Annotated in this window: 51 protein-coding genes, 1 tRNA gene and 1 riboswitch (1 of these 53 running past the window's edge); of the genes, 34 read left to right on the forward strand and 18 right to left on the reverse strand. The window is 42.5% G+C overall.

Annotated elements, in window-relative coordinates; all coding sequences use genetic code 11:
* Positions 1-99: 99 nt before the first annotated feature.
* Positions 100-172, reverse strand: a tRNA-Gly gene (locus LI162_RS06795).
* A 248-nt stretch (positions 173-420) separates the two neighbouring features.
* On the opposite strand from LI162_RS06795, the gene LI162_RS06800 reads away from it, so the two are divergent.
* The 8 genes from LI162_RS06800 to ilvN all read left to right on the forward strand — a co-directional run bounded on the left by LI162_RS06800 (position 421) and on the right by ilvN (position 8,323).
* Positions 421-1,698: a homoserine dehydrogenase gene (locus LI162_RS06800; RefSeq protein ID WP_020436823.1), complete on the forward strand. Its 1,278-nt coding sequence runs from the start codon at positions 421-423 to the stop codon at positions 1,696-1,698.
* Positions 1,699-1,794: 96 nt separating this feature from the next.
* Entirely contained in the window at positions 1,795-2,643 is an 849-nt protein-coding gene (gene thyA / locus LI162_RS06805) for a thymidylate synthase (RefSeq protein ID WP_020436824.1), read from the forward strand.
* A 12-nt stretch (positions 2,644-2,655) separates the two neighbouring features.
* Positions 2,656-3,144 carry a dihydrofolate reductase gene (locus LI162_RS06810; RefSeq protein ID WP_020436825.1) on the forward strand — a complete coding sequence of 163 codons (489 nt, stop codon included), beginning with the start codon at positions 2,656-2,658 and terminating at the stop codon, positions 3,142-3,144.
* A 52-nt stretch (positions 3,145-3,196) separates the two neighbouring features.
* Positions 3,197-4,273, forward strand: a complete 1,077-nt coding sequence (locus LI162_RS06815) for a metal ABC transporter substrate-binding protein (protein ID WP_020436826.1) — start codon at positions 3,197-3,199, stop codon at positions 4,271-4,273.
* Positions 4,273-4,983, forward strand: coding sequence for a metal ABC transporter ATP-binding protein (locus LI162_RS06820; protein WP_015529468.1), 711 nt, complete (start codon positions 4,273-4,275; stop codon positions 4,981-4,983). The genes LI162_RS06815 and LI162_RS06820 overlap by 1 nt, the downstream gene beginning before the upstream one ends.
* Positions 4,976-5,800 carry a metal ABC transporter permease gene (locus LI162_RS06825; RefSeq protein ID WP_015529469.1) on the forward strand — a complete coding sequence of 275 codons (825 nt, stop codon included), beginning with the start codon at positions 4,976-4,978 and terminating at the stop codon, positions 5,798-5,800. The genes LI162_RS06820 and LI162_RS06825 overlap by 8 nt, the downstream gene beginning before the upstream one ends.
* 255 nt (positions 5,801-6,055) lie before the next feature.
* Positions 6,056-7,774 carry a biosynthetic-type acetolactate synthase large subunit gene (gene ilvB, locus LI162_RS06830; protein ID WP_020436827.1) on the forward strand — a complete coding sequence of 573 codons (1,719 nt, stop codon included), beginning with the start codon at positions 6,056-6,058 and terminating at the stop codon, positions 7,772-7,774.
* 39 nt (positions 7,775-7,813) lie between these two features.
* Positions 7,814-8,323 carry an acetolactate synthase small subunit gene (gene ilvN / locus LI162_RS06835; RefSeq protein ID WP_015529471.1) on the forward strand — a complete coding sequence of 170 codons (510 nt, stop codon included), beginning with the start codon at positions 7,814-7,816 and terminating at the stop codon, positions 8,321-8,323.
* A 101-nt stretch (positions 8,324-8,424) separates the two neighbouring features.
* Here the strand turns inward: ilvN and mgtE are convergent, their stop codons facing one another.
* From mgtE to LI162_RS06855, 4 genes are all read right to left on the reverse strand, one after another.
* Positions 8,425-9,756 carry a magnesium transporter gene (gene mgtE, locus LI162_RS06840; RefSeq protein ID WP_055147455.1) on the reverse strand — a complete coding sequence of 444 codons (1,332 nt, stop codon included), beginning with the start codon at positions 9,754-9,756 and terminating at the stop codon, positions 8,425-8,427.
* Between the two features lie 157 nt (positions 9,757-9,913).
* Positions 9,914-10,106: riboswitch (M-box (ykoK) riboswitch) on the reverse strand.
* 177 nt (positions 10,107-10,283) lie between these two features.
* Entirely contained in the window at positions 10,284-10,646 is a 363-nt protein-coding gene (locus tag LI162_RS06845; protein ID WP_015529473.1) for a hypothetical protein, read from the reverse strand.
* The gene (locus LI162_RS06850) at positions 10,643-10,996 is read right to left on the reverse strand and encodes a PqqD family protein (protein WP_020436829.1); all 354 of its coding nucleotides are present in this window, start codon (positions 10,994-10,996) and stop codon (positions 10,643-10,645) included. The genes LI162_RS06845 and LI162_RS06850 overlap by 4 nt, the downstream gene beginning before the upstream one ends.
* Before the next feature lie 4 nt (positions 10,997-11,000).
* Positions 11,001-12,896, reverse strand: a complete 1,896-nt coding sequence (locus LI162_RS06855) for an OPT family oligopeptide transporter (RefSeq protein WP_020436830.1) — start codon at positions 12,894-12,896, stop codon at positions 11,001-11,003.
* Between the two features lie 388 nt (positions 12,897-13,284).
* Between LI162_RS06855 and LI162_RS06860 the strand changes: the two genes are divergently transcribed.
* The 7 genes from LI162_RS06860 to LI162_RS06890 all read left to right on the forward strand — a co-directional run bounded on the left by LI162_RS06860 (position 13,285) and on the right by LI162_RS06890 (position 21,751).
* Positions 13,285-14,043: a class I SAM-dependent DNA methyltransferase gene (locus tag LI162_RS06860; RefSeq protein ID WP_020436831.1), complete on the forward strand. Its 759-nt coding sequence runs from the start codon at positions 13,285-13,287 to the stop codon at positions 14,041-14,043.
* 47 nt (positions 14,044-14,090) lie between these two features.
* A complete protein-coding gene (hslO, locus tag LI162_RS06865) occupies positions 14,091-14,966 on the forward strand; it encodes an Hsp33 family molecular chaperone HslO (protein ID WP_020436832.1) in 876 nt (291 codons plus the stop codon).
* Positions 14,967-15,025: 59 nt separating this feature from the next.
* The gene (locus LI162_RS06870) at positions 15,026-16,942 is read left to right on the forward strand and encodes an NAD(+) synthase (protein ID WP_020436833.1); all 1,917 of its coding nucleotides are present in this window, start codon (positions 15,026-15,028) and stop codon (positions 16,940-16,942) included.
* Positions 16,943-17,014: 72 nt separating this feature from the next.
* Complete coding sequence (locus LI162_RS06875) at positions 17,015-18,031, forward strand: molybdopterin-binding protein (RefSeq protein ID WP_020436834.1); 1,017 nt, start codon at positions 17,015-17,017, stop codon at positions 18,029-18,031.
* 346 nt (positions 18,032-18,377) lie between these two features.
* Positions 18,378-19,424, forward strand: coding sequence for an Rpn family recombination-promoting nuclease/putative transposase (locus LI162_RS06880; protein WP_015529478.1), 1,047 nt, complete (start codon positions 18,378-18,380; stop codon positions 19,422-19,424).
* A gap of 22 nt (positions 19,425-19,446) precedes the next feature.
* A complete protein-coding gene (locus tag LI162_RS06885; RefSeq protein WP_081019585.1) occupies positions 19,447-20,421 on the forward strand; it encodes an XdhC family protein in 975 nt (324 codons plus the stop codon).
* A 55-nt stretch (positions 20,422-20,476) separates the two neighbouring features.
* The gene (locus LI162_RS06890; RefSeq protein ID WP_020436836.1) at positions 20,477-21,751 is read left to right on the forward strand and encodes an amidohydrolase family protein; all 1,275 of its coding nucleotides are present in this window, start codon (positions 20,477-20,479) and stop codon (positions 21,749-21,751) included.
* Positions 21,752-21,862: 111 nt separating this feature from the next.
* On the opposite strand, the gene arcC is transcribed toward LI162_RS06890, so the two are convergent.
* The 5 genes from arcC to LI162_RS06915 all read right to left on the reverse strand — a co-directional run bounded on the left by arcC (position 21,863) and on the right by LI162_RS06915 (position 27,523).
* Entirely contained in the window at positions 21,863-22,807 is a 945-nt protein-coding gene (arcC, locus tag LI162_RS06895; RefSeq protein ID WP_020436837.1) for a carbamate kinase, read from the reverse strand.
* A 118-nt stretch (positions 22,808-22,925) separates the two neighbouring features.
* Positions 22,926-24,122 (reverse strand): knotted carbamoyltransferase YgeW, encoded by a 1,197-nt coding sequence (gene ygeW, locus LI162_RS06900; protein ID WP_020436838.1) that lies wholly within the window; start codon positions 24,120-24,122, stop codon positions 22,926-22,928.
* Positions 24,123-24,268: 146 nt separating this feature from the next.
* The gene (locus LI162_RS06905; RefSeq protein WP_015529483.1) at positions 24,269-25,579 is read right to left on the reverse strand and encodes a YgeY family selenium metabolism-linked hydrolase; all 1,311 of its coding nucleotides are present in this window, start codon (positions 25,577-25,579) and stop codon (positions 24,269-24,271) included.
* Positions 25,580-25,650: 71 nt separating this feature from the next.
* Complete coding sequence (dpaL, locus tag LI162_RS06910; protein WP_020436839.1) at positions 25,651-26,856, reverse strand: diaminopropionate ammonia-lyase; 1,206 nt, start codon at positions 26,854-26,856, stop codon at positions 25,651-25,653.
* Between the two features lie 28 nt (positions 26,857-26,884).
* Complete coding sequence (locus LI162_RS06915) at positions 26,885-27,523, reverse strand: helix-turn-helix transcriptional regulator (protein WP_227156126.1); 639 nt, start codon at positions 27,521-27,523, stop codon at positions 26,885-26,887.
* A gap of 249 nt (positions 27,524-27,772) precedes the next feature.
* Here LI162_RS06915 and ssnA point away from each other — a divergent pair, with 249 nt between their 5' ends.
* The 10 genes from ssnA (at position 27,773) to LI162_RS06965 (ending at position 41,914) form a co-directional block, all read left to right on the forward strand.
* Positions 27,773-29,107, forward strand: coding sequence for a putative aminohydrolase SsnA (gene ssnA, locus LI162_RS06920; protein ID WP_020436841.1), 1,335 nt, complete (start codon positions 27,773-27,775; stop codon positions 29,105-29,107).
* 107 nt (positions 29,108-29,214) lie between these two features.
* The gene (locus LI162_RS06925) at positions 29,215-30,657 is read left to right on the forward strand and encodes a uracil-xanthine permease family protein (protein ID WP_195942214.1); all 1,443 of its coding nucleotides are present in this window, start codon (positions 29,215-29,217) and stop codon (positions 30,655-30,657) included.
* A gap of 133 nt (positions 30,658-30,790) precedes the next feature.
* Positions 30,791-33,784 (forward strand): putative selenate reductase subunit YgfK, encoded by a 2,994-nt coding sequence (gene ygfK, locus LI162_RS06930; RefSeq protein ID WP_227156133.1) that lies wholly within the window; start codon positions 30,791-30,793, stop codon positions 33,782-33,784.
* A 146-nt stretch (positions 33,785-33,930) separates the two neighbouring features.
* Complete coding sequence (gene yqeC / locus LI162_RS06935; RefSeq protein ID WP_227156135.1) at positions 33,931-34,704, forward strand: selenium cofactor biosynthesis protein YqeC; 774 nt, start codon at positions 33,931-33,933, stop codon at positions 34,702-34,704.
* A 227-nt stretch (positions 34,705-34,931) separates the two neighbouring features.
* Entirely contained in the window at positions 34,932-36,305 is a 1,374-nt protein-coding gene (gene yqeB, locus LI162_RS06940) for a selenium-dependent molybdenum cofactor biosynthesis protein YqeB (RefSeq protein WP_227156137.1), read from the forward strand.
* 73 nt (positions 36,306-36,378) lie between these two features.
* Positions 36,379-37,320, forward strand: a complete 942-nt coding sequence (locus tag LI162_RS06945) for an NTP transferase domain-containing protein (RefSeq protein WP_020436846.1) — start codon at positions 36,379-36,381, stop codon at positions 37,318-37,320.
* Positions 37,321-37,555: 235 nt separating this feature from the next.
* Positions 37,556-38,446, forward strand: a complete 891-nt coding sequence (gene modA / locus LI162_RS06950) for a molybdate ABC transporter substrate-binding protein (protein WP_227156139.1) — start codon at positions 37,556-37,558, stop codon at positions 38,444-38,446.
* Between the two features lie 108 nt (positions 38,447-38,554).
* Entirely contained in the window at positions 38,555-39,259 is a 705-nt protein-coding gene (gene modB / locus LI162_RS06955; RefSeq protein WP_020436849.1) for a molybdate ABC transporter permease subunit, read from the forward strand.
* 3 nt (positions 39,260-39,262) lie between these two features.
* Positions 39,263-40,321, forward strand: a complete 1,059-nt coding sequence (locus LI162_RS06960) for a sulfate/molybdate ABC transporter ATP-binding protein (RefSeq protein ID WP_227156141.1) — start codon at positions 39,263-39,265, stop codon at positions 40,319-40,321.
* A 225-nt stretch (positions 40,322-40,546) separates the two neighbouring features.
* The gene (locus tag LI162_RS06965) at positions 40,547-41,914 is read left to right on the forward strand and encodes an MATE family efflux transporter (RefSeq protein WP_227156142.1); all 1,368 of its coding nucleotides are present in this window, start codon (positions 40,547-40,549) and stop codon (positions 41,912-41,914) included.
* Here the strand turns inward: LI162_RS06965 and LI162_RS06970 are convergent.
* Entirely contained in the window at positions 41,902-42,216 is a 315-nt protein-coding gene (locus LI162_RS06970) for a hypothetical protein (protein ID WP_055157276.1), read from the reverse strand. The two genes, LI162_RS06965 and LI162_RS06970, sit on opposite strands and share 13 nt — an antisense overlap.
* A gap of 123 nt (positions 42,217-42,339) precedes the next feature.
* The gene (locus LI162_RS06975) at positions 42,340-43,410 is read right to left on the reverse strand and encodes an ABC transporter substrate-binding protein (RefSeq protein ID WP_055157274.1); all 1,071 of its coding nucleotides are present in this window, start codon (positions 43,408-43,410) and stop codon (positions 42,340-42,342) included.
* Positions 43,411-43,547: 137 nt separating this feature from the next.
* On the opposite strand from LI162_RS06975, the gene LI162_RS06980 reads away from it, so the two are divergent.
* The 7 genes from LI162_RS06980 (at position 43,548) to LI162_RS07010 (ending at position 50,526) form a co-directional block, all read left to right on the forward strand.
* Positions 43,548-44,444 carry a helix-turn-helix domain-containing protein gene (locus LI162_RS06980; RefSeq protein WP_055157272.1) on the forward strand — a complete coding sequence of 299 codons (897 nt, stop codon included), beginning with the start codon at positions 43,548-43,550 and terminating at the stop codon, positions 44,442-44,444.
* 33 nt (positions 44,445-44,477) lie between these two features.
* Positions 44,478-45,116: a methylated-DNA--[protein]-cysteine S-methyltransferase gene (locus LI162_RS06985; RefSeq protein ID WP_055157270.1), complete on the forward strand. Its 639-nt coding sequence runs from the start codon at positions 44,478-44,480 to the stop codon at positions 45,114-45,116.
* A 173-nt stretch (positions 45,117-45,289) separates the two neighbouring features.
* Positions 45,290-46,246 (forward strand): ketopantoate reductase family protein, encoded by a 957-nt coding sequence (locus tag LI162_RS06990; protein ID WP_055157268.1) that lies wholly within the window; start codon positions 45,290-45,292, stop codon positions 46,244-46,246.
* Positions 46,247-46,335: 89 nt separating this feature from the next.
* The gene (locus LI162_RS06995) at positions 46,336-46,596 is read left to right on the forward strand and encodes a hypothetical protein (protein ID WP_015529502.1); all 261 of its coding nucleotides are present in this window, start codon (positions 46,336-46,338) and stop codon (positions 46,594-46,596) included.
* Between the two features lie 15 nt (positions 46,597-46,611).
* The gene (locus LI162_RS07000) at positions 46,612-47,061 is read left to right on the forward strand and encodes a DUF1648 domain-containing protein (protein ID WP_055157266.1); all 450 of its coding nucleotides are present in this window, start codon (positions 46,612-46,614) and stop codon (positions 47,059-47,061) included.
* A 192-nt stretch (positions 47,062-47,253) separates the two neighbouring features.
* The gene (locus LI162_RS07005) at positions 47,254-48,972 is read left to right on the forward strand and encodes a carbon starvation CstA family protein (RefSeq protein WP_226875780.1); all 1,719 of its coding nucleotides are present in this window, start codon (positions 47,254-47,256) and stop codon (positions 48,970-48,972) included.
* A gap of 201 nt (positions 48,973-49,173) precedes the next feature.
* On the forward strand, positions 49,174-50,526 hold the full coding sequence (locus tag LI162_RS07010) for an MATE family efflux transporter (RefSeq protein ID WP_226875779.1): 1,353 nt from the start codon (positions 49,174-49,176) through the stop codon (positions 50,524-50,526).
* A gap of 186 nt (positions 50,527-50,712) precedes the next feature.
* On the opposite strand, the gene LI162_RS07015 is transcribed toward LI162_RS07010, so the two are convergent.
* A complete protein-coding gene (locus LI162_RS07015) occupies positions 50,713-52,164 on the reverse strand; it encodes a sodium:solute symporter family protein (protein WP_227156144.1) in 1,452 nt (483 codons plus the stop codon).
* 298 nt (positions 52,165-52,462) lie between these two features.
* Between LI162_RS07015 and LI162_RS07020 the strand changes: the two genes are divergently transcribed.
* Positions 52,463-54,910, forward strand: a complete 2,448-nt coding sequence (locus tag LI162_RS07020) for a glycoside hydrolase family 3 protein (protein WP_227156146.1) — start codon at positions 52,463-52,465, stop codon at positions 54,908-54,910.
* Positions 54,911-54,961: 51 nt separating this feature from the next.
* Here LI162_RS07020 and LI162_RS07025 read toward each other — a convergent pair whose 3' ends face one another.
* The 3 genes from LI162_RS07025 to LI162_RS07035 form a co-directional block, all read right to left on the reverse strand.
* On the reverse strand, positions 54,962-55,744 hold the full coding sequence (locus LI162_RS07025; protein ID WP_055157256.1) for a tRNA pseudouridine synthase A: 783 nt from the start codon (positions 55,742-55,744) through the stop codon (positions 54,962-54,964).
* A 132-nt stretch (positions 55,745-55,876) separates the two neighbouring features.
* Complete coding sequence (locus LI162_RS07030) at positions 55,877-56,161, reverse strand: hypothetical protein (protein WP_227156148.1); 285 nt, start codon at positions 56,159-56,161, stop codon at positions 55,877-55,879.
* On the reverse strand, positions 56,058-56,588 hold the full coding sequence (locus LI162_RS07035) for a hypothetical protein (protein ID WP_155204647.1): 531 nt from the start codon (positions 56,586-56,588) through the stop codon (positions 56,058-56,060). The genes LI162_RS07030 and LI162_RS07035 overlap by 104 nt, the downstream gene beginning before the upstream one ends.
* A gap of 177 nt (positions 56,589-56,765) precedes the next feature.
* Here LI162_RS07035 and LI162_RS07040 point away from each other — a divergent pair, with 177 nt between their 5' ends.
* On the forward strand, positions 56,766-56,930 hold the full coding sequence (locus LI162_RS07040; RefSeq protein WP_020436864.1) for a hypothetical protein: 165 nt from the start codon (positions 56,766-56,768) through the stop codon (positions 56,928-56,930).
* A gap of 60 nt (positions 56,931-56,990) precedes the next feature.
* Here the strand turns inward: LI162_RS07040 and LI162_RS07045 are convergent, their stop codons facing one another.
* Complete coding sequence (locus LI162_RS07045) at positions 56,991-57,287, reverse strand: hypothetical protein (RefSeq protein WP_015529512.1); 297 nt, start codon at positions 57,285-57,287, stop codon at positions 56,991-56,993.
* A gap of 110 nt (positions 57,288-57,397) precedes the next feature.
* Positions 57,398-57,671, reverse strand: partial view of a S8 family peptidase gene (locus LI162_RS07050; protein ID WP_155204645.1) — the 3' end only. It continues 671 nt past the right edge of the window; 274 of the gene's 945 nt are visible here — the last part of the coding sequence; its start codon lies off the right edge, out of view; the stop codon is at positions 57,398-57,400.

Consider the following 57,671-nt stretch of genomic DNA (forward strand, 5'->3'; position numbering starts at 1 on the left):
CCGCGACCCCAACCTTGGCAAGGTTGTACTCTACCAACTGAGCCACTGTCGCATAGGATTGTTCCCAATGAACAATCAATATGAAATTAAGATGTTGAGAGCGACAGACGGGGTTCGAACCCGCGACCCCAACCTTGGCAAGGTTGTACTCTACCAACTGAGCCACTGTCGCATAACTTATTGTTCCGACGAACAATGAATATGTTACTACAAGATCGTTAAAATGTCAACAGAAAAAATAAAAAAAATTAGAGGAAATGAAAAAAATTAAGTCTAAGACTTCCTAGTGAAAGAAAATCATGCTATACTGTGGTTACTGTGGCTAAACACAACAGATGTGAAAAGAAGGATGTTGTAAATCTTTGTTCTATAATAAAAGAACAAATTACACAGAAATAAAAGATGAAAGAGGTGTCCATAATGAAAACAGTAAAGGTAGCAATTCTCGGACTTGGAACAGTAGGATCCGGTGTCTATAAACTGATTCAGAAGCGTGCAGATGTGATGGAGAAGACAATCGGCGCTCAGATGGAAGTGAAGAAGATCCTTGTTCGTAATATGAATAAGAAGCGAGAGGGCGTAGACGCTTCTCTTTTAACAGATAATTGGAACGATATTATTGAAGATGAGGAGATTCAGATCGTAATTGAAGTTATGGGCGGTATAGAGCCGGCGAAGACGATGATTCTTGAGGCGCTCAGAGCCGGTAAGAACGTAGTTTCTGCGAATAAGGACCTGATCGCAGAGGAGGGACATGTACTTCTTGCAACAGCTGAAGAGAATCATGTGGATTTCCTGTTTGAGGCAGCAGTTGCCGGAGCAATTCCGATCATTCGTCCGATGAAGCAGTGCCTGGCAGTAAATGACATCTCTGAAGTTGTCGGTATCGTGAATGGTACTACAAACTACATCTTGACAAAGATGACAGAAGAAGGAATGGATTTCTCAGACGCACTTGAGAAAGCACAGGAGCTTGGATTTGCTGAGGCTGACCCGACATCGGATGTAGAAGGTCTTGATGCAGGACGTAAGGTGGCGATCATGGCTTCTATCGCGTTCCATTCCAGAGTCGTATTTCCTAACGTATTTACAGAAGGAATCACAAAGATCACAGCGAAAGATATCGAGTATGCGAAAGAATTTGACAGTGTGATCAAGCTGCTTGGCGTAGCACATAACACAGAGAGTGGAATTGAAGTAGGTGTTTACCCAATGATGATCCATAAGGAACACCCGCTTGCATCTGTAAGAGATTCCTTTAATGCAGTTTTTGTTCATGGAGATGCAGCAGATGATGCAATGTTCTATGGACGCGGTGCAGGAGAGTTCCCAACAGCCAGTGCAGTTATGGGAGATGTGATCGATGTTGCGAGAAATATGGCATATGGCTGCAATGGAAGAATCAGCTGTACATGTTATAAGAACCTTCCGGTAAAAGACATTGGGGATGTGAAGAATAAGTTCTTTATCCGTATGCAGGTAACGAATGAACCAGGTGTTCTTGCTGCAGTTGCAGAAGTATTTGGTAATCATAAGGTTAGTATCACAAGAGTTGTTCAGGAACATACACAGCCACATCAGGCGGAGCTTGTTATTGTAACTGAGAGTGTGAAAGAGAAATACATGAAGCAGGCGTTAGAGGAGCTTCTGGCACTGCCTAGCATTCTGGAAGTGAGCAGCATTATCCGCGAGTATTAATCAGAAGAAGTAGAAATCAGACAGAAGCTTACAGGTTTATCAGATGTGATGTTTCTATATGAAAGAAGAATCATTGTTCAAGAAGGAGAAAAATAGTTGAGTTACGCAGATAAAGTATTTATTGATATGTGCAGAGACATTATAGAGAATGGAACAAGCACAGAGGGTGAGAAGGTACGCCCAAGATGGGAGGACGGAACACCGGCATATACCATTAAGAAATTTGGAGTGGTCAACCGCTATGACTTGTCTAAGGAATTTCCGGCACTGACTCTTAGAAGAACCGGGATCAAGAGCTGTGTGGATGAGATGCTCTGGATCTGGCAGAAGAAGTCGAATAATATTAATGATCTGAACAGTCATATCTGGGACAGTTGGGCTGATGAGGATGGTTCGATCGGAAAAGCTTATGGTTATCAGATGCAGGTGAAGCATCAGTATAAAGAAGGCATGATGGATCAGGTAGACCGCGTGATTTATGATTTGAAGAATAATCCGTATAGCCGTCGTATTATGACAAATATTTACGTGCATCAGGATCTTCATGAGATGAATCTGTATCCATGTGCATATAGTATGACATTTAATGTGACAAAGGAAAAAGACAGTGACAAGCTTACACTAAATGGAATTCTTAACCAGCGTTCTCAGGATGTCCTTGCGGCAAATAACTGGAATGTGTGTCAGTATGCAGTATTGCTTCATATGTTGGCGCAGGTATGTGACATGAAGGTCGGAGAGTTTGTTCATGTGATCGCAGATGCACATATTTATGACCGACATGTTCCGATGATTGAGGAACTGATCTCAAGAGAACCGCTTCCAGCACCGAAGTTCTGGCTGAACCCGGAAGTGAAAGATTTCTATGACTTCACACCGGATGATGTGAAACTGGAAGGATATGAGACACATCCGCAGATTAAGAATATACCAATCGCTGTGTAAAGGAGAAGAAGTATGCAGGCAATCGTAGCAGCAGATAATAATTGGGGAATCGGTTACCAGAACAGACTGCTGGTGAGCATTCCATCAGATATGAAGTTCTTTCGTCAGAAAACAACAGGAAATGTTGTAGTTATGGGACGAAAGACACTGGAAAGTTTCCCAAACGGACTTCCTTTGAAGAATAGAGTGAATATTGTTCTTACGAAGAATAAAAATTATCAGGTGAAAGATGCAGTGATCGTTCACTCAGAGGAAGAACTTTTAGAAGAATTGAAGAAGTATCCGAGTGAGAAGGTTTATGTGATCGGTGGCGAGAGCATTTACAAGATGATGCTTCCATATTGTGATACTGTATATGTAACAAAGATAGACCGTGAATTCCAGGCAGACACTTATTTCCCGAATCTGGATCAGATGGAAGATTGGAAGATGACGGAAGAAGGAGAAGAACAGACTTGTTTTGATCTGGAATTTGCTTTTACAAAATATGAGCGCTGCTAAAACAGATGCTGTGAAAGTGTAAAAGCGTAAAAGTGAGAAGATGAATTTGAAGATGAAGAAGAGAAGAGTAAGAGACTTTCTGGTTGCAGGAAGTCTTATTCTTGGAATGATGCTGACCGGGTGTGGAATGTCCGGGCAGCAGACAGAGCAAAACGGGGGAAAAGAACAGAATAAAGTAGAAAATGAAAAGATTAGTGTTGTAGCGACAATCTTTCCGCAGTATGATTTTGTGCGTCAGATCGCGGGAGAAAATGTGGAACTTAAGATGCTTTTAAAACCGGGTGAGGAGACACATTCTTATGAGCCGACGCCACAGGATATTATTGCGATCCAGAATAGTGATCTGTTTATCTATGTGGGCGGCGAGAATGATGCCTGGGTAGAAGACATTCTTGAATCAATGCCGGACAACGGAAGAAAGACTCTGAAGCTGGTGGATTGTGTTGACACAGTGGAAGAGGAACATGTGGAAGGAATGAAAGAAGAGCGTGGTCATGATCATGACGAGGATGATGCGGAGCATGAAGAGCACGAAGTGGAGCATGAAGAGGATGAAGCAGATCATGAAGAGCATGGACAGGAAGAAACACATTCTGTACATGAAATTGATGAACATGTGTGGACATCTCCGTTAAATGCGGTGAAGATCGTCGAGCAGATCAAAGAAGAACTCTGCGAGATTGATTCGGAAAATGCATCTGATTATGAAGAAAATGCAGAAGCTTATGTAGCACAATTGAAAGAATTGGATCAGGAATTTCAGGATGTGGTGGATCATTCAAAACGAAAGCTGATGATTTTCGGAGACAGATTTCCGTTCCGTTATTTTGCAGAAGCGTATGGTCTGGATTATTATGCAGCATTTTCAGGATGTGCTTCGGACACAGAGCCAAGCGCAGCTACAATGGCGTTTTTAATCAATAAAGTACAGGATGAGAATATTAAAACAGTATTAAAAATGGAACTTAGCAACGAAAATATTGCAAAAGCTATTGCAGAAGCAACAAATGCTGATGTAAAAGAATTTTATAGCTGTCATAATCTGACAGCAGAGCAGTTTGCAGATGGAGAGACATATCTGAGTCTTATGGAGAAAAATGTTGAAACATTAAGGGAGGTGTTGAACTGATGGCGTTGATTAAATGTGAAAATGTATCCATTGGATATGAAGGACAGATGGTCGTACATGACTTGAATTTTGAGATTAATCAGGGAGACTACCTCTGTATTGTCGGAGAAAATGGTTCCGGAAAAAGTACACTTGTAAAGAGTCTTTTGGGACTGAAGAATGTGGACAAAGGCAAGATTGTTTTTGATGATGGATTAAAACAGACAGAGATCGGATATCTTCCACAGCAGACAGATGTGAAGAAAGATTTTCCGGCCAGTGTTTATGAAGTGGTTCTTTCTGGCCGGTTGAACAGCAGAGGGATGAAACCGTTTTATACAGCAGAAGATAAGAAGCAGGCGTGGGAGAAGATGGACATGCTTGGAATCCGTGATCTCGCAAAACAATGTTTCCGAGATCTGTCCGGTGGACAAAGACAGCGTGTTCTGCTTGCAAGAGCATTGTGTGCGACAAAGAAACTCTTGCTTCTTGATGAACCGGTCACAGGATTGGATCCAATTGTGACAGCAGAATTTTATCAATTGATCAGCCGAATCAATAAGGAATCCGGGATCGCAGTTGTTATGGTTTCACATGATATCGAGAGTGCTGTAGAATATGCAAGTCATATCCTTCATTTACAGGAAACAGTGCTGTACTTTGGAAAAGCAGATGGATACGAGAAGAGTCGTGCCGGCAAGACATTCTTAGGAGGTGAGACACATGTTTGATACAGTGATTGAGATGTTGTCTTATCCTTTTATGACAAGAGCGTTCCTGGTTGGATCACTGGTTGCATTATGTTCTGCATTACTGGGCGTCAGCCTTGTATTGAAACGGTATTCCATGATTGGGGATGGACTTTCTCATGTGGGATTTGGCGCCATGGCGATTGCGGCTGCGATGAATGCCGCTCCGCTTACAGTAGCAATCCCGGTTGTTATTGTAGCAGCGATTCTGCTTCTTCGAATCAGCGGGAATGCAAAGATCAAAGGAGATGCGGCAATTGCACTGATTTCTACAACGTCACTAGCAGTTGGCGTGATGGTGATCTCATTGACAACAGGAATGAATACGGATGTATATAATTATATGTTTGGAAGCATTCTTGCGATGAGTGCGGAGGATGTGAAATTAAGTCTTGTACTTTCCGTTTTTGTACTCATCCTGTTTATTGTTTTTTATCACAAGATATTTGCGATTACATTTGATGAGACATTTGCCCGTGCAACAGGTGTAAAAGCAGGAGTTTACAATACGTTGATCGCTGTACTTACAGCAGTGACGATCGTGCTTGGAATGCGTATGATGGGAGCATTATTGATCTCGAGCCTGATCATTTTCCCGGCATTGACATCAATGAGAGTGTGCAGGACATTTAAAAGTGTCATAATAAACGCAGCAGTGATCTCTGTGGTGTGTCTGATTGCAGGAGTAACTCTTTCATATGTTGCGGCAACCCCGGCGGGAGCCAGTGTTGTTCTTGCCAATCTTGTAATGATGGTTCTGTATACAGTAGTCGGAGCTGTGAAAAATCATATGCGATAGATTAAATAAGATCAAGAACTCGACGTTGACAAGATATTTTTTAACACTTATAATTAATTTACGCTTTACGCAAATACGAAGACAGGGAGTAGTACACAGCTTGTGGATGTACAGAGGCTTATCTCTGAATTCAGGTGATGACATGGATAGATCTGGCTGTTGACACAGGCACTGTGAACGGTAAATACTGGATATTCGCCCTGGGCATGAAGGTCATGCTTGGGGCTTTCTTTTTTGAAAAGGGAGGTATATAGATTGAAACAGATTTCAGGAAACAAATTACTTGTAAGAGCGCTGAAGGAAGAAGGCGTGGATACCATTTTCGGCTATCCGGGAGCATGTACGATTGATATCAGTGATGAATTGTACAAGCAGGATGATATTCGGATCATTCTGCCAAGACATGAGCAGGCACTGGTTCATGAGGCGGATGCTTATGCCAGAACAACGGGTAAGGTAGGTGTCTGTCTTGTTACAAGCGGACCGGGAGCTACAAACCTTGTTACAGGGCTTGCAACAGCGAATTATGACAGTGTACCTCTCGTATGTTTTACAGGTCAGGTAGCAAGACCATTGATCGGAAATGATGCATTCCAGGAGGTTGATATTGTAGGAATTACACGCAGTATTACTAAATACGGTGTTATTGTACGAAACAGAGAGGATCTTGGAAGAATCATTAAAGAAGCCTTTTATATCGCGAGAACAGGAAGACCGGGACCAGTACTGATTGATCTTCCAAAAGATGTGATGGCAGAACTTGGAAGTGCGGATTATCCGGATACAGTCAATATCCGTGGTTATAAGCCAAATACGAATGTGCATATGGGACAGTTAAAACGTGCGCTTAAGATGCTGAAAAAGGCAAAGAAGCCGTTATTCCTTGCCGGAGGCGGTGTGAATATTGCACGTGCGAATGAGGTGTTTACAGAAGTTGTAGAGAAGACAGAAGTCCCGGTTGTTACAACGATCATGGGACGCGGTGCGGTTCCGACAGATCACCCGCTTTATATAGGAAACCTTGGAATGCACGGAGCATATGCTTCGAACATGGCAGTCAGCGAATGCGATCTTTTATTCTCGATCGGAACACGTTTTAATGACCGTATTACAGGTAAGCTGCATGAATTTGCACCGAATGCACAGATCGTTCATATTGATATCGATACAGCATCTATTTCAAGAAATATTCATGTTGATGTGCCGATCGTTGCAGATGCGCTTGAGGCAGTTACGAAGATGAATGAATATGTAGAGCACTGTGAGACAAAGAAGTGGAGAAAACAGATCGCAGAGTGGAAGGAAGAACATCCTTTGACAATGAAGAACCGCGTGGATATGGGACCTCAGGATATTATTGAAGAGATCAACCGTCAGTTTGACAATGCAATCATTGCAACAGATGTAGGCCAGCATCAGATGTTCACAACACAGTATATTGAGATTACAAAGAACAAGCAGCTGATCACTTCCGGCGGACTTGGAACGATGGGATATGGTTTCCCGGCTGCGATCGGAGCGAAGCTTGGTAATCCGGATAAGGACGTTATTGCAATCTCCGGAGATGGTGGTATGCAGATGAACATTCAGGAATTTGCTACAGCAGTATTGGAAGAACTTCCATTGATTCTCTGTGTATTTAACAATGAATATCTTGGTATGGTACGTCAGTGGCAGAAGCTGTTCTATGGAAAACGTTACAGTATGACGAACCTGAAATCAGGAGCACTTTTCCGCAGAACAAACGGGCAGGAGATGCCGGAGTACACACCGGATTTTGTGAAGCTTGCAGAGAGCTACGGAGCTAAAGGAATCCGTGTCATGAAGAAAGAAGATATCGCAGCTGCATTTGAAGAGGCGAAGAAGAATACAAAGACACCGACACTGATCGAGTTCGTTATCAATCCGGAAGAACTTGTATATCCGATGGTTCAGCCGGGCGGAACACTTGAAGATTTGATCATGGATTGTTAATCGATTAGAACAGAAAATATAGGTTAGCGAGGAAGAGATATGGATAATAATATGAAAAAGAGATGGATTTCTCTCTATGTAGAAAACCAGGTTGGTGTACTTTCGAAGATTTCCGGTTTATTTTCCGGGAAATGTTATAACCTGGACAGTCTGACAGTTGGAACAACAGAAGACCCGACCGTTTCCAGAATGACAATTGCAACAGTCAGCGATGATGAGACATTTGAGCAGATCAAGAAGCAGCTTAACCGTATGATTGAAGTAATTAAAGTAATTGATTTTACAGACGTATTTGTAAGAATGAAAGAGATTCTTTATGTAAAAGTCTTAAAATGTACACCGGAGGATAAGGTTGAGATCTTTCAGATCGCAGAGACATTTAAGGCGAAAGTAATCGATTACGGAAAAGACAGTCTTCTGGTTGAGTTTGTACAGACTGCGACAAAGAATGATGCAGTTGTGAAGTTGATGAAGGAAGAATTTAAGAGCATTGAAGTTGTCCGAGGCGGAAGTGTTGGAATTGAGTCGATCAGTATGATGGAAAGATAATTAATAAAAAGAAATAAAAAAGTATCAGAAGCAAATTTAAAAGTTTCTGATACTTTTTTATTTATATGTTTTTGGATTTTGTATCCATTTGTGATTTGCTATTACAAACGGAATAATACTGTCGCAATATTAAAGTAAATCAGGATTGAGAAGGTATCCACCAGTGTTGTGATCAGTGGAGATGCCATGATCGCAGGGTCGAGATTTACTTTCTTGGCAAGAAGTGGGAGGATACATCCAACCAGCTTTGCCATGATCACGGTTCCCATCAGAGAGCAGGCAATCACAACTGCAAGTCCTGGATTGTGATACTGTATAAAGATACGTACACCGTTGGCAACAGCAAGAAAAGCACCGACGATCAAAGAGATACGGAATTCTTTGAACATGACTTTGAAAAGATCTGTAAAACGGATCTCATCCAGTGCGATTCCACGGATGATCAGTGTTGCACTCTGGGAACCACAGTTTCCACCAGTATCCATCAGCATTGGGATGAAGGATACGAGAAGAGGGATGGCTGCGAATGCATTTTCATATCTTGTAATGATCGTTCCTGTGATGATGGAAGTGAACATCAAGATCAAAAGCCATGGGATACGGTTCTTTGCATGCTGAAGAACGGATGTTTCAAAATATGTCTTCTCACTAGGGTTGATGGCAGCCATCTTTGTGATATCCTCTGTGGCCTCATCTACCATAACATCCATAGCATCGTCGAATGTAACAATACCAACCATGCGGCCGTCCTGGTCAATAACAGGGAGCGCAAGCAGGTCATACTTTGTGAACAGCTGTGCAACCTGTTCCTGATCAGAGTGTGTATACACGGAGATGATCTCTGTCTCCATCAGGTCTTTGATCGGAACATCGTCATCTGTTGTCATCAAATCTTTTGCACTTACGATACCGACCAGTTTTCTGCGTTCTGTGATATAGCAGGTGTAAATGGTCTCTTTATGGATTCCGGTCTTCTTGATATGTGCCATCGCCTGTCCGACAGTCATTTCCTCACGCAGGTCTACATATTCCGTTGTCATGATACTTCCGGCACTGTCTTCCGGATAGTTCAGCAGCTGGTTGATCATGCTACGGTCTGACGCGCTGACGGTAGCCAGAATTCGCTTTACAAGGTTTGCCGGGAGTTCTTCCAGCATATCGACCGTATCGTCCATATAGAGGTCGTCTAAGAGCTCTTTCAGCTCTTTCTCAGTAAACATTGTTACCAGATAAGTCTGCATGGAAGTGTCCATATTGGAAAATACTTCAGCAGCTTTATCTTTTGGAATAAGACGAAAAGCAAGAGCCAGTTCTTTATCACTTAAAGTTGAGAGAAGAGAGGCTATGTCCACTTCGTTCATTACATCGAGAATACTTCTGACAGCTTTGAATTCGCGCTGCGCCAGAAGCTTTATAAAAATATCTTTGTCCATGATAATTACCTCGCATTATTTTATTTTTGTCTATTGAGCCACATATGTGGTAACTACTGGCACCAGAGTCCATAACCTCACCTCCCTTGTTCGTATTTTTATGAGAAACAAAAAACTCCATCATTGCCTGAACAATGACGGAGTCGTATTGACTTCTTATAAAATGCATCGTTCAAGCTTTAGTATCACAGGGCATATCAATTGCATTAGGTTGTGCCTTCTCGACACAGCCTGCTGACCAACTAATCGTGTCTCCACAATCTCGCGGCAGCAATCTCCGGGTCCTATCGAATGCTTAAGCATGTCAAATATCCCAATCCCTGTGGTAACCTCACCTACCGAAATGATGTAGTTGTGTTGTTTTTACCATAGATTATTGTATCCCACGCAGCGGGGCGTGTCAAGGAAAAATGCGATAAATCTGTGTAAATTGGTGTAAAAAGAAAGAAAAAAGTGGAAAAAGATGAAAAGACAAAAAGGATATCTGTCAGAGTAATCATTACTTCTGGCAGATATCCTTTTTGTTTTCAATCCTTGCGGATCTGATATACAATTTTCCCATTCACTTTTTCCTCAGTGATCATTTTTTGCTTTACCATATAGGGAAGAATTGAATCAAGAAATTGTCTTGGATTAGTCACATTGATTTGTTCCTGCATAAATGGCTGTTTCGCCGTCAGATCTTTCACATATGGCTCAAGAGCTGTGCGGGTCATAGGACCATTTTTCTTCAATGTCTTTTTGACTTTGGAGATTCCTTTGGAACTGAGCATATTAGCAAGATCGCTTCCCTGTCTCATCGTACGCCACAATCCCCATCCGTAGACAATCATTGTAGCAACCGCAAAGAGCAGTACATAAGGAAGATATTTCAGAATCGTATGCATCATTTCCGTTTCTCTCCTTTCCAGTAGATCAGGTGATTATCATGAAGGATCTCAAGGTATTTGATCAGTCTTGTCAGCGGCTGTTCCATAGAAGGAAACTCTGCTTCAAGCTCTTTGGAGATTGCATGTACATCCTTTTTATCATCGATGGAGTTCCACACAAAAGTTCCAAGCTTGTCTAACTTGATTTCACTTACACGGGGACGATGGAAGAAGCGCTGAGCCAACTTGTGATAAAATCCCTTCCATTCGATAAGGACGGTAATAATACCGTCCTCACCTGTTTCATATTCAATTTCCGGATTCTTCTCCGGGATAAAGTCAAGATAGTTTTTACTCTCTTTCTTTTTCATTGAATTATTTTTCCTTATCAGCTTTCATACATACAACGTACAGAAGTACGAGTAATGCAATGTAAAGCACCAGACTGCCAACCTGTGGTAAGTGGAATGGCAGAATGATCTTAGAATCAATCTTAACTACTGCAAATACAGCAAGAAGGATACCGATGATACCTTCTCCGGCGATCATACCGGATGTAAAGAGAAGACCTCTGTCTGTACGTGCTTTTTTCTCTGCCTCTGTACCTTTTTTCTTCTCAACGAAGATACGTACAACACCACCAGCCATGATACCAGCACTCAGAGAGAATGGAAGGTACATACCAACTGCGAATGGCATAACCGGCATCTTGAGGATCTCAACAACGATTGCAATAAATACACCGATCAGGATCATAGCCCATGGAAGTTCCTCATTCATGATACCTTCAACGAGCATCTTCATCATTGTAGCCTGAGCTGCCGGAATCTTTTCTGTTCCGTATCCCCAAGCCTCATTCAGAAGGTAAAGAACGAATCCGATTGCTGCTGAAGAAGCAACAACACCGATGATCTCACCAACCTGCTGTTTGGAAGGTGTAGCACCTACGATGAATCCTGTCTTTAAGTCCTGAGAAGCATCTCCTGCGATTGCTGCAACGATACAGATGATACCACCGATAGAGATGGCTCCAACCATACCTGTAAGTCCTGTAGTACCTGTTACTTTCAGGATTACTGTAGCAAAGAGAAGAGTAGCGATTGTCATACCTGATACCGGGTTGTTAGAAGATCCGATCAGTCCAACCATACGAGAAGATACAGTTGCAAAGAAGAATCCGAATACAACGATGATCAGGGCACCAACCAGGTTAACCGGGAAGATCGGAAGGATCCAGATCAGAACAGCGATCACAATGATAACTCCGATCAGTAATGGGAATGGAAGATCCTGCTCTGTACGAAGCTGATTGCTGGATCCGGCATTCTTTTTCATACTTCCAATGGCCTGCTTAAATGTTCTTACGATCAGAGGAAGGCTCTTAATCAGACTGATGATACCACCAGTTGCAACAGCTCCGGCTCCGATGTATTTGATGTAGTTAGACCAAAGAGCAGAAGGACCATCCACAAGTAATTCATTTACAGTAACTGAAGCAGGGAAGATTGTAGCATCTCCACCGAACAGTGCGATCATTGGCATCAGTACGAACCAGCTGAGTGTACCACCGGCGAACATGTAGCTGGAGATCTTCGGTCCACAGATATATCCTACACCACCAAGTGCCGGAAGAACCTGCATACCAATCTGTGCTCCGCTGTAGTTCTTGAATGCATGTCCAATCTCACTTGGGAAGAGCTGCATTCCGTCTGCAAGGAATTTGTAAACGGCTGCGATACCAAGTCCTGCGAATACTGTACCAGCCTTAGATCCACCTTCTTCTCCAGCCAGAAGAACTTCTGCACAAGCAGTTCCTTCCGGGAAAGGAAGTGTTCCGTGCTCTTCAACGATAAGAGCCTGACGAAGCGGTACCATGAAGCATACTCCGAGTATTCCACCAAACAGGGCAATCAGAGCGATGGAAAGGATGCTTGGGAAAGCAATCTTTCCTTCTTCAGCCCAAAGGAATAATGCAGGAAGTGTGAAGATAGCTCCTGCTGCAACAGACTCTCCGGCAGAACCGATTGTCTGTACCATGTTGTTCTCGAGAATAGAATCCTTACGGAGAATCACACGAATGATTCCCATAGAAATTACGGCTGCCGGGATGGAAGCGGAAACTGTCATACCAACGAGAAGTCCGAGGTATGCGTTAGCAGCTCCAAATACGATTGCCAGAAGGATACCGATCAAGAGTGCTGTCACCGTAAACTCAGGAACGACTTTGTCCGCTGGAATATACGGCTTGAATTCTTTCTTGTTGTTGTCCATTTTTTCAATGTCCTTTCTTTTGTTTTTTATGCTATCCTGCTGTCCCCACAACAGATAGCGGCGCCTTTTGTTAATATAAAAAATTTTTTATTAACACAGCTTTATGATTATAGCATATTAAAGTGCTAAAAGGAAGAATAAAACGCAAAAATGTTATGGAAATATGTTGTAAATGTAAAATTTTTATAAAAAATGGTAGATTTTGGAATAAAAAAGAGGAAAAAATGAGAAAAAATTTCAAAATTCTTGACAAAAATAGGAGTTTCTAGAAAAAGAGACAGGAAATTGAGAAATACAATAGAATGTAGAAATGTTTGATGTCAAAAAAGAGAATTTGTGGTAAAATATAATGGATTATGTAGAAACAGAAAAGAACGGAGGTCAACAGTTGGAAGCTTATACAGGGTTTGCGGCGGTCTACGACATTTTCATGGATAATGTACCTTACGAAGAGTGGGGCGAATACATTCACAGTCTTTTAAAAGACCGTGGAATAGAAGACGGGATTCTTTTGGATCTGGGCTGTGGCACAGGAACAATGACGGAGAAGCTGGCGGATTATGGATATGACATGATCGGTGTGGATAATTCAGAAGATATGCTGGAACTTGCGATGGAGAAGCGTATGGAGTCAGGAAAGGATATTCTTTATCTGCTCCAGGACATGCGTGAGTTCGAATTATATGGAACAGTAAGGGCGATTGTCAGTGTCTGTGATTCGGTCAACTATATTACAGAACCGGAGGAACTGGAAGAAGTATTCCGTCTGGTGAATAACTACCTGGATCCTAAGGGCGTCTTTTTGTTTGATTTTAATACCGTATATAAGTATAAAGAAGTCATGGGAGATACGGTGATCGCAGAAGACAGAGGTGAATGTAGTTTTATCTGGGATAATTTCTATTATGAAGAAGAACGGATCAATGAGTATGATCTGACTCTATTCATTCAGGAAGATGCAAGTGAAGATTTGTATCGAAGATATCAGGAGACACATTACCAGAGAGGCTATACCTTAGAAGAGATGAAAGAACTGGTAGAACGTTCGGGGCTTGTTTTTGAGGCGGCATATGACGCAGTTACACACGAGGAACCGACAGAGAAGAGCGAGAGAATCTATATCGTTGCCAGAGAATCCGGGAAATGAATTGGATACAATTCTTGAATAGATAAGAAAGACGAGGAGAATAAGATATGAATGATTATATTGTAAGAGCAACAGCAGGAAATGCACAGATCCGTGCATTTGCGGCAGTGACAACAAACCTGGTTGAGGAGGCAAGAGAGCATCACGGAACAAGTCCGGTTGCGACAGCAGCGCTGGGAAGACTCCTTACAGGTGGAGTGATGATGGGAAGCATGATGAAGAATGATACAGACATGCTGACAATCCAGATTCAGTGTTCCGGTCAGATCGAAGGTCTGACTGTGACAGCGGACAGCAAGGGAAATGTAAAAGGATATGCATTTAATCCGGATGTGATGCTTCCGGCGAAGAACGGAAAGCTTGATGTCGGTGGAGCACTTGGACAGGGTGTCATGACGATCATCAAAGATATGGGACTCAAGGAGCCATATTCAGGCCAGACAATTCTGCAGACAGGAGAGATCGCAGAGGATCTTACTTATTATTTTGCAACATCTGAACAGGTACCATCTTCTGTCGGACTTGGAGTTCTGATGAACAAAGATAATACAGTGAAATGCGCCGGTGGATTTATCGTTCAGGTAATGCCTTTTATCGAGGATGAAGTGCTTAATAAGCTGGAGGCAAACATTCAGAAGATCCAGTCTGTAACATCCATGCTGGATAACGGACATACACCGGAGCAGATGCTTGAGCAGGTTCTTGAAGGACTTGATCTGGAAATTACAGATACAATGCCGGCACAGTTCTATTGCAACTGCTCTAAGAAGAGAATCGAGAAAGCAATCATCAGTATCGGAAAGAAAGAGATTCAGGAAATGATCGATGAAGGCAAAGAGATTGAAGTGAAGTGTCATTTCTGTAATACAGCATATAAGTATACAGTAGATGAATTGAAAGAATTGTTAAAACAGGCTCGATAAGTATTGCCGGGGCTTTTGCCCTGACACCATATAAATATAGAAGATGGGGTGAAGATGAGATGAAAAATGGATTTGTGAAGGTTGCGGCAGCGACACCGGATATCCGCGTTGCGGATGTGGAATTCAATACACAGAATATCATCAATGCTATGGAAGAAGCACAGAAAAATGGCGCGAAGATTCTTGTGTTTCCGGAGCTTTGTGTGACAGGATACACCTGTAGTGATCTGTTCGACCACAGCGTACTTCTGAAAGCTTCCAGAAAAGCATTGCTTGAGATTGCAGAAAATACAAACGACAAAGATATGCTTGTATTTGTCGGAGCACCGCTTGAAGTGAATGGAAAGCTTTACAATGTAGCTGCGGCAATGAACCAGGGCGAGATCATCGGATTTACGACAAAGACGTTCCTGCCAAACTATGGTGAATTTTATGAGATGCGCCAGTTTACTCCGGGACCACAGACAGTGAGAGAGATTACATTTGAAGGAAAGAAGATTCCATTCGGTCCGCAGATTCTCTTCCAGGCAGAAGGAATGGAAGAACTGGTAGTGGCAGCCGAGATCTGCGAGGATGTCTGGTCACCGGTTCCGCCGAGTATTCAGGCGGCACTTGAAGGTGCAACAGTGATCGTCAACTGTTCCGCAAGTGATGAGACGATCGGAAAAGACACTTACCGTCGTGCACTGATCTCCGGACAGTCTGCAAGATTGATCTCTGGATACATTTATGCAAATGCCGGAGAAGGGGAGTCAACTACGGATCTTGTTTTTGGCGGACACAATATCATTGCTGAAAATGGGACAATCCTGAAAGAAAGCAGTAGATATGTAAATGAAATCATTTACTCAGAGATCGATCTTCAGAGAATTACAGGTGAGAGAAGAAAGAATACGACATTCCAGCCATTGGATGAAGAGACTCTGGTACGTGTTCCATTTACCGTGGAAGAGACAAAGACATTTTTGACAAGAACATTTCCGAAAAAGCCGTTCGTTCCTTCTGATGAACAGACCCGCGCACAGCGCTGTGAGGAGATCCTGACGATCCAGGCAATGGGACTGAAGAAACGTCTGGCTCATACGAATGCAAGAACTGCTGTTGTCGGCATTTCCGGAGGTCTGGATTCTACACTTGCACTGCTTGTAACGGCACGCGCATTTGACATGCTTGGAAGAGATAAGAAGGATATCATTGCCGTGACAATGCCTTGCTTTGGTACAACAGACAGAACTTATCAGAATGCCTGTGAGATGTCGAAGAAAGTCGGAGCAACTTTGATCGAGGTTCCGATCGCAGATGCCGTGAATGTTCATTTCCGTGACATCGGACATGATCCGGAAGATCACAGTGTAACTTATGAAAACTGCCAGGCAAGAGAGCGTACACAGGTGCTGATGGATATCGCAAACAAGACTTGGGGAATGGTTATTGGAACAGGCGATCTGTCAGAGCTTGCGCTTGGATGGGCAACTTACAATGGAGATCATATGTCCATGTACGGAGTGAATGCTTCTGTACCGAAGACACTGGTTCGCCATCTTGTAAAATATGCTGCGGATGATACAAAAGACGAAGCTCTTAAGAATGTACTTTACGATGTACTTGATACACCGGTAAGTCCTGAGCTTCTACCGCCGAAGGACGGAGATATCGCGCAGAAGACAGAAGATCTTGTAGGACCTTACGAACTGCATGATTTCTTCCTGTATTTCATGCTTCGTTTTGGATATGAGCCGAGTAAAATTTTCCGTATTGCATGTATGACATTTGATGGTGAATATGACAAAGAGACCATTTTTAAATGGCTGGAAACATTCTGTAGAAGATTTTTCTCTCAGCAGTTCAAGCGTTCCTGTCTGCCGGATGGACCGAAGGTTGGTACTGTGGCACTTTCTCCTAGAGGGGACTGGAGAATGCCAAGTGATGCCTGCGTGGCAGTATGGATGAAAGATCTTGAGGCTTGCAGAGTATAAGAAAATAAAAATTGCGGGATGCAGGAAACATGCATTCCGCACAAACTTGGGGAAAGAAAAGGAGAGGATAAGATGAAACTCATCAGAACAGAGGATGCGGTCGGCAGTGTGCTTTGCCACGACATTACCCAGATTATTCCGGGAGTTGTGAAGGATGCGGTCTTCCGTAAAGGACATGTAGTGACAGAAGAGGACGTTCCGGTACTGCTTTCTGTAGGAAAAGAACACCTCTATGTATGGGAGAAGCAGGAAGGCATGCTTCATGAGAATGATGCGGCAGAGGTGCTGCGCCAGGTCTGCCAGGGAGAGCATATGAATGCATCTGAGGCGAAAGAAGGAAAGATCGAACTGACTGCACAGTGCGACGGCCTTCTGAAGATCAATCGCGAGAAATTAAATGAAGTAAATGCGCTCGGTCAGATCGTGCTTGCATCCAGACATGGCAATTTCCCGGTGAAAAAGGGAGATAAGATCGTAGGAATGCGTGTCGTTCCGCTGGTGATCGAGGAAGAGAAGATGAATCATGTGAAAGAACTCTGTGGGGAAGAGCCGATTTTCACAATTCTCCCGTTCCATCAGATGAAAGTCGGAATCGTGACAACAGGAAGCGAAGTTTATCATGGAAGGATCACAGATAAATTTACTCCGGTCGTAAAAGCAAAATTAGAAGAGGCAGGCATGGAAGTACTTGGAAATGTACTCTGTGACGATGACTCTCAGATGGTAACAGATGCGATCAATGAATGGATCGCTAAGGGCGCGGAATTTGTAGTCTGTACAGGCGGGATGAGCGTTGATCCAGATGACAGAACACCGTTATCTATCAGAAATGCAACGGATGAGGTGATCACTTACGGTGCGCCGGTACTTCCGGGTGCAATGTTCATGCTGGCTTATAAAGGAGAGATTCCGGTTGCAGGTCTTCCGGGATGCGTAATGTATGCAAGAAGAACAATCTTTGATTTGGTGCTTCCGAGAATCGCAGCAGGCGAGAGATTAAGTGTAGAAGATTTCACAGTGCTTGGAGAAGGCGGACTTTGCTTGAACTGCGAAGTATGTACTTATCCGAATTGTGGATTTGGAAAATAATAATAAAAAAGTGCTTTTAATTTTTTGAGTTCAATAGTATTTTGTCAACTGTATTTATAACGTCACATAAACACCTGTAACGGGGCAGGTGTTTATGTGCTATTTTATTGAATTCGCAAATTTCTCTTTTCAGCAAAATGTTGTATGTTCTTGACAGAACGGAATCGTTTTGTTATAGTTAGTCCACATCAAAATCTCAGACAATATTTTTCTTTTAAATTCGTTTGTCTGAAAGCGCTATCTGAACGGATAACTTATCTCATATTCAAGGCTATATCAGCAAGAGATTCCATTTTGATGAATTACGAAACTATAAAAAATAAAGAAATACAAGGAGGTACTGTCTATGGGAAAAGCAGATGTAAATGTTAACATCTGGCTCAATGAAAAGAAGCGGTTTGCTGATTTATTTAACGGGGTTCTTTATAAAGGAAAGCAAGTGATACGGCCGGAAGAGTTGGAAGAGATAAGTCCAGTGGCATCGGTTAGTATAAAAAATCGGGTAGGGAAAACACGAAATATGAAAAAGTATCGAGATATTGTGATGCGATGGAAAAATAATGCTACATTCGTTCTTCTTGCAAATGAATCACAGGATAAAATTCATTATGCCATGCCACAGAAAGTAATGCTCTATGACGGAATGGATTATGAAGAACAGATTCGAAATCTGTGGAAACAACGAATGGAGTGTCAGAAACAGGCAAGAAGAATTGGAAAACCTCTGGAACATCTTACGGCAGCAGAATATCTATCCAGATTTAGAAAGAACGACAGGCTGATACCAATTATTTCACTTGTTTTTTATTATGGATCAGATCCATGGGATGGTCCACAGGATCTTTATGATATGTTTCGACTGGAAGGAAGCGAAGAGGAAAAGGTCGTTTTAGAGAAATATTTACCAAATTATAAAATCAATTTGGTTGATGCAGAACGCATGAATGAGCAGGAAATCAAATATTTTTCGGAAGATTTACAAGTGATATTAACCATGCTAAAATATAGACATGAAAAGAATGAACTAAAAGAATACATCAATAAACAGAAAAGATACTTTCAGAATGTAGATTATGAGACCAGTCAGGTAATCAAAGTATTTTTAAATATGAAGTCAATACCGGGTGAGACGGATGAAAGGAAGGTGAATGTCAACATGTGTGAAGCACTTGAAGAAATGTATAATGATGCTATAAAAGAGGGAATGGAAGCTGGGACAAAAAGGAAATTAATTGAGCAGGTTATGAAAAAAGTAAAAAAAGGACTTTCAGCAGAAGAAATCTCTGATATATTTGAGGAAGATACCGAAATAATCAAGAAAATTTGTATTGCGATTCAGACATGTGAAGGTCAGTGTACAATTGACGATGTTTATGAACAATTATATAAGTAATATGAGAACAGGAGAACAGAACATGAATTCATTTTACATTCAGTTGCAGGCAGAACTTGCAGAAGCAAAAGAAGAGCTTTGGGCACAGACGCAGATTGACGGTGCAGAAGCTGGAAAGAAAACTCTGTTAAAAGGTGAACCGAAGGATACAGACAGTGTTTTTGTAGATGAAAAAGGTGAACGTATTTTTCAGGAGCGTATCAGCCGTCCGGCGAAGCTGGTGATCTGTGGGGCAGGGCATGTATCTATGCCAATCATTCGCATGGGAAAGATGCTTGGATTCCATGTTACGGTGGTAGAAGACCGTCCGAAGTTTGCTGATGATGCGAGAAGAGCAGAGGCTGACCAGGTCTATTGCGAACCATTTGAAGATGGTCTTGCAAAGATTAAAGGAGATACAGATACATGGTTTGTTATTGTTACAAGAGGTCACAGATATGACACAGATTGTCTCAGAACAATCCTTGGAAAGCCAAGAGCTTATGTTGGAATGATGGGAAGTAAGAGAAGAACTGCGATCGTAAAAGACCAGCTGGAGGCAGAAGGGTTTGAGAGAGATGTGCTTGAAGCAGTTCATACGCCGATTGGGTTGAAAATCGCTGCTGAGACGCCGGAAGAGATCGCGGTGTCTATTATGGCAGAAATCATTCGGATTAAAAACAGCCGTGCAAAGAGCGGCGGATATTCCAGTGAACTTCTTGAAGAAATTCTGAAAGAAGATGAGTGTGGAAAAGTGCTTGCGACAATTATTTCCAGAAAAGGTTCTGCACCACGTGGCGTAGGAACAAAGATGCTTGTATGCGGAGATGGAAGGATCATCGATACAATCGGTGGAGGATGTGTGGAAAGTGAGATTATTCAGAAAGCACTCCTCATGATCCGTACGGAGCAGGAAGGATTCCAGGTATGCAAGGTAGACATGACAGCAGAGGCAGCCGAGGATGAAGGTATGGTCTGTGGCGGCGTTGTTGAAGTCATGCTCGAAAGGGTAAAATAAGCGCTTTGAAAAAAGTTAAAATGATAGTAGTAATTGAGAGTGGAGAATAAGAAAGATGGATGATATCAAAATTTTAAAAGGAAATATTATCTATACAAAGACGAAAGATGAATTTGAGATATGCGAACACGGTTATCTTGTGTGTAAAGATGGAAAAGTAGAAGGAATCTATCAGACACTTCCGTTCCGACTTGGAGGGGAACCAATTGAGGATCATGGAGATTGTCTGATTATTCCGGGAATGACAGATCTGCATATACATGCACCGCAGTATACATTCCGCGGTACAGGGATGGATCTGGAACTTCTGGAGTGGCTGGAGACGAATACATTTCCGGAGGAAGCAAAATACAAGGATGTATTATATGCGAATGAGGCGTATGCGAAGTTTGCCAAGAACTTGAAACATAGTTCAACAACAAGAGCATGCGTCTTTGGGACAATTCATAGAAGATCGACACTTGTTCTGATGGATCATCTGGAAAGAAGCGGTCTGGTCACGATGGTCGGAAAAGTGAATATGGACAGAAATTCACCGGATGAACTTCGTGAAGGTACACAAGAGTCTGCGGAAGAAACAGTTGAATGGATGAAGGATGTGCAGCATAAAAAGTATAAGAATACGCTGCCGATCCTGACACCTCGTTTTATTCCGAGCTGTACGGATGAGCTTCTGGATATGCTGAAGATGGTTCAGATGCGTTATCAGATTCCGGTGCAGTCACATTTATCAGAGAATTTATCAGAGATCGAATGGGTAAAAGAACTTTGTCCGTATGCAGAGTTTTATGGAGATGCATATGATCATTTTGGTCTGTTTGGAGCAGATGCACCGACGGTTATGGCGCATTGCGTATACAGTACGGAAGAAGAGATCCAGAGAATGAAAGAGAACGGTGTGTATGTAGTACATTGTCCGGAATCAAATGAGAATCTTTCTTCCGGAATTGCACCGGTAAAACGTTATCTGGAAGAAGGACTTTCTGTAGGACTTGGAAGTGATGTCGCAGGAGGATCGACAGAGAATCTTTTCCGGGCAATGGCACATGCAATTCAGATGTCAAAGATGCGCTGGAGACTTGTCGATCAGAAATATCCGGCATTGAAGTCAGAAGAAGCATTCTATATGGCAACTAAGGGTGGCGGATCCTTCTTCGGAAAAGTCGGAAGTTTTGAAGAAGGATATGAATTCGATGCTGTTGTATTAGATGACAGCAGACTTGAATCTTCCCGTCAGATGAGTGTGAAAGATCGTTTGGAAAGAATGATTTATCTTGCTGATGAGAGAGAAGTGAAAGCAAAATACGTCAGAGGAAATAAAATTATATAAAACACATGAAAAAACCTCAGGTCCGGGTGTTGCAGCACCGTTCTCTGAGGTTTTTTCATTTTCTATTTTAGGAGTTTTAAGTAATTGACTTATTCAATCGATTTTTCAATATTAAAGGTGGATTCTTGTTCCAGTCTCACCAAGAATTCCGTCTTTTGCTTTCTCAAGCAGTGTGATCAGTGACTGTCTTCCAGGTTTGGATTCAGCAAAGTCAAGAGCTGCCTGTACCTTAGGAAGCATAGAACCAGGAGCGAAATGTCCTTCTTCTACATACTGTTTCGCTTCTTCAACTGTCACATCGTCAAGCCATTTCTCATCCGGCTTTCCGTAGTTCAGTGCAACTTTCTCTACAGCAGTCAGAATGATAAGGAAGTCTGCGTCGAGCTCTTTGGCAAGGAGAGCACTGGCAAAGTCTTTATCAATGACTGCACTTGCACCTTTCAGGTGGTTGCCCTGGCGCATAACCGGGATTCCACCGCCGCCACAGGCAATTACAAGGTCACCGGAGTCAACCATTGTACGGATTGTACCGATCTCAACGATCTCCTGCGGTTTTGGAGAAGCTACAACACGACGGTATCCGCGTCCTGCATCTTCTTTCATGATATAATCATATTTTTCAGCCATAACATCAGCTTCTTCCTTAGAAAGGAATTTACCAATTGGCTTGGATGGTGTTTCGAAAGCCGGATCATCAGCATCTACACGAACCTGAGTGATCATTGTAGCAACCGGAATATCATGGATTCCTCTGTTGAACAATTCTTCTCTCAGGGCATTCTGCAGGTCATATCCGATGTAAGCCTGGCTCATTGCAACACATACAGAAAGTGGTGTGTTTGGCTGTTTCTCATCCTCATGTGTTAATGCGATCATAGCGTTGTTGATCATACCAACCTGAGGACCATTGCCGTGTGCTACGACTACTTCGCAGCCTTCCTGAATCAGGTCTACGATCGCGCGTGCTGTAATCTTAACAGCAGCCATCTGCTCAGGAAGAGTATTGCCAAGGGCATTTCCGCCGAGGGCAATGACAATACGTTTTTTCTTTTCCATTTTAGGATCCTCCGTATTTACTGTAAAGGTATTGTACAGGTCTGAAAGATTCAGGCCTGTACAATAAGTTACTAAATTAAGGTAACTGTGAAACTATTTTTGTCTGAGAAATTTAAACTTACTCAAAAATTCTGGACATTCCTCTTTCTTCGAGCTTCTTCAGGATTTCCTGTGGGTTCTCGAATTTAGCAAGGAAGATCATAGCTGCGATGATGTATGGTTTGAAGCTAGCTTCTTTGTAAAGTGGATCTCTGTAACGATCGAATACGGAAGCGTCAACTTCACCTTCTTCACAGCTTACGCCTGAGATGTCAGCTGGCAGACAGTGCATGTAAAGAGCTTTTCCGTCTTTTGTTGTAGCCATGAGCTCTTCTGTACAAGCCCAGTCTTTGTGCTCTGCGTTCTGAGCAAGAAGTTCTTTCTCAAGAGCTTTGATACCTTCTGTATCTCCGTTTCCGTAAAGCTCTGTACGTTTTTCCATAGCTGCAAATGGAGCCCAGCTCTTTGGATATACGATATCAGCATCTTTGAATGCTTCAGCCATGTTGTTAGTCTTCTTGAAGGATCCGCCTGATTTCTTAGCGTTCTCTTCAGCAATTTTCTCAACATCCTCGAATACTTCGTATCCTTCTGGATGAGCAAGAACAACGTCCATTCCGAAACGTGTCATCAGACCGATGACTCCCTGTGGAACAGAAAGTGGTTTTCCGTAAGATGGTGAGTAAGCCCATGTCATAGCAAGTTTTTTGCCTTTCAGGTTCTCAACTCCGCCGAACTCATGGATGATGTGAAGCATATCAGCCATACACTGTGTTGGGTGGTCAATGTCACACTGAAGGTTTACAAGTGTAGGTTTCTGCTCAAGAATTCCGTCCTTGTTTCCTTCTGTTACAGCGTCAACAACTTCGTGCATGTATTTGTTACCTTTTCCGATGTACATATCATCACGGATACCGATAACATCAGCCATGAAGGAGATCATGTTAGCTGTCTCACGAACTGTCTCACCATGAGCAACCTGAGATTTTCCTTCGTCAAGATCCTGAACCTCAAGACCAAGAAGGTTACAAGCAGAAGCGAAAGAGAAACGTGTACGTGTGGAATTGTCACGGAACAGAGAAATTCCAAGTCCGCTCTCGAATACCTTTGTGGAAATGTTGTTCTCTCTCATGTAACGAAGAGCATCAGCTACTGTAAATACAGCTTCGATCTCGTCGTCTGTTTTCTCCCATGTAAGGAAGAAGTCACCATTGTACATCTCTTTGAAGTTGAGTGCGTTCAGTTTGTCAATATATCCCTGTAATTTTGCGTCCATCTTTAAAATCCTCCTGATTAAAATGAATTATTTGTTTTTAGGTTTATTAGCCAAGGCAGTTCCGGCCGGAAATTATCCGGTCAGAACGCCATAGGTTCAATGAATTGGTTGCGTGATCACACGCAAGTGCGTTAGCAAATACTGAATTACTCAGCGTAAGACAGTGGAAGTGCAGCGTATACTGCAGCACATGTTACGAGATCCTGTTTCCATGTCATCTCGTTTGGTGCGTGAGCCTGAGCCTCAGCTCCAGGTCCGAATCCGATACATGGGATTCCGTTTCTACCCATGATAGAAACACCGTTTGTAGAGAATGTCCACTTATCTGTCAGAGGACGAGCCTGACGCATCTCAAGTGTGTCAGCAGCACCGATTCTCTGATCTCCGTAAAGTCCTGTGTAAGCTTTCTCAAGAGCTTTAGTTACTTTGTGATCCTTCGGAATAGCCCATGTTGGGAAGTAGCACTCGATCTCGTATACACATCCTGTGTAGGACGGACGATCATAGTTGTACATAGAAACAACAACGTCATCACCGTATTTCTTAACGCTTGGCAGGTTACGGATCTCATCTAAGCAGCTCTCCCATGTCTCTCCGAATGTCATACGACGGTCAAGAGATACAGCACAGGAATCTGCTACTGCACAACGGCTTGGTGATGTGTAGAAGATCTGAGATGTTGTAACTGTTCCACGTCCAAGGAAACGAGCCTCTTCGTAGTCAGGGTTGAATTTCGGGTTAAGCATTTTAACAAGACCTTTGATCTCTGTCTCGTCAGCGTCATCGTTCTCGTTAAGAGCACGAACATCCTGAAGAATGTCAGCCATCTTGTAGATTGCGTTGTCTCCACGCTCCGGAGCAGAACCGTGACAGGAAACTCCCTTAACATCGATACGGATTTCCATACGTCCTCTCTGTCCACGGTAGATACCACCGTCTGTAGGCTCTGTAGAAACTACGAACTCCGGACGAATCTTGTCTTCGTTGATGATGTACTGCCAGCAAAGTCCGTCACAGTCTTCTTCCTGAACTGTACCAACAACCATTACTTTGTATCCTTCTGGAATGAGTCCGAGATCTTTCATGATCTTTGCTCCGTATACACCAGATACGATACCGCCACACTGGTCAGATACTCCACGTCCACCGATCTCTGTCTCTGTCTCGTATCCATCGTATGGATCGAATTTCCAGTTATCGATGTTACCGATACCTACTGTATCGATATGTGCGTCAAATGCGATGATCTTGTCGCCAGTTCCCATGAATCCCATAACATTTCCCTGTGGGTCGATGACAACTTCGTCAAATCCAACTTTCTTCATCTCAGCAGCGATTGTCTCTACGTGAGCTTTCTCATCACAGCTTTCTCCCGGATTTTTTACGATAGCACGAAGGAAAGCAGTCATGTCTTTCTCATAGCCTTTTGCATACTCTTTGATTTTGTTAAGATCCATTGTTCTTCTCCTTTTGAAATAAAATCTTGTTTTGGTGTTACAGTTTCTTCTTATTGTATTGCGAGAAATGATTATCTCTCATTTCCGTCCCAGACAATTGATTTGTATCTATCCGGATCAGTGTCTCCCTCAGTAGAGAAGAGAAGTACTTTTGAGTTTTCATCCAATCCGAGGTGCTCTCTGAGCGGTTTGTACTCATCCATTGTCATGATGCACGCAAGTGTTCCAAACGGTGCGGCTCCAGATTCTCCGGAAGTAACAGGCTGATCACCTTTGAAAGGTGCAGCAAGCATACGCATACCTTTGGCAGCAACCCAGTCAGGTGTTGCGATAAATGTATCAACGTGGTTTTTCAGAATATCCCATGAAATTGTGTTCGGCTCTCCACAGGCAAGACCAGCCATGATTGTAACCATGTCTCCGTCTACGATGCGGATAGCTCCGTCCTTAGCACATGCTCCTTTGTAAAGACATGCAGCAGGCGCAGCTTCAACAACAACAACTTTCGGTGGATTTTCCGGATAGCGGTTAGCGAAGAATCCCTGAACTGCTCCGGCAAGTGAACCAACACCAGCCTGAATAAATACATGTGTCGGACGCTCACATCCAGCTTCATGAAGCTGATCATCAGCCTCGTTAGCCATTGTTCCGTATCCCTGCATGATCCATGCCGGAATCTCTTCATATCCGTCCCAGGCTGTATCCTGAACCATTACGCCGTTCTCTGTCTTCTCTGCCATAGCGTTAGCCATACGAACACATTCGTCGTAGTTTTCCTCTTCGATTGTAGCTTTCGCTCCTTCTTTCAGGATGTTGTTCAGTCTTGTCTGAGTGGATCCCTTCGGCATAAGTACTACAGCTTTCTGTCCAAGCTTGTTCGCTGCCCATGCAACACCACGTCCGTGGTTACCATCTGTTGCAGTGAAGAAAGTAGCCTGTCCGAATTCATTACGCAGTTCGTCAGATGTAAGAACGTTGTAAGGAAGTTCTGAAACATCCTTTCCTGTCTGCTTTGCAATGTAGCGAGCCATTGCGAAAGATCCGCCGAGTACTTTAAATGCGTTCAGTCCGAAACGATAAGACTCATCTTTTACATAGACTTCTTTCAGTCCAAGGTATGCAGCCATGTGATCCAGTTTTGCAAGTGGTGTAACACTGTACTGCGGGAAGCTCTCATGGAATGCGCGAGCTTTCGCTACATTCTCAAGTGACATTACCTGAAGCTGAGAGTCATCTGTTTTTGGCATTTCGTTTACTGCCCATTTGATAGTTTCCATTATAGTGACCTCCTTAAATTAATACGTGTCATTTGCCCATGTAACTGTAAAGTGTGAATTTCGATATCCCCAAATACGAAGAAACTTTATCGCCGGACTTTGTAATAAGGAAAGCACCGGCATGATCCAGATACTGGACAACAGCAACTTTGTCGTCTTTGTTCATCATTGCAACTGGCTTTCCGACCTTTGCAACGGCCTGCTCGATCAACAGATCCAGAAGTTCATTTACATTATGTGTGATCTGCTGTGGTGAATCACCTGTAAGATCCGGAAGACTGTCTTTCGTAGCGATCAAAGACTGAATTGCTGTACTCGCAGCTGTAAAAGCTGTGATGTCATAGTTTAATGAGAAGATGTATGAGATTGATCCGTCATCGTCTCTTATATAGAAGGTACTCGATTTCAGGATCCGTCCATCTTCTGTTTTAGTAAGATAGGAAAGCTTATCATGAATCGTTGACGGATCCGACTGAAGTGTCTCAAGAACAATTCCTGAAGGACCATCTCCGGTCTGTCGGTTCGATACATGTCCGTTCTCGATGTACACGATCGATCTCTCCAGATCTTTTGTCTTCAAATCATGAATTGCAATCTCACAGGAACTTCCAAATTGAATTGCAAGTCCGTGTGCAAGCTGCTTAAGAAAATCTAAGGTATGGCGCATATGTCCACCTGCCTTTCTACATGCTTTCTGTCTTCATAATCCCATAATATCATAAAAATCACGATAGTCAATACCTTTCCTAAAAATTTTTTAGGTAACAAAAAACTTTTTTAGATTTCTTGTTGCATTTAGACAATTTAGATGTTATTCTATGTGTATCAGAGACGTTGATGTACGAAATGCACATAACAGGCAGATGGCATTTTAACATCAAAGTGTAGAAATTCATAAAAAGGAGAGGTTACAATTATGTTGATCTTAGGTAATGGTAGAGTTGTGACAAGAAACCCTGAATGTCCTTATATGGAAGAGGGCGCAGTAGCAATTGATGGTAAAGTAATCTGTAAGGTGGGACCAACAGACGAGTTGAAGAAGGCTTATCCAGATGCAGAGTTTATTGATGCAAAAGGCGGAGTGATTATGCCGGCATTCATTAATACTCATGAACATATCTATAGTTCTTTTGCAAGAGGACTTGCTATTAATGGATACAATCCAACAGGATTACTCAGCATTCTTGAAGGAATGTGGTGGACACTGGATAGAAACCTGACACTGAATGATACTTATTTAAGTGCTATGGCTACTTATATTGATTCTATCAAGAACGGTGTAACAACAGTATTTGACCATCATGCAAGCTTTGGAGCTATCAAAGGTTCCTTATTTGAAATTGAGAGAGCAGCGAAGGAAACAGGAATTCGTTCCTGTCTCTGTTATGAAGTTTCCGACAGAGATGGAAAAGACAAGGCCAGAGAGTCTGTAATGGAGAATGCAGAATTTATTCGTCATGCACTGAAGGATGACAGCGGAATGATCGCCGGAATGATGGGTATGCATGCACAGTTCACAATCTCAGATGAGACAATGGAACTTGCAGCAGCAAACAAACCGGATGAAGTTGGTTATCATATTCATGTTGCAGAAGGAATTGAAGATCTGCATCACTGCCTGAAACATTATGGAAAGAGAATTGTTGACCGTCTGATGGACTTCAATATTCTTGGAGAGAAAACACTGCTTGGACATTGTATCTACATCAACCCACATGAGATGGATCTGATCAAAGATACAAACACAATGGTTGTTCATAATCCGGAATCCAATATGGGAAATGCCTGCGGATGCCCTCCGACAATGGAACTTGTACACAGAGGAATCCTTACAGGACTTGGAACAGATGGATATACACATGATATGATGGAATCCTTCAAAGTAGCAAATATTCTTCATAAACATCACCTTTGCGATCCAAATGCAGCATGGGGAGAAGTTCCGAAAATGCTGTTTGAGAACAATGCAAAGATTGCAGGACGTTATTTCGACCAGAAGCTCGGAGTTCTTGAAGAAGGCGCAGCAGCAGATGTGATCATTGTTAATTACAATCCGCTGACACCAATGAATGAGAATAACATCAATGGTCACCTTGTATTCGGAGTAACTGGACACGATGTTGTGACAACTGTTGCAAACGGTAAAGTATTGATGAAAGACAGAAGACTGACAGAGATTGACGAAGCGAAAGTTATGGCAGACTGCAGACAGGCAGCAGCCGAACTTGGAAAACGTATCAATAGTCGTTAGGCTTAGATTGACGGATACTGTTCATTAATGTTAACATATATAACAGATGTGGACAGTATCTTTGATCGCACATTTCGTCAAAACTAACCGGAAAGGACAATAAAATAATGAAAGAAAAGAAATCAGAAGCACCTCGCAGAGGAAACGAAGAACTGTTTAAGTGGGATGGTAACCCGACATTTGGTCAGATACTTCCGCTTGCTGCCCAGCATGTACTTGCAGCAGTTGTAGGATGTGTTACACCGGCAATTCTGGTTGCAAATGCAGCGAATAATGCAGGCGGAAATGTAAACATGGGTCTCTTAATCCAGATGTCACTTGTATTTGCAGCATTATCAACATTCCTTCAGCTGTATGGAAATAAGATCCATCTTGGATCCGGACTTCCGGTCATCATCGGTGTAAGTTTTGCTTATGTTCCGACAATGACAGCAATTGCAGCACAGGCTCAGGACGTTAACACGATTTTTGGCGCGATGATCGTAGGTGGTATTGTAGCAATTATCGTTGGACTTACTATTAAGCAGATCAGAAAGGTGTTCCCACCACTGGTAATCGGAACTGTTATCTTTGCGATTGGTCTGTCTCTTTATAAGACAGCCATTAACTACATGGCAGGAAACTCCGCGAACACATATGAAGTGATCGTAGAGCAGAGAGGTCAGACAGCAGCACTTGTTTATGGTTCCTGGCAGAACTGGCTTGTATCCCTTGTAACACTGGCAATCGTAATCGGTCTGAACCATTACGGAAAAGGACTTTTCAAACTTGCATCTATCCTGATCGGTCTGGTCTGTGGATATGTACTTGCATTGTGCTTTGGAATGGTTGATTTTTCAGCACTTTCAAACGCAGGTTGGTTCCAGCTTCCACAACCGTTCGCTTTCGGTGTAAAATTCGATATCTCAGCGATTATCCCGCTGGCGATTTTGTTCCTTGTCAATTCCATTCAGGCAATGGGAGATTTCTCCGCTACAACAAGTGGTGGTATGGATCGTCTTCCTACTGACCAGGAGCTCAACGGTGGTATCATCGGTTATGGTATCAGTAATATCGTAAGTGCATGTTTCGGATGTCCTCCGACAGCAACTTACAGCCAGAACGTAGGTATTGTTGGTTCTACAAAAGTTGTAGCAAGAAAGGTATTTTCACTTTCAGCATTTATCCTTCTGATTGCAGGATTGATTCCGAAATTCTCAGCACTTCTGAGAACAATTCCTCAGTGTGTACTTGGTGGAGCAGTAGCATCTGTATTCGCAGGTATCGCAATGACAGGTATCAAGCTTCTTGTAAGTGAAGGTATGTCTACAAGAAATACAACAGTTGCAGGATTATCTATTGCAATCGGTATGGGTGTATCCTTAAGTAACGGATGCTTAAATCAGATGACATCAACAATTTACGATGGATTAGGAATGACAATGGGACTTGAGAACTTCCAGTCCATCATCAATAACACATTTGCATCATCACCGGTTGTACTGGCGACAATTTTTGCAGTTATTTTGAATCTGGTTCTTCCGAAAGATCCAAAGCCGGAGGTAAAATAAAAGGAAACAGATCTTTGAGAAAAGACAGGTTCTTGGGGAATGATCTGTCAGAGATTTCAAAGATTTAATCATTACGGAAGGACCTGCCGATGGCAGGTTTTCCGTGATAAAAGAAAAAAGAGAGGTAAAAAGTATGAGTGAGATTATGAGACCTATGTCATTTGAACAGCTTTTAAACTGGACATTGACAGAGTACAAAGAGAATGGAACAGTATTTGGAGAGCGTCATCCATATCATGCGGACAGCAAGTTCAACCGCACAATCTTCGGACGCGATCTTGAGACACCAATCGGACCGGCAGCAGGTCCAAACACTCAGCTGACACAGAATATTATCGCAGCTTACTACACAGGAAGCCGTTTCTTCGAGCTGAAGACAGTTCAGGTAATGGACGGAGACGAGCTTGCAGCATGCATCAACAGACCATGTATCAAGGCTGATGACGAGTGCTACAACTGTGAGTGGTCTACAGAGCTGTTTGTTCCACAGGCAATGGAGGAGTACATCAAAGCATGGTTCCTTCTGAAAGTGATCTCAAAAGAATTCGGACTTGGAAGCATGGACGGATTCCAGTTCAACATCAGTGTTGGATATGATCTTGCCGGAATCAAATCAGAGAAGGTTGACACATTCCTGAACACAATGCAGCATGCACAGGATTCAGAGATTTTCAAGCACTGCAAGGCTTATCTTCTTGAGCATGTTGACCTGTTCGAGAAAGTGACAGCAGAAGATATCGAAAGCATTTCCGGTGATATCTGTAATTCTGTTACAATCTCTACACTTCACGGATGCCCTCCGGAAGAAATTGAGAAGATCGCAATGTATCTGATCACAGAAAAGGGATTCCATACATTTATCAAATGTAACCCGACACTTCTTGGATACGAGTATGCAAGAAAGACAATGGATGACATGGGATACGATTATATCGCATTCGGTGACTTCCACTTCAAAGACGACCTGCAGTACGAGGATGCTGTTCCGATGCTGAACAGACTGATCGCTGTCTGTCAGGAAAGAAACCTGGAGTTTGGTGTGAAGATCACTAACACATTCCCGGTTGATGTAAAACAGAACGAACTTCCAAGTGAAGAGATGTATATGTCAGGAAAATCTCTGTATCCACTTTCCATCTCCGTAGCAAATATGCTGGCAAGAGATTTCGGTGGAAAACTGAGAATCTCCTATTCAGGTGGTGCTGATTTCCATAACATCGAAGGAATCATCGATGCAGGAATCTGGCCGGTAACAATGGCTACAACAATCCTGAAACCAGGCGGATATGACAGACTTTGCCAAATTGCTGGACTTCTTGAGAAAGAAGGCGTTGTATTCACAGGTATCGACGCTGCCAAGACAGAGAAACTGGTTGAGGAAGCAAAGACAAGCCCATATCATGTAAAGGCTGTAAAACCGCTTCCGTCCAGAAAGATCAACAAACAGGTTCCGCTGATCGACTGCTTCATCGCTCCTTGTAAAGAAGGATGCCCGATCCACCAGGATATCACAACATATCTGCAGCTTGTAGAAGCTGGTAAATATGAAGAAGCTATGGATGTTATCACAGAGAAGAATCCACTTCCATTCATTACAGGAACAATCTGTGCACATGCTTGTATGGGCAAATGTACACGTAACTTCTATGAGTCACCGGTACATATCCGTGAGATGAAGCTTGAGGCAGCTCAGAACGGATACGAAGCGCTGATGAACAAGCTGACAGCACCTGCAATCACAAAAGAAGGTAAGGCAGCAGTGATCGGTGGAGGACCGGCTGGTATGGCAGCTGCTTACTTCCTGCGCAGAGCCGGAATGGCAGTTACAGTATTTGAGAAGAACGACGCTCTCGGCGGTGTTGTTCGCCACGTGATCCCAGAATTCAGAATTCCGGGAACATCTATTGATAAAGATGCAGCACTTCTTGAGAAGATGGGCGTTGAAGTTCGTCTGAACACAGAAGTAAAAGATACAGCAGCACTGAAATCAGAAGGATTTACAACGGTGATCCTTGCAGTAGGAGCTTCTGAGCCTGGAGTATTAAGACTTGAGCAGGGTGAAGCTAAGAATGCACTCGAGTTCCTGGCTGACTTCAAGGCAAATAACGGAAAACTTGATATTGGTAAGAACGTTGTAGTTATCGGTGGTGGTAACACAGCAATGGATACAGCAAGAGCAGCAAAACGTACAACAGGCGTTGAACATGTATATCTTGTATACAGAAGAACAAAACGCTATATGCCGGCAGACGAAGAAGAGCTGGTAATGGCAGTAGAGGACGGCGTAGAATTCATGGAACTCCTTTCTCCTGTTAAACTTGAGAATGGAAAACTGATCTGCGAAGTTATGGTTCTTGGCGATATGGATGCTTCTGGAAGAAGAGGCGTTGTTAAGACAGGAGAACTCAAAGAGATCCCGGCTGATACAGTGATCGCAGCTGTTGGTGAAAAAGTTCCGACTGCTCTTTACGAGGCAAATGGAATCAACGTAAATGACAGAGGACGTGCTCTTGTAAATGAAGAGACATTAGAGACAAACGTAGAGAACGTTTACGTTGTTGGTGACGGACTTGGCGGACCGGCTACAGTAGTAGAAGGTATCCGTGATGGTCTCAAAGCTGCTCAGGCAGTGATCGGAGAGACTCTTGTAAGAGATTTCGATGCAGAGACAGATGAAGCTGTTGTATACGAGAGAAAGGGTAACCTCGAAGACGTACGCGAAGACAGCACAGAGGCTAAGAGATGTCTTAACTGTGCAGGAATCTGTGAGAATTGTAAGGAAGTTTGCCCGAATAGAGCAAATGTAGCAATCAAGGTTCCGGGACTGGAGAAACATCAGATCATCCATGTGGATTACATGTGTAATGAATGTGGTAACTGTAAGAGCTTCTGTCCATACGACAGTGCTCCGTACCTGGATAAATTCACATTATTCATGGATGAGAACGATATGGCAGACAGCAAGAATCAGGGATTCACAGTACTGGACAAAGATGCAGTACACTGCAAGGTTCGTTTCTGTGGAGAGATTCTCGACTGGACACTTGGAGAAGAGACAAAGATTCCGGAAGCACTTCAGAAAGTAATGGAGACTGTTTGCAAGGACTACACATATCTGTTAAGATAATAGCAGAAGGTTTATGTGAGATTGCTCCGGTGGAAATTGAGTGAGACCAGAGTGATAATATGTGAGATAGATAGCTCACAGGCATTTGCCTGTGGGCTATCTTCTTTTCAAAAGACGCAGAAATATAGAAAGAAGGGATCTGTAAAATGATAAGCTATTTCAGAGATGACAGACTTTGTGAAGCAGACTCTTTCTTATCGGTAGTAAAGCCTGACGATACAGAATGTCCGATGATAGCTGCTGTCGGTGCGGGAGGAAAGACCTCTACAGTGAGAAGGCTTGCAGAAGAGTATGCGCTGATGGGGAAAAAGGCAATTGTTCTTACAACAACTCATATGAGAGAAGAGACGACTCCATGGAGTTGTGTGGCTGAAGAGGAAGAGTGGATTAGTAAAGGGAAAGCGCTGCTTGAACGAGTGAAGGAATGCCTTGAACAATATGGACAGGCCTGGATTGGGGCAAGAGCGAAAAAAGGGAAAATGAGCTGCGTTCCGGAGTTGATTCTGGCAGAGATAGAAAGCTGGAATGTGCCATTACTTGTTGAAGCGGACGGAGCAAGGATGCTGCCGTTAAAAGTACCGGGAGAACAAGAACCTGTGCTCCTGCCACAGACAACACATGTATTTTCCGTTTATGGAATGGACGCTTTGGATCAAAAGCTGGAAGAAATCTGCTTTCGAAGTGAAAAGGCGGCAGAGCTTCTTGGAAAACAGCCGGAAGATCAGGTGACAGAAGAGGACATAATAAAGCTTGCCTGTCATGAACAGGGCGGGCGAAAAGGCTGTCCAAAGCAGGCAGAGTATATTGTTGTACTGAATAAGGCAGACACAAAGGAGCGGCGAGACAGAGCGTGTAAGATTGCAAAGTGCTTGTATGAGAATGGAATCAAGAATATATTTGTGACATCTTATATGCTGTAATAAATATTGTAGAAAAAGTGCAGAGATTATTCTTGAACGTAAATAAATCAGCTGGGAATCAATCCCCAGCTGATATAGCCTCCGGCAGGATTGCAGAGGTGCGCAGTAGAAGTATGTCATGCAATTGCATGACGCGCACCTCGCAGCAAGAATGCCGAGGCATTCTTGAATAGCAAATAACGGAGAATCATAGAAGATTCTCAGGAAAATAGATGGGAAGTATTGAGATGAAGATATTGATTAAAGGTGCGGGAGACCTGGCAACAGGAATCGCATCCAGATTATATGGCGCAGGGCATCAGATCATGATGACAGATATTGCTGTGCCATTGACGGTCCGCAGACTAGTTGCATTTTCCAGAGCGGTTTATGAAGGTGAGGCAGTTGTAGAAGATATGACGGCGCGTCTGGCAAAGAATCAGGAAGAAGCAGAGGAGATTATGGAACAGGGAGATATCCCTGTGATCGTTGATCCAAAGGCAGAATGTATACAGTGGTTTCAGCCGGATGTGATCGTGGATGCCATCCTTGCAAAGAGAAATCTTGGAACAAAGATCACAGATGCACCGTTTGTAATCGGAGTCGGACCTGGATTTACTGCCGGGGAAGACTGCAACTGTGTTGTAGAGACAAAGAGAGGACATACACTGGGGAATGTAATCTGGGACGGAAGTGCGATCCCGAATACCGGAGTTCCGGGAAATGTTGGGGGATATTCTATTGAGCGTCTGATCAAAGCATCCGCAGATGGGGTGATCGAACCGAAGGCTGTGATCGGCGATCTGGTACGAAAAGGACAGATCGTTGCAATTACAGGCGGAGAGCCGGTTTATGCGCTGATGGACGGTATCGTTCGCGGAATGCTTCAGCCAGGTGTTCAGGTGACGAAGGGACTGAAGATCGGAGATATTGATGCTCGTGCAAAGCAGGAGCATTGCCGGACAATCTCAGACAAAGCAAGGGCGATCGGCGGAGGTGTGCTTGATGCAGTCTGCAGTTATGAAAAGAGTAGAGGAAAATACGCATTGATCTTGCTGGCGGCAGGTCAGAGTGTTCGGTTCGGTTCAGATAAACTGAAAGCAGTTGTAGAAGGTGAAGCAATGTATGAAAGTGCGATCAGCCGGTTTGAAGCATTTCAGGGATTCAGATCTTATGTGGTGACAGGAAAAGAAGAGATCACACAGGTTGCCGAGGCGGCCGGTTGCACGGTGGTATGCAACAAAGAACCGGAGAAGGGAATCTCTCTTTCTGTAAAGCTCGGTCTGACAAAGGCAATCGAGGATGCGGATGAAAATGGAACACCGCTTCGAGGAGTCCTGTTCAGTGTCTGCGATCAGCCAAGATTAAAAAAATCCACGATTCAGAGAATCATAAATACAGCATTTCATAATCCGGGAAAGATCGTTTGTGCAGGAGAAGGAACAAGAAATGGCAATCCGGTCTTGTGGGATAAGAGATTCTTTGATAAACTTTTGGAGTTAGATGGAGATATCGGTGGAAAGAAGATATTGAAAGAAAACTTAAATTCGCTGAAAATTGTGCCGGTACAGGCGGGAGAACTTCAGGATATTGATCGCAAAGAAGATCTCGGAACGGCATAATGATAGAATTGCTGGTTGCATATAGTGTGAACAGTAATAAAAATAGCAGCGGTGAGCTGAAAGGAGAATGCAAATGCGGGTAGGAGCAGTGATTGCGGCAGCAGGAAAATCTGGTGGATATAAGAGTTATGATAAGATGAAGTCGGTGGATGGAATCCAGGTTCTGCGTCAGATGATTTTAAATTTCAAGAGAGCAGGCGTGGATGAGATCGTGCTGATCACAGGATACCAGGCGGAGCAGGTGGAGAAGAAACTGGCGAAGCTTGGTGCAGTATTCCTTCGCAGTGAAGATTATGAGAAGGAAGAGATGATCACGTCAGCAGTTCGAGGGATGAACTACCTGAAACCGCGCTGTGAGAAATTCTTCTTCTGTCCGGCAGGAGTTTCTCTTTTCACAGAAGATACCGTACGTGTGTTGATGCAAAAAGCGAAAGAAAATGAAAACGATCAGGAGAAAGTCTATGTACCTGTCTGGGAAGAACGAAAAGGACATCCGATCCTGATGGATCGCAGTATGATCGATCAGTTTGCTTCTTATGAAGGTGAAGGTGGACTTAAAGGCGCCATGGATGCGCTGAATGTAGAACGCATTTTCGTTCCGGTGGAAGACAACGGTGTAGCGATTTACTCCGGACAGGGAGAATCTTTCCGTGAGATTTTCAAAGAGAAGGAAAAGGAGAGAAGAATCCGTCCGAGAGTGAAGCTTCAGTTGGAGAAGAATGAGAACTTCTTCGGTCCGGGAATTGTATTCCTTCTGCGTCAGATCGATACACTTGGTTCGGTAAGAGACGCCTGTGCAAAGACAGGAATGTCTTACAGCAAGGGCTGGAGCCTGATCAGAAGTGCAGAGAAAGAACTCGGATATACCGTCGTAGAGCGTAGTCCGGGAGGCAAGCATGGCGGTGTGGCCAGTGTAAGCGAAGCAGGGAAAGACATACTCAGAAAATATGAACTGTTGGAAAAAGATGTGGCGAAATATGCAGAGAAGAGATATAAGGATATATTTGAATCTTGATCTGTCTTTTACACGCAATATGTGAAAAGAAGAAAGCTAATATTAGCGAAAAAAGCGGTCACATGACATTATTAAAATACAGTTAATGAAAAAAGTTGCGTAAATCGCAACTTTTTCAAGAAAAGCGATTGTTAAAATAAAACAAATCGGTTATAATAAGACCATCATTTATAAAGAAAAGACAGGAATAATTACAACATTTTTATGAACAAGGCGCCTGTCAGGAGGAGATAGGATGAAAAAGAGAATTTTAGCAGCAATGATGGCAGCCGTAATGGTGTTTTCTATGGCTGGATGTGGATCCAAAGCCGACGAAAAGACAGACGACACAGCAAAAACAGAAGCAACTGACAACAAAGTCAGTGATGAAGAAGAAACAGAGATCCAGGTATTTATTGCAGCCAGCTTGAAGAATGTAATGGACGAACTCGCAGCACAGTACAACGAAGAACATCCGAATGTAAAGATCACATACAATGCAGACAGTTCAGGTACACTTCTGACACAGATTGAAGAAGGATATGAGTGTGATATCTTCTTCTCAGCAGCACAGAAGCAGATGGACCAGCTTGAGTCCGATGGTCTTGTGGTAGACGGAACAAGAGCGAATGTTGTAAACAACCAGGTAGTAGTTGTGACAAGAAAAGACAGCGGAACAAAGGTAACAGGACTTGATAACTTAAGCGAAGCAGAAAGCTTTGCACTTGCCGGTGGAAGCGTACCGGTAGGTAAGTATACAAGAACCGCACTTATGAATATGGGTGTTCTTCCGAAGGTGGATGATTCTTCAGCAATCACAACAGAAGAAGTATCAGAAGCACTTGGCGGACTTGAGATCAGCGAGCAGGACAACGTAAGCAAGGTTCTTTCCGCAGTAGTGGAAGGATCTTGTGAAGTTGGAACAACTTACTACTCTGATACATATGGATTCGAGGACGAACTCGATATTCTTCAGACAGTAGGGTATGATCTGACAGGAAATGTGATCTATCCGATCGCACGTGTAGTAAATGATGAGGCTGATGATGCACAGAACGCAGCAGCAGATGATTTCATCAAGTTTGTTCTGTCAGACAATGCAAAGAAAGTATTTGAGTCTTATTACTTCGATACAAATGTAGAATAAAGATAGTGTGATAGTAACGGATGTGTTACTATAGAAGTAGAGGCTGCCAGAAATGAAAAGTTTCGGACAGCCTTTTTCTTATAGTTGTAAAGGAGAGTGAATGATAGAATGGATGAAATGATGGAAATCCTGAAGAATCTGGATTGGAGCCCATTATTTATTTCAATAAAAACAGGAATCGTAGCTACGATATTTTCCTTTTTTCTGGGAATCTATGCGGCACGTAAGGTTGTGAAGACAACTCCTGGGAAAAAGGCTATTATAGATGGAATACTGACCTTGCCAATGGTACTTCCGCCGACAGTGGCCGGCTTCTTTCTGTTACTGATCTTCAGCAGGAGAAGACCGTTTGGAATCTTTTTATTTGAAAATTTTGGAATCAAAGTAGTACAGACATGGCTTGGATGTATCATTGCTGCCACAGTAATTTCATTTCCACTGATGTACAGAAATGCCCGTGCAGCGATGGAACAGATCGATGTGAATCTGATCTATGCAGGAAGGACACTCGGCATGTCAGATACAGAAATCTTCTGGAAAGTAGTGATCCCGACCGCAGGACCTGGAATCGCATCCGGAACGATTCTTACATTTGCCAGAGCACTCGGAGAATATGGAGCGACATCTATGCTTGCCGGAAATATTCCGGGAAAGACAGGAACAATCTCGCAGAAGATTGCAATGGTCATTCAGGACGGAGACTATATGACAGCGGGCGTGTGGGTTGCGATTGTCATGGTGATTGCATTCCTGGTGATCTTCCTGATGAATCTGATCTCGGGCAAGAAAATGAAGAATGTCAAGAGGTGGTAAGAGATGGCGATAGAAGTAAAGATTCAGAGAAAACTGAATACATTTGAGCTGAACATAGATTTTAAAAGTGATTCTAAACGAATCGGAATCCTCGGTGCATCCGGATGTGGAAAGAGCATGACATTAAAGAGTATTGCAGGGATTGAGCCGCCGGAGAGCGGATTGATCAAGATTGAAGGAAAAACAGTTTATGACAGCGAAAATAAAGTGAATTTAAAACCACAGAAGCGTAACATTGGCTATCTGTTTCAGAATTATGCACTTTTCCCGACAATGACGGTGGAAAAGAATATCGCCGCCGGATTAAAAGGAAAAAAGCAGGAGAATGCAAAGCGTGTGCGTGAGATGATTGAGAAATTTCAGCTGACAGGACTGGAAAAACGATTCCCGGCAGAGCTTTCCGGAGGCCAGCAGCAGAGGGTAGCCCTTGCGAGAATCATGGCTTACAAACCGGATGTGATTCTTTTAGACGAACCATTTTCAGCACTTGATATGTATCTGAAGGACCGTCTACAGCAGGAATTACTGGAGCTTCTCGAAGATTATGAGGGTACTGTGATCATGGTGTCTCACAGCAGAGATGAAGTGTACCGGTTCAGCGAAGAGCTGCTGATCATTGATCAGGGACAGATTGTGGCAGCAGGGAAGACGAAAGAATTGTTCCAGAATCCGCAGAGAAAAGAAGCGGCACGGCTGACTGGATGCAAGAATTTCACAAGAGCAGTTTATGTGGATGAGCATACCGCAGAATTGACAGACTGGGGGATTACATTACATACAGAACAAAGAAGTATCCCGGAAAATATCAACTATATCGGTTATCGCGCACATGATTTTGTTCCGGTCTGGGGAGGATGTGGAAAGAATCAGATTCCATTTCTATTAGAGAGTAAAGCAGCGCTTCCTTTTGAAGATAACTATTATCTGAAGTCTGCAAATGAAGAGGCAGATCCGCCTGTGATCTCCTGGTTTGTGCAGAGAGAGAATCAGGAGAAGATCCGGGAAAAAGGAATGCCGGATGCGCTGGAGATTGTGGAAGAAGATGTGTTGTTCCTGGAATAGCATCTTCCCATATAGACGATTTTTGAGTGAACCGTTACGTTTTGAAAGAAATGTAAAAACTCCTTTTCAGGATATTTACATCAGGGAAAAACTAGTATATAATAAGCACGTTTTTCAAAAACACATCCCGTCCGTTGGTTACGAAACAATTCTTGTGAACAGTAATCAACGGACGGGATGTGTTATGTATGTAGTCACTGATAAATACGGAAAAGGAGGAGCAAAATGAAATCAGTACAGAATGATATGACTGTTGGAAGCCCAATGAAGATGATCTTAAGTTTTACATTTCCCATCTTTCTGGGAAATGTTTTCCAGCAGTTTTATAATATGGCGGATGCTGTGATCGTAGGTAAGTTCGTTGGAACGAAAGCACTTGCAGCAGTTGGAAGTACAGGAACGATCATGTTTCTGATTTATGGATTTGTAGTTGGAATGACAGCCGGATTTACTGTTCTCACAGCGCAGAAGTTTGGTGCAGGAGACATGCAGGGGATGCGGCGCACCGTTGCAGGGGCAGGAATCCTTTCATTGTTGATTGGTCTGTTCCTTACGGTTACCTTTATGTTATTTATGAAACCACTGTTGCATCTGATGAATACTCCGTCAGATATCTTTGCAGATGCATATAAGTATATTATGATCGTCAGCGGAGGAATCCTGGCGCAGATGCTTTATAACTTGTTATCCAGTATTTTAAGAGCATTAGGAAACAGTAAGATTCCATTGTACTTTCTGATTATCAGTGCGTTGCTGAATATCGTGTTGGATCTGGTTTTAATCATTGTATTTCAGATGGGCGCACCGGGTGCGGCAATCGCGACGGTAGTAGCACAGGGAATATCAGGTGTACTCTGTCTTATTTATATTATGTGGAAGATTCCGCTTCTTCACCTGAAAAAGGAAGACTGGCATGTTGGCGGACAGATTTATGCGATCCAGTTAAAGATCGGACTTCCGATGGCATTGCAATATTCTATCACGGCAATTGGAACTATGATGGTTCAGTCTGCCCTGAATATTTTGGGATCTACGCTTGTGGCGGCATTTACTGCGGCAAGTAAGATTGAGCAGGTCGTGACACAGGCATATGTAGCGATGGGAACAACAATGGCAACTTACGGAGCACAGAATATCGGAGCCGGAAATGTACCAAGAATCCGTCAAGGTTTCAAGGCGTGTACGATTCTTGGTATCGGTTACTCTCTGGTAGCAGCAACATTTATCATGACAGTAGGAAAATACATGACCTATCTGTTTGTCTCAGAGGATGTGGATATTATCATGAGTTCTGTGGATATCTATCTGAAATGTATCGGACTTTTCTTCATTCCGCTTGCAATTGTGAATATCTACAGAAATGGAATTCAGGGACTCGGTTACGGACTGCTGCCGATGATGGCCGGTGTTGCTGAACTGATCGGAAGAGGTGTGGTAGCACTGATCGCAGCGAAGGAAAGAAGTTACCTTGGAGTATGTCTTGCAAGCCCGGCTGCATGGGTGCTGGCAGGAGGACTCCTGATCGCGATGTATTATTATATTATGAATGTACATATGAAGAAGCTGTTTGGGGATTATAATCAGAAGGTCTGATTATTCACAATGTGCATTGCATCGCGGTTCGCATTCAACCATTTGGATTTCTCAGTTTCAAAGCGTTCGAAAAGCCAGGCAATAGCTTCATCCATTCCCTCATCGGAGAGCGGAAATGTCTTTTGTTCTTTCTCTTCTTCCGGTGTATCTTCAAAGCACCACGGTTCTGGATAAATGAATACGGTGAAGGTTGTGCTGCTTTTTCCGTCATCTCCGCGAAAGAAATAGCGCATTCCATGATGTGTACCTGAAAATGGTTCTTTCTTAAGTCCCCCGTAAGGAATCAGTTTTTTATCAATCATAGTAATACAATGTCCTTTCGAAAAAAGTAATTTGTTTTGTTATTGCGTTTTTGAAAAAAGGAAGCCAGAAGTCTGGCTTCCTTTTTATTATAGTGGAATGCGTTTTCTTCTGCAAGAAATGATTTATTCCATAGCTTTTTTGGCAAATTCAGTTGTGACAAGTTTTTCATAAGGAGCGCGTGAATCCAGTTCACCGGCACTTTCCAAAATATCCTGAAGCAGCTCGAAACTCTCTTTTTCAAATATAAGATCTGCTTTCCAGGTGTCCTGTGCATAATAACGGTTTACAATCGCTGTGATGGTTTTAAGATCTGTTTCAGGAAATTGAGGGGCAATCACGGAAGCAATCTCCTCTGGCGTGTGAATCTGAACAAAATCCATACCTTTTTGAAGCGCATTTGTAAAGGATTGGATAATCTCAGGATGTTTGTCGAGATAACTCTTCTTTGCGCTGTAGGCAGTGTAAGGAACATAGCCGCTGTCAGTACCAAGTGAGGCTACAACATATCCTTTTCCTTCCATTTCCAAAGCGGTTGCACTTGGCTCGAATTCAACAGTAAAGTCTCCACTTCCCTCTGAAAAGGCGGCAGCAGTGGAACCAAAATCAATTCCCTGGTTGATGTTGAGGTCTGTTTGTGGATCAATTCCATTTTTCTTTAAAATATATTCAAATACCATTTCCGGCATACCACCTTTTCTACCACCAAGAACATCTTTCCCTTTTAAATCAGTCCACTTAAAATCTTTCATCTCTTCTCTGGCAACAAGAAAATTACCGGCGCGCTGAGTCAGTTGGGCAAAGTTGACGACAGAATCGTTAGCACCTTCGTTATATGTGTAGATGGATGCTTCTGATCCCATGAATCCAATATCAGCTTCACCGGAGATGACAGCAGTCATTGTCTTGTCGGCTCCAAAACCAGTTACGAGAGCGAGTTCAATTCCCTCATCTTCAAAATATTCATTTTCAATGGCAACATACATAGGGGCATAGAAGATAGAATGGGCTACCTCGTTCAATGTCACAGAGACAGGAGCAGAACTGGTATCTGATTTGGTTGTGTTGGAGCCGGTTTCTGTTGTGTCGATTTTGGAATTTGCATCCTTATCTTTGGAAGAATCAGAACCGCAGGCTGATAACAGTCCAACAGTCAGAGCAGAAGCGAGTATTACGGAAATCAATTTCTTTTTCATAAATCCTCCAGAGTGATATAAGATTCTCGTTTAAAATATGCAAGAAAAAAGAATAAGTGTCAAATTCTACTCCAAAGGGGTGTTCATTTTGGAAAATATCCTTTATGCTTAGTATAAACAGAAAGTAGGTGAAGCGTATGGATCTTGTTAAAATTGGAAAATATATTGCAGGGAAACGGAAAGCCCTGGGAATGACGCAGAAACAGCTTGCAGAAAAATTAAATATGAGTGACAAATCAGTATCAAAATGGGAACGAGGCATTTGCTTACCTGATGTGTCGGTTTATATGGAACTATGTGAGATATTGGGAATCAGCATAAATGAATTTCTTGCAGGGGAGGATATTGACGCAGAAAATGTAGAAAAAAAGTCAGAAGACAATATTATACAAGTTACGAAAGACAGTAAAAAGAAACAGAAAAATTTAAAGAGCATTTTAGCAGTGGTAACGACATTTGCAGTGATCATGGTTCTGGTTTTAGGAGTAGTTTTCGTTCATAAGGTGATGCAGCCGAAGAATTATATTACAGCAGTTGACCGGACAAGTGCAGAAATGAAAACCGCAGAATTATTGTCGGGAGCAGATGGGGCATATCTTTTTAATTTTTATGCAAAAGAAGAGTATAAGACATTGACAATTTATTTGTCAGAGTATCAGGCGGGAGAATTGATTAATAAAAGTAAAGTGGCAGATTTGGACTATGATGGGCTCGAATCGGCTAAAAGAGGTGTGATTGCTGTGATACCGGATTTTGAATTGTTTCGAGTGAAATTGATCATAGCAGACGATTATTCTAAATGTTCTACAGATTTTCCGATTCTGGAAAATGTAGAAAACAGAGAATATTATGGGAGAAGTGCGACACAAGTGGAAGGTGAAGTTCCGATTCAGCGGGATACAGAACAGGGTCTGATGGCATTGATTTACGGAGAAGATGGATTGGAAGCAATTCCGGTAAAAGAAATGGAGCAGGGAAATTTTAGGGAGAAGAATGATTATGTCTATTATCTGTCCTTCCGGTTTGGAAAATAATTACGTAAATGAAAATATGAGAGGTAAGATGAGATGAAAACAAGAGAAGAAGCTGCTGCCTATGGATTAACTTTCCCGAACAGCTATGAAGACAGGCCTTTTAAAGACCAACGATGGCAGGTGATCCGTGTAAAGCCGGGGAAAAAGATATTTTTGTGGATTTACGAAAAAGACGAATTGATCCATTTGAATGTAAAGACGGATTCGAGATGGAGGGATTTCTGGCGTGCAGCGTATCCATCGGTAATTCCTGGATATCATCAGAATAAAGAGCATTGGAACACAATTATTCTGGATGGATCTGTTCCAGACAAGGATATTGAACGGATGATTGGTGAGAGCTATGATCTTGTGACAGACAGTCCTACAAAAAGAATTTATGAAGCTGTAAAACGGATTCCAAAAGGGCATGTGGCAACTTATAGACAGGTTGCGAAGATGGCAGGAAATGAAAAGATGTCAAGAGCAGTTGGAAATGCGCTTCATAAGAATCCAGATCCAGATCACATTCCATGTTTCCGTGTTGTGAATGCGAAAGGTGAGCTTGCCGGAGCATTTGCATTTGGAGGAGCAGATGTACAGGCAGAACTTTTGAGAGAAGACGGTGTGGAAGTAGTAGATGGAAAGGTTGATCTAACAAAGTATCAGATGGCGGATCTGATGGAAGAGTAAGATAGTACTGTTTCTTTTGGGAAAGATAGTGTATAATACTTACGAGTGATTGCTGTTCGCAAAGTACTGCGAACAGCATCTTTGTATAGTGCAAAGAGCAGGAAAGAATACATCATTATGGTTTTGCTTTTGAAGGGAAAAAAGTGTTGATCGGATAAGAAATGGAGAAATGAATGAAAATTAAGAAAGTGGCAGTCCTCGGTGCCGGAGCAGTAGGCTCTTATGTGATCTGGGGATTATCGAGCAGAAATGATATAGAGCTTGGAGTGATCGCAGAAGGAGAACGAGCAGAGAGACTGAAACAGAAGGGATGCACAATTAACGGAAAAATATACCATCCCGAAGTATGGAACCCCGGAGAAACAGACGCTGTCGATTTAATGATTGTTGCATTGAAGTATGGCTCACTTTCGGCGGCATTGGAAAGTATTCAGAAAGCAACCACGGAGAATACTGTAATTATGAGTCTGATGAACGGGGTAGACAGTGAAGAGATTATTGCAGAAAAAGTAGGAGTGGAGCATCTTCTTCCGGCAGTGATCAAGGTCGCTTCACATAAGGAAGAAGATGGCTATCATTTTGATCCTGAGACAACAATCGGAATTATTTTTGGCGAACGTACTGCACCTTACGATAGTGATCGCATCAGGGCAATTGAAGAACTGTTCAAGGATACCGGAATCCATTTCCGGGTGACAGAGTATGCAAGAGAAGAGATGTGGAGCAAGTTTCGGCTGAATGTCTGTAACAATCTGCCACAGGCAATTCTCGGTGCGGGAGTTGGATGTTACCGTGACAGTGTGCATATGAAGGCAATCAGTGATGGACTGAAAGGAGAACTGGAAGCAATTGCACAGGCGAAAGGAATTGATCTGAGTAAGACTGAGGCGTCTTCCGGGCGTGGAAGTGCAGTACCGCCATCTGCGCGTTATTCTACTTTGCAGGATTTGGATGCAGGAAGACACACAGAGATTGATATGTTTTCAGGTGCACTGATCCGTATGGGAAAGGAACTTGGAATTCCGACACCGTATAATGAGTATACATATCATATGATTAAAGCACTAGAAGAGAAAAATGACGGACGGTTTAATTATACAGGAGATGAAGAACCGACCTGGTCAAAATAAAACAGGGAACAATTTGTGGCAGAGGCAGGTTATGAAAAAATATTGAAACAGTGATGTTGAAACAACATAAAAAGGTGAGGTAAATTAAGATGAAAGAATTATACGAAGCAATCGAAGCAAAAATTAAAGCAAGCGGTTATCCGAGAGCAATCTCCGGAGAAGATGTATACAACGACATCTGTGACCAGATTGACGGAAAAGAGAATGGAAGTTATGTATTGTTATCCAAGTTCGAAGATGATGTGATTTTTGAGTATCATATCACGATTCAGGATGAAGATTTCAACCTGGGGATTTTGACAATGCGAACACCGGAAGGCGTGTTTGAGACAGATTTTGATGCGGAATAAAAGGATGAATATGTTATGAAGAAAATCAGCAGAGTTTCAACTATAATTAGCGCAATCATGCTACTTACTTACATTATTGTTCTTATCAGCATCTGGAGCAGGATTCCTGATACAGTACCGACACATTTTAATGCAGCAGGAGTGGCAGATAGTTATGGAAGCAAAAGAAACCTTGTATTTGAACCAGTTCTTGCCGCGTTTCTGTTGTTATTCCTCTCATTGATGGAAAGAATTCCGGCAATCTGGAATTTCCCGGTGGTTGTTACAGAAGAGAACAGAGAAAGATTGTATAAGATTGCCATGATAATGATGGGCGGGATTAAGGTTCTGGTTACTGCCCTGCTGATTGATGTTGGAGTCAGTAGTCTTGTGGAAGGATATCCAATCTGGCCGATGTATATGATGCTTGGAGTGATGATAATATTGATTATCGTATCGACTGTGCAGATGGTTCGGGCGAAATAATGTGGAATAAGAAAACAAATAAAAACCCTCTTGTGCAATATGTTTATCCAAAATCTTAAAAAAATATAAAATTTATATAAAATCCTTCTTGAATTTAGCATGATGAAGTGCTAAACTCTTAACATAAAAACAGAGCGCGATCTATTTATTGACGAGAGCATCTGGATTATAGTTAAGAAAGAAGGAAAGAAAATGAACGGAGTTATAATGATGGTCATTGCCATCGTTGTATTAGGTGGAGGATATCTTTTCTATGGAAGATATCTTGAGAAGAAATGGAGGATTGACCCGAATGCAAAGACTCCTGCTTATGAACTGGAAGACGGCGTAGATTATGTGCCGGCAGATACGAATATCGTATTTGGTCATCAGTTCGCATCTATCGCAGGAGCAGGCCCGATCAACGGACCAATCCAGGCAGCAATCTTTGGATGGCTTCCGGTACTTTTGTGGATTCTGATCGGAGGTGTTTTCTTCGGAGCAGTGCAGGATTTTGCATCCATGTATGCTTCTGTAAAGAACAAAGGACGTACAATCGGTTATATTATCGAAGAGTATATCGGTAAACTTGGAAAGAAATTATTCCTGTTATTCTGCTGGTTATTCTGTATTCTTGTTGTTGCTGCATTTGCGGATGTAGTTGCAGGAACATTCAACGGATTCGTAGCTGATGACGCAGGAACTATAAGTAAAGTAGCAGCAAATGGTGCTGTGGCAACAACATCCATGCTTTTCATTGTAGAAGCCGTAGCACTTGGCTGCATTTTGAAATATGCAAAACTGAATAAATGGGTTAACACAGCTATTGCAATTGTTATGCTTGTCGCAGCAGTAGCACTTGGACTTTATTTTCCAATGTATCTGACAAGAGAGACATGGCATATCCTGATCTTTATTTATATTCTGATTGCCAGTGTCGCACCGGTAACAATGCTGCTTCAGCCACGTGATTACCTGAACAGTTACTTGCTGATCTTTATGATTGCAGCAGCAATTGTCGGAGTATTTGTAGCAAATCCATCCTGTAACCTGAAAGCTTTTACAAGCTTCAATGTAGATGGAAGTTATATGTTCCCAATTCTGTTTGTAACAATTGCATGTGGAGCTGTATCAGGATTCCATTCACTGGTATCTTCCGGAACTGCTTCTAAGCAGATTAAGAGTGAGAAGAACATGCTCCCTGTATCTTACGGAGCAATGATCATGGAAAGTATGCTTGCTGTAATCGCACTGATCGCAGTTGCTTCCTTCGCTGATGGTGAGGCAGCAGCACAGGGACTGACAACACAGCCACAGATTTTTGCAGGAGCAATCGCAAACTTCCTTGAAGTGATCGGATTACCGCATTCTCTTGTATTTACACTGATCAACCTTGCAGTATCAGCATTTGCATTGACATCACTTGATTCCGTTGCACGTGTCGGAAGACTTTCTTTCCAGGAATTCTTTATCGATGATGACACAGATATGGATAATCTGCCATTGTACAAGAAAGTAGCAACCAATAAATATTTCTCAACAGTTATTACATTGGTACTTGCATACTTACTTGCAAAGGTTGGATATGCAGAAATCTGGCCACTGTTTGGATCAGCAAACCAGCTTCTGTCAGTACTTGCACTGATTGCATGTGCAGTATTCCTTAAGAAGACAAAACGCCAGGGAGCAATGCTCTGGATTCCAATGGTCTTTATGATGGCGGTAACATTTACAGCACTTGGAATGACAATCTGTAAACTGGGAGGTCAGTTTATGACAACAGGTCTGAGCCTTGGAAATACATTACAGCTGATCTTTGCTGTTCTGCTTCTTATCCTTGGAGTAATCGTAGCAATTCAGGGAATTAAAAAGCTTACAGAGAAGAAAGAAGCTCAGGCAGATAAAGTTGAGGAGACAACCATTCTGGAATAAGCAGAATAGTTAATAAAGAGTAAGAGACAAGATCTTCATGCAGACTTAAAATGTCTGGCATGAAGATCTTGTCTCTAGTTCTATTTAATTGTACTCAAATAGAAACAGGTTAAAGTATAGAAATTTTACATTCGCCGGGTGTATACTAAGTCGTAATGTAAAAAGACAATCTAAGTAGTAACAAGATCAGGGGGAGTATAAATGAACGCGAACATAAATCAACAACATATGTTCAGCAACAAGATGATCCGTGCTCTTTTAGTACCAATCATACTGGAACAGTTATTGAATTCCATCATGGGTACCGCGGATACGATGATGGTTAGTAATGTGGGATCAGCGGCAATTTCAGCGGTGTCACTGGTGGATTCCATTAACATATTAGTGATCCAGGCATTTTCCGCATTGGCAGCCGGAGGTGCGATCGTCTGTGCCCAGTACATTGGACAGGGGAATAAAGAACGGGCAAATGAGTCTGCACGACAGGTACTATTTATCATCACTCTTATATCAGTAGCTGTCAGCGCATTTTGTCTTATTTTTCAGAAACTGTTACTTCATCTGATTTTTGGAGCAGTTGAAGCAGATGTTATGAGAGCATCTGAAATCTATTTCTTCTACACTGCATTATCATTTCCGTTTATTGCGGCGTATGATGCAGCGGCATCGATCTTCAGGGCACAGGAGAACACGAGAGATCCGATGCTTATCTCAATGGTATCAAACGTGATGAATATTGTCGGAAATGCAATTATGATCTGGGGCTTCCATATGGGAGTCGCGGGAGCTGCACTGGCAACTTTGATTTCACGTATTTTCTGTGCGGTTGTAGTATTGGCAGAGCTTCGTCTGGATCGTCAGCCAATTGTGGTACGAGATTATCTGAAAATCCGTCCAGACTGGAGAATGATCCGCAGGATCCTTGGAATCGGAATTCCATCCGGTGTGGAGAACAGTATGTTCCAGTTAGGAAAGCTGGCGATTCAGTCCACAGTATCAACACTTGGAACAACAGCAATCGCTGCGCAGGCAATGACGAACATTCTGGAGAATCTGAACGGAATCGGTGGTATCGGAGTCGGAATCGGATTGATGACAATTGTAGGTCAATGTCTGGGAGCTGACCGGAAGGATGAGGCAGTTTATTACATCAAAAAGCTTTGCGTGATTGCTGAGATCGTTATGGCTGCGAGTTGTGTGATTGTTTTTGCACTGACGAAACCAATTACGATTCTCGGCGGTATGGAACCGGAGAGTGCGAAGATGTGTTTCCATATGGTAATGTGGATCACGATTGTAAAACCGCTTGTATGGGTTATGTCATTTGTTCCTGCATATGGATTGAGAGCAGCAGGGGATGCAAAATTTTCTATGATCACATCCTGTTGTACAATGTGGGCATGCAGATTCTGCCTGTGTGTATTTCTGATCCGTGTAATGGGATTTGGTCCGATGGGAGTATGGATCGGAATGTTTGCGGACTGGACGGTCAGAAGTATTATTTTCACCTGGCGATTCCACAGCAGAAAATGGCTGGAGCATAAAGTAATTTAAATAAGAAGAGAAATCTGAACAAAAAGAGAAATCCAAACAAAAATAGAAACAGCAGGGTTACTGTCGGGAAAGCATTTTAATAATAATGCTTTTGGCAGTAGCCTTGCTGTTTCTTATGTCTGCTATTTTTTAAATTTGATCTTTAATATCCTGATAGATTTATGCTTTGTGTATGATTCTCAAGAATTACTCTTCAGGTGCAAGCTCTGTTGTCTGCTTCTTTGGAGGCATAACCAGTGAGAAGATAAGGAATGCAATCAACGCAGCAACCAGTCCAGGTACGATCGGCTGATTGAAGTGCAGACCGAACAGATTTCCTTTGGAAATATGCTCCAGATATACTACAACAATAGTTCCGGCGATCAGAGAAGCCATGGTTCCTGCCTGGGAAGCTCCTTTCCAGTAATGTCCGAGAACATATGGGAAGAAAGAACCTGCGGCACGAAGGGTGAAGGCAAACATCAGGATTGTAACAATACTTGAAGTATTAAATAATGCAATCAGAGTAGCAAAAACACCTACAGCTGCCATTGTAACACGAGTTACGATCATGATTTCTTTATCAGATGCGCTAGGCTTAATCACAATCTTGTAAATATCATTTGCAAAGATCGATCCGGCACCAAGAAGGTCTGAGTCAGCACTTGACATTGTGGCAGATACGATACCTGCAAATAACAATCCGCAGATAATTGCCGGCATTGCTTCCATAGCAAGAACCGGAAGTGCATAACGGGCACCAACATCCTGGAAGTCCGCAGCATTGAATTTGCCCATGTTGATCAGTGCAAGTACGATGATTCCCATAAGTGTCGGAACAAAAGCGTAGATAAAGTTTACAATCGCAGCAAGGACAGATCCCTGTCTTGCTGCTTTTCCGTCTCTTGCAGCGTAATATCTGGATACAGCTTCCTGTCCTACAGTAAATGTAGCAACATACATGATTGTTAAACTGATAACATCCATTACATTATAACCTTTAAACATGTCAAATGTTTCAGCAGGAACATTAGCTACAACATTGTCCCATCCACCGGCAAGATTCATTCCAAATGGAAGTGCGATGATCATTCCAATCACGATCAGGAATACCTGAACAAAGTCAGTAAGTGTAACACTCCAAAGACCACCCATGATCGCATAAATTGTTACAACGACACCTACGATCAGAACGGCTGTTTTATAATTCAGATTCAGCATAGTAGACAGAATAACGGATGATGCGATAAACTGTCCGGCTGTCAGTCCGATCAATGGAACGAACATGATCAAAGATGTAATGATTCCTGAAGGTTTTCCATAACGACGGCGGAAATATTCAGGAACGGTTTTAACCATCGCAGCACGGAATTTTGGTGCAAGGAATGTAAGGATCACAAAAGCAAATCCCATTGTGATAATGTACCATGCGGCACTGAGTCCGTGACTTTCCATGCCCTGCTGAACAACACCGAGAGAACTTCCTCCTCCGATCTCAGTAGCAGCAAGCGTTCCGGCCATCAAAAACGGTCCGAGTCGTCTTCCGGCAACAACGAAGTCTGTGTTGGATTCAATCTTTTTAGATGACAGATAACCGATCAATAACATAACAAGAAGATAAACAACAACAACAGCGGTTACGATAATGTTTGACTGCATAAAATCTCCCTCTTTCCTTTAGTAAGATTTGAAAAAGGTATCAGGAAATAGCGAAACCTGACACCTATGTTCATACGAATAATTATACCATAAAAACTTTCACACACAACCTGTAAAGAGAAAAAACTTGTTAAAATTTATCGATATTTCCGGAAGATAATCGATTGGTATAGTAGATATTAACAAAAATAATAAAAGGCGAGAGGACAGCGTGAAAAAGATCATTTTTTAGGGGGTGGACATTTGACGTTTCTATTATTACAATTATAATAATCGACAGAAAAGAGGGAGATTGTATATGACACAGATAGATGCGTTAAAAACAGATGAAATACAGAATTATGAGATAGAACATCAGGAAGAAGTGCGCCGTCTCGCAGGCGAGTGTATGGTAATTTTGGAAAATGACGGAGTCCTTCCACTTCAGGCTGGTACAAAGAAGATTGCATTATTCGGAACAGGAGCAAGACATACGATCAAAGGTGGAACAGGATCCGGTGATGTAAATATACGTGAAAACATTTCGATTGCACAAGGGCTTGAGCGTGCAGGATTTAAATTTGTAACAGAAGGCTGGCTGGATCAGTATGACAGACTTTATGCGGATGCGCAGGAAGCGTATGCGAAAAAGTTAAATGAATTTACAGAGAAAACAGGAAAACCATCGATGCTATATGCCTTCGAGAACCCTTTTGAGGAACCGGAACAGCCGGAGATTACAGAAGTGGATGTAAAAGAAGCGGATGCGGCAATTTATGTAATTTCTAGAAATTCCGGTGAGGGAAAAGACCGCAGGGCAGAGAAGGGAGATTATTATCTCAGCGACAGAGAACTTCAGAATATCCGTTTTATGACAGAACACTATAAGAACTGTATTGTTCTTTTGAATGTAGGTGGAGTCATTGATCTGACTTCATTGAAGGCAATTGAAGGTGTACAGGCAATTATGCTTGTGGGACAGACAGGAAATATGGGAGGTTATGCAGTTGCTGATGTGCTGACTGCCAAGACGATTCCTTCAGGAAAGCTGACTGATACATGGGCAAGATCTTATGAGGATTATCCGTCATCTGCAACATTTAGCCACAGGGATGGAAATCTTGACGACGAATATTACAGTGATGGAATCTATGTAGGATATCGTTATTTTGATACGTTTGGTGTGATGCCTCTATATTGCTTTGGATATGGAAAAAGCTATACAGAATTTGAAATAAAAACAATGAATGTAACAGCAGATGAAAAGCAGGTACAGGTTGAAGTTGAGGTTACGAACATTGGTGACAAATATCCTGGAAAAGAAGTTGTTCAGGTTTATTATTCCGCACCGGATGGAATCATGGAGAAACCAACACAGGAACTTGCAGGATTTGCTAAGACTAAATTGCTTGCACCGGGAGAAAAAGATGTCGTGACGATCACATTTGCAACGACAGATATGGCATCTTTTGATGCATATGATGCGACCTGGGTTATGGAAGAAGGGGAATACACGATCCGCGTAGGAAACAGTTCACGTAATACGGAGGCTGTGGCAGTCATCGACCTTGATGAGCAGGTGACAACACTCCAACTGAAACGTCTGATGCGTGATACAATTGCAGTCAGAGAGCTTCACCATATGATTCCGATTTTCGATATTGAATTTGATTTCGGTGTTCCGGCGATTCCATTTAGAATTATGCTTCAGGCAGAGAACTTTAAGAAAGAACTTGTAGAATATGAAGTGATGCGCAGGACACTTATGGATAAGAGGAAAGATGAAGTTCTGACGCTGGAAGATGTAAAAGCAGGCAACGCGACTCTGGATGAACTGACAGCGCAGCTTACCGTGGAAGAAATGGCAGAACTTTGTGTTGGAACAGAGAGAAAAAATGGCGACGGAAATGTAATTGGTTCAGCATCCTCCGGTGTGCCGGGAGCAGCAGGAGACACCACTTCCAGTTTACTTGAAACACGAAAAGTGCCGAATCTTATTCAGGCAGATGGACCGGCAGGGCTTCGTTTAGAGACACCTTGTACTGCCATTCCAATCGCAACAACACTGGCACAATCCTGGGATATGAATCTGATTCATAGAATGGGAGAGCTTGTCGGAGAAGAGATGAAGCAGTTACATGTAGATCTATGGCTCGCACCTGGCATGAATATTCATCGTAATCCGCTTTGTGGACGAAACTTCGAATACTATTCTGAGGATCCTGTATTGACAGGTCTTTGTGCTGCAACAGAGACGAAAGGTGTTCAGTCTCAAAAAGGAAAGGGAACAACAATCAAACATTTTGCAGGAAATAATCAGGAAGACAACCGTATGTTTACGAATGCACATATCAGCGAGCGTGCGCTGAGAGAAATCTATCTGAAAGGATTTGAGATTGCGGTAAAGACAGCTCAGCCATATGCGATCATGACTTCCTACAATCTGATCAACGGAGTTCATTCAGCAAACAACTATGACATGCTGCAGAACATCGCACGTGATGAGTGGGGATTTGAAGGTCTTGTGATGACAGACTGGTATACTTCACAGGATACAACAGAGATGGGAATGGTATCACCATCCGGAAAATATAGTCATTCCAGCAGTGTACAGTGCATTAAAGCAGGAAATGACCTTCAGATGCCGGGATGTCAGCAGAATGTGGATGATATCGTAGAAGCAGTGAACGAAGGAAAAGAAATTACCAAAGCAGATTTACAACGCTGTGCGAAACATATTTTAAGTGTTGCACTTAAGACAATGTAAAACCACCTCGGTAATATGGAAATTGAGAGTCTTTTTCGTATTACTCAAAAATTAATAAACAATATCGTATAAGATCAAGCCTTTTGTGTCGCAGGATGCAGAAGGCTTTTCCTTTCCTTTCAGGATCGCATTGATACATTCGACGGGTCTTTTCCCTATGCCGATATCCAAAAGCGTTCCCAGAATAAATGGAGCCATCTGATAGAGAAAATCATTGGCTGTCATACGAATATAAAGCGTAGACTCTTCTGTGACAAAAGTAATTGTTTTTATTTCTTTTTCGGTTCCTTTCTTTTTTCGAATCGAAGAGAAATGTTTAAAATCATGCGTTCCAAGTAATGAGTGGGCAGCGGTTTCCATAAGAAGAATATTTGGAAGTTCTGCTGTTTGTTCAGGTGGCAGATCAAATAATGAATCTGATAACAGATCAGTTAATCGACCGCGATAGTTTTTGTGGAACAGGTCATAGATCGGTGATAAATCCATGGCATATTCATAAGTGATCTCGCGTGCATTTAAGTCTGCTCGAAAGCGTTCGGGTGTTGATACTGCATCTAAAACGGCAATATCCTGTGGAAGATACTGGTTCAGAACAGTTTTAAATTCTGCAGGAGTCAGTTGGCTTTCCGTAAGAAAATTGACTGTGAGATTCCGAGCATGAACTCCCGGTTCTGTTCGGAATCCGGAAAATAAAGTGACAGGAGTTCCTGTTACTTTTTCTAATACATTTTCAATTTTATAAGATACTGTGCGATCATTGTGGTCTTTTTCCGGGCGTTTCCAACCAAGATAACGTGTACCGTCATATTGGAGTGTTAATTTAATATTCTGCATATATCGTTCTCCATTTATAAATAATGTCTGTTTCCAGACAAGTCATCCTTTGTATTTTAACTGATGCAGATGGAAATGTATAGAGAAAAGAAGAGAAATAAGACTGCAAAGGCGAAGAGAGTGATTCTGATTTTATTTAAAATGTTTCCGAAAGATATTTTTGGTCATTTCCATCATGCGGTCAATTTGCTTTTGTTCTTCTTTGCTTTTACCTTCTTTTAATACTTCAAGAATTAATGAAACTTCATCCGGATTGAAACGAAGTCCCTGTCGGTTTGCATTTGTGATAAGTGCGAGCATGACCGGGGCAAGTTCATTTCCAGATTTTCCTTTCGTCTGTTTCGCGGCTGTCCTGATCAGTTCCAGCTTGAGCGGATCGATCGTTTTCATTGCAGGATGGTTCATCCAGTTTTCCATTGTTAAGATCTCCTTTCGGTGAGTTATTGTTTATAGTGTCTTCTGGCTCTTCATCAGAAGGTGGAGCAGATGAAAAGAATTGTGTAAACATATCTGCCATAGACATCATCTCTTTTATGTTTTTGAAAGTAGAAAAGAGCTGTTTTTCTTCTGATGTGAGATAAGGTGACAGATGGTCAAAAATAGAATCTGCGTTGTCTTGAAAAAGACTTTCTATTCCTCGTCCAGAAGAAAAGTCACAGGCAGAAAGTGCATCATAACTGACAGGAGCCTGATGGTGAAGAACATTTTGCAGTTCGATGAATTTAATGAAGACGGCAAGCATGCTCTGTGTAGCTGGCGGGAAAAGAGGAAGGAAAAGTTTCAGCATGCGAAGTCCGGAAGCAGTTGCTTCGTCAAAGGGGGTCATAGGCGTCGGTGTTTTCAAAAAAATAAACCCTCCTGACTTTCAGCTGAACTGATACATATATATGAAATGCAGAAAAAATATATTCCTGTTCATGAATATAGATGTGTGAAAAATCGGATTATGCGTATACTGAATTAAAGACCTTTTGTAATCAGGGGCATATCTTAATAATAAGAAGAGGAAAGGAAAACGAAAATGTCCAGAAAGTTAATTATTGATGGGAATGCAGTATATGAAATTGATGAGAAGTGTATGTTAAAGAAAAAGCTTGGAGAACTGAAAGAAAAGAAGATAACATCAGACGAGAAGAGAGCGGAACAGAGTGTTGTTACCGGAAAACCGAATCGTTTGAAAAGATAAGCCAGAAGGGGCATGCGGTTTTTCCGCATGCCCCTTCTGAAGTGGAAGAAGGAACAGATATCAGCATCCGCCACAGTTGCAGCCATTACCGCAACCGCCGCATCCGAAGCCATTATTGCCCCATCCGCCGCAGCAGCAAAGAAGAAGGATGATCCACAGACAACTGTCATTGCCGCAGCCATTACCACATCCGCCACAACCATTACCACCCCAGCCACCGCAGCAGCAGAGGAGAAGGATGATCCACAGGCAGGAGTTATTCAGTCCGCATCCATTTCCGTTTCCGCCACAGCCGCAGCTGTTTGCACATCCGTTGTCACAACCGCATCCGCAGTTTGTAGCTGTTAATTCACTCATTGTTAAATCCTCCGAAAGATTTTTTGATTTACAATGTTATAGTATGCGGAGAAAAAGAAAATGTGAGATGAGAAATTATTTGTAGTGATAAAGATGTGAAGTGGCAAAAATTATTCGAGCAGCCGGGAAAAATCTAAAATTCCCCAGCCGGATTCAGTTCCCGGAATCTGTACACAGGAAGTGTGAAGTTTTAATTTGACTTCTGCATTGGTGAGAAACGGGTATTTTGAAAGAAGACAGGCAATTGCACCGGAAACAACAGGAGCAGCCATGGATGTTCCTGTTTTGGAAAGATAAGGCGGAGCATTTGGAAATTGAGAGTAAAAGGCATTGCAGCTTACAATTCCTGTGCCGGGGGCAAAAACATCAGGTTTGACAATGCAG

This window comes from Mediterraneibacter sp. 210702-DFI.3.120, from assembly GCF_020561005.1.
GTDB lineage: Bacteria > Bacillota > Clostridia > Lachnospirales > Lachnospiraceae > Mediterraneibacter > Mediterraneibacter faecis.

What these genes read in the sequence shown, in the direction of transcription:
- ygeW (WP_020436838.1), bottom strand. Translation starts at nt 24,122, where the DNA reads ATGGACGCAAAATTACAGGGATATATTGACAAACTGAACGCACTCAAC.
- hslO (WP_020436832.1), top strand. Translation starts at nt 14,091, where the DNA reads ATGAATGATTATATTGTAAGAGCAACAGCAGGAAATGCACAGATCCGT.
- LI162_RS06880 (WP_015529478.1), top strand. Translation starts at nt 18,378, where the DNA reads ATGGGAAAAGCAGATGTAAATGTTAACATCTGGCTCAATGAAAAGAAG.
- LI162_RS06970 (WP_055157276.1), bottom strand. Translation starts at nt 42,216, where the DNA reads ATGATTGATAAAAAACTGATTCCTTACGGGGGACTTAAGAAAGAACCA.
- LI162_RS06890 (WP_020436836.1), top strand. Translation starts at nt 20,477, where the DNA reads ATGGATGATATCAAAATTTTAAAAGGAAATATTATCTATACAAAGACG.
- LI162_RS06810 (WP_020436825.1), top strand. Translation starts at nt 2,656, where the DNA reads ATGCAGGCAATCGTAGCAGCAGATAATAATTGGGGAATCGGTTACCAG.
- ilvN (WP_015529471.1), top strand. Translation starts at nt 7,814, where the DNA reads ATGGATAATAATATGAAAAAGAGATGGATTTCTCTCTATGTAGAAAAC.
- yqeC (WP_227156135.1), top strand. Translation starts at nt 33,931, where the DNA reads ATGATAAGCTATTTCAGAGATGACAGACTTTGTGAAGCAGACTCTTTC.
- LI162_RS06820 (WP_015529468.1), top strand. Translation starts at nt 4,273, where the DNA reads ATGGCGTTGATTAAATGTGAAAATGTATCCATTGGATATGAAGGACAG.
- LI162_RS06885 (WP_081019585.1), top strand. Translation starts at nt 19,447, where the DNA reads ATGAATTCATTTTACATTCAGTTGCAGGCAGAACTTGCAGAAGCAAAA.
- mgtE (WP_055147455.1), bottom strand. Translation starts at nt 9,756, where the DNA reads ATGGACAAAGATATTTTTATAAAGCTTCTGGCGCAGCGCGAATTCAAA.
- LI162_RS06850 (WP_020436829.1), bottom strand. Translation starts at nt 10,996, where the DNA reads ATGAAAAAGAAAGAGAGTAAAAACTATCTTGACTTTATCCCGGAGAAG.
- LI162_RS06825 (WP_015529469.1), top strand. Translation starts at nt 4,976, where the DNA reads ATGTTTGATACAGTGATTGAGATGTTGTCTTATCCTTTTATGACAAGA.
- yqeB (WP_227156137.1), top strand. Translation starts at nt 34,932, where the DNA reads ATGAAGATATTGATTAAAGGTGCGGGAGACCTGGCAACAGGAATCGCA.
- LI162_RS06945 (WP_020436846.1), top strand. Translation starts at nt 36,379, where the DNA reads ATGCGGGTAGGAGCAGTGATTGCGGCAGCAGGAAAATCTGGTGGATAT.
- LI162_RS06845 (WP_015529473.1), bottom strand. Translation starts at nt 10,646, where the DNA reads ATGATGCATACGATTCTGAAATATCTTCCTTATGTACTGCTCTTTGCG.
- LI162_RS06905 (WP_015529483.1), bottom strand. Translation starts at nt 25,579, where the DNA reads ATGGATCTTAACAAAATCAAAGAGTATGCAAAAGGCTATGAGAAAGAC.
- LI162_RS06870 (WP_020436833.1), top strand. Translation starts at nt 15,026, where the DNA reads ATGAAAAATGGATTTGTGAAGGTTGCGGCAGCGACACCGGATATCCGC.
- LI162_RS07045 (WP_015529512.1), bottom strand. Translation starts at nt 57,287, where the DNA reads ATGAGTGAATTAACAGCTACAAACTGCGGATGCGGTTGTGACAACGGA.
- LI162_RS06980 (WP_055157272.1), top strand. Translation starts at nt 43,548, where the DNA reads ATGGATCTTGTTAAAATTGGAAAATATATTGCAGGGAAACGGAAAGCC.
- LI162_RS07015 (WP_227156144.1), bottom strand. Translation starts at nt 52,164, where the DNA reads ATGCAGTCAAACATTATCGTAACCGCTGTTGTTGTTGTTTATCTTCTT.
- ssnA (WP_020436841.1), top strand. Translation starts at nt 27,773, where the DNA reads ATGTTGATCTTAGGTAATGGTAGAGTTGTGACAAGAAACCCTGAATGT.
- dpaL (WP_020436839.1), bottom strand. Translation starts at nt 26,856, where the DNA reads ATGGAAACTATCAAATGGGCAGTAAACGAAATGCCAAAAACAGATGAC.
- LI162_RS06990 (WP_055157268.1), top strand. Translation starts at nt 45,290, where the DNA reads ATGAAAATTAAGAAAGTGGCAGTCCTCGGTGCCGGAGCAGTAGGCTCT.
- LI162_RS06985 (WP_055157270.1), top strand. Translation starts at nt 44,478, where the DNA reads ATGAAAACAAGAGAAGAAGCTGCTGCCTATGGATTAACTTTCCCGAAC.
- modB (WP_020436849.1), top strand. Translation starts at nt 38,555, where the DNA reads ATGGATGAAATGATGGAAATCCTGAAGAATCTGGATTGGAGCCCATTA.
- LI162_RS06915 (WP_227156126.1), bottom strand. Translation starts at nt 27,523, where the DNA reads ATGCGCCATACCTTAGATTTTCTTAAGCAGCTTGCACACGGACTTGCA.
- LI162_RS07025 (WP_055157256.1), bottom strand. Translation starts at nt 55,744, where the DNA reads ATGCAGAATATTAAATTAACACTCCAATATGACGGTACACGTTATCTT.
- LI162_RS07010 (WP_226875779.1), top strand. Translation starts at nt 49,174, where the DNA reads ATGAACGCGAACATAAATCAACAACATATGTTCAGCAACAAGATGATC.
- LI162_RS06925 (WP_195942214.1), top strand. Translation starts at nt 29,215, where the DNA reads ATGAAAGAAAAGAAATCAGAAGCACCTCGCAGAGGAAACGAAGAACTG.
- LI162_RS06965 (WP_227156142.1), top strand. Translation starts at nt 40,547, where the DNA reads ATGAAATCAGTACAGAATGATATGACTGTTGGAAGCCCAATGAAGATG.
- ygfK (WP_227156133.1), top strand. Translation starts at nt 30,791, where the DNA reads ATGAGTGAGATTATGAGACCTATGTCATTTGAACAGCTTTTAAACTGG.
- LI162_RS06800 (WP_020436823.1), top strand. Translation starts at nt 421, where the DNA reads ATGAAAACAGTAAAGGTAGCAATTCTCGGACTTGGAACAGTAGGATCC.
- LI162_RS06960 (WP_227156141.1), top strand. Translation starts at nt 39,263, where the DNA reads ATGGCGATAGAAGTAAAGATTCAGAGAAAACTGAATACATTTGAGCTG.
- LI162_RS07000 (WP_055157266.1), top strand. Translation starts at nt 46,612, where the DNA reads ATGAAGAAAATCAGCAGAGTTTCAACTATAATTAGCGCAATCATGCTA.
- arcC (WP_020436837.1), bottom strand. Translation starts at nt 22,807, where the DNA reads ATGGAAAAGAAAAAACGTATTGTCATTGCCCTCGGCGGAAATGCCCTT.
- LI162_RS06875 (WP_020436834.1), top strand. Translation starts at nt 17,015, where the DNA reads ATGAAACTCATCAGAACAGAGGATGCGGTCGGCAGTGTGCTTTGCCAC.
- LI162_RS06855 (WP_020436830.1), bottom strand. Translation starts at nt 12,896, where the DNA reads ATGGACAACAACAAGAAAGAATTCAAGCCGTATATTCCAGCGGACAAA.
- LI162_RS07030 (WP_227156148.1), bottom strand. Translation starts at nt 56,161, where the DNA reads ATGGAAAACTGGATGAACCATCCTGCAATGAAAACGATCGATCCGCTC.
- LI162_RS07020 (WP_227156146.1), top strand. Translation starts at nt 52,463, where the DNA reads ATGACACAGATAGATGCGTTAAAAACAGATGAAATACAGAATTATGAG.
- LI162_RS07040 (WP_020436864.1), top strand. Translation starts at nt 56,766, where the DNA reads ATGTCCAGAAAGTTAATTATTGATGGGAATGCAGTATATGAAATTGAT.
- LI162_RS06995 (WP_015529502.1), top strand. Translation starts at nt 46,336, where the DNA reads ATGAAAGAATTATACGAAGCAATCGAAGCAAAAATTAAAGCAAGCGGT.
- LI162_RS06815 (WP_020436826.1), top strand. Translation starts at nt 3,197, where the DNA reads ATGAAGAAGAGAAGAGTAAGAGACTTTCTGGTTGCAGGAAGTCTTATT.
- LI162_RS06975 (WP_055157274.1), bottom strand. Translation starts at nt 43,410, where the DNA reads ATGAAAAAGAAATTGATTTCCGTAATACTCGCTTCTGCTCTGACTGTT.
- LI162_RS07005 (WP_226875780.1), top strand. Translation starts at nt 47,254, where the DNA reads ATGAACGGAGTTATAATGATGGTCATTGCCATCGTTGTATTAGGTGGA.
- modA (WP_227156139.1), top strand. Translation starts at nt 37,556, where the DNA reads ATGAAAAAGAGAATTTTAGCAGCAATGATGGCAGCCGTAATGGTGTTT.